The organism is Methylobacterium phyllostachyos (assembly GCF_900103445.1).
GTDB lineage: Bacteria > Pseudomonadota > Alphaproteobacteria > Rhizobiales > Beijerinckiaceae > Methylobacterium > Methylobacterium phyllostachyos.
In genome coordinates this window covers 55,271-110,468 of record NZ_FNHS01000015.1, presented here as the reverse complement: position 1 = coordinate 110,468, position 55,198 = coordinate 55,271, and the positions used below count along the sequence as shown (strand labels likewise).

Here is a 55,198-nt window from a genome sequence, read left to right as displayed (position 1 = left end):
GTCACGATCATGAAGAGCGCCCAGAGGATCAGCGAGACGGTGCCGATCACCTCCTCGGGCAGCAGGATGCCGTCGGTCCGGGCCGGGACCAGCGCCTCGCGGAAGGCGTAGAGCGGGCTGGTGCCGATATCGCCGTAGACGACGCCGACGGAGCCGACGAGCAACGTCCAGAAGCCGGCATGCCCATGACGGGTCTCGGCCTTCTCGGGCGCGTCGAGGGTGCCGGAGGTCGCCGGTCCCTGGACGGGACCCTCGCCCTCGGCCGCCGGGGCGGCCTCGCGCGCGGTGTCGGACGCCGCGGGCGCGGGCTGGGCTGCTACGCCGGGTGCGAAGGTTTGGCTCATGCGATTGTCGGAAGCTCGGGCGTGGCCGGCGCTTCGCGGTTCGGCTCAGGGGCCAGTCGGGGCCGGGCAGAAAACGCGAAGACTCCGCCGAACCGCGCGGGCCGGCCACCGGGCCGACCGCTCACGGGATCGTGCGGCCTTGCTACCACGGTCGCGCGCGGGCGGAAACCGTGTGCACCTGCGAAGACCGGGGGGCTGGGTCTCGGCGCGGGGAGGTCGATCGACGCGGGATGCGTGTCCCCCGTGCGTCGCTCCTCACTCGGCGGCCGTGCGCGTCCCGCCCTGGCCGAATCGGCGCTGGATGTAGTCGATCACGATGCCCTCGAAATCCTTGGCGAGGGTCGGGCCACGCAGCGTCATCGCCTTCTTGCCGTCGATGAAGACCGGCGCGGTCGGGGTCTCGCCGGTGCCGGGCAGGGAGATGCCGATATCGGCGTGCTTCGATTCGCCCGGGCCGTTCACGATGCAGCCCATCACGGCGACGTTCAGCCCCTCGACGCCCGGATAGGTCTTCTTCCATTCCGGCATGGAGGTGACGATCCAGTTCTGGATGTCGCGGGCGAGTTCCTGGAAGGTCGTCGAGGTCGTGCGGCCGCAGCCCGGGCAGGCCGCCACCATCGGCACGAAGGTGCGGAACCCCATGGTCTGCAGGAGTTCCTGGCTGGCCTTCACCTCGACGCTCCGGTCGCCGCCGGGCTCGGGAGTCAGAGAGTAGCGGATCGTGTCGCCGATGCCCTCTTGCAGGAGCACGCCGATGGCGGCCGAGGCCGCGACCAGGCCCTTCGAGCCCATGCCGGCTTCGGTCAGCCCGAGATGGATCGCGTAATCCGAGCGGCGCGCCACCTCGCGGTAGACGGCGATCAGATCCTGCACCGCCGAGACCTTGGCCGACAGGATGATCTTGTTCTGCGGCAGGCCGAGTTCCACGGCCCGGTCGGCCGAGCCGATCGCCGAGCGCACCATCGCCTCGCGCATCACCGCGCGGGCATCGATCGGCCGCGGCAGCTTGGCGTTCTCGTCCATCAGGTGGGTGAGGAGTTCCCCGTCGAGCGAGCCCCAGTTGGCGCCGATCCGCACGGTCTTGTTGTGCTTGATCGCCTGCTCGATGATCGCCGAGAACTGGGTGTCCTTCTTCTCCTTGAAGCCGACGTTGCCCGGGTTGATCCGGTACTTGGCCAGCGCCTCGGCGCAGGCCGGATGGTCGGCGAGCAGCTTGTGGCCGATATAATGGAAGTCGCCGACGAGCGGCACGTGGACGCCGATCCGGTCGAGACGCTCGCGGATCTTCGGCACGGCCGCCGCCGCCTCATCGCGATCGACGGTGATGCGGACCAGCTCCGAGCCGACCCGGGCGAGCTGCGCCACCTGCGCCACCGTGGCATCGATGTCGGCCGTGTCGGTGTTGGTCATCGACTGGACGACGATCGGCGCGCCGCCACCGACCGTGACCGCGCCTTCGCCCTCGCCGACCGTGACGCCGACCGTGCGGTGGCGTGGGGCCGGTCCGGCGATCTCCGGGCCGCTGGCCAGCGGGTTCTCGGCGGGGCTTTCGGACTGGGTCGCTTCCATGACTTCCATCGTGGACCTTCGGTGCGCGCCTCGCGAGGCGCCGGAGCCCTGCAGGGCCGTCGGGCCTGTCCCGGGGCACGCCACACCGGAACTTCGGGGCTGCCGCGGGTGAGGTGCGGACGACCCGGCGCCGCGTCAAGCAGGCGCCACGCGGGACAGCATCGCACGGGACAGCATACGCGGCTGTCATGTCGTATCTCCGCGCCGATGTCGAGTTTGCCGTGCGGGCCGTGGAGTTTTCATCCGCGTCTGTTGCCGATCCGCGCCGGCCGACGGAGCCCCACGGGAGATCGTGATGCCGCTCGGTGGTTGATGCTGCAGTGCAGCATGCCCATGTTCCAGGCTGACTCAGGAGGCCCACATGAGCGAGCAATCCGGCGGTGCCGAGCCGCACAACCCCGTCACCGCCGTGCCGGAGGCCCCCGTCTCGGACGCGATCGATGCCCCGTCCACCCAGGCGTCGAATCGTCGGCTCGCCGGCCCCAGGGCCGAGAAGCCCGTTGCCCTGGCGCTTCAGGGCGGCGGCGCACATGGCGCCTTCACCTGGGGTGTGCTCGATGCCCTGATCGAGGACGGGCGGCTCGCCTTCGAGGCGGTGACCGGGGCGAGCGCCGGTGCGATGAACGCCGTCGTCCTGGTGGACGGCTGGATCAAGGGGGGCCCGGACGGCGCCCGCGCAGGGCTGGAGCGGTTCTGGCGGGAGGTCAGCCTCGACGGCGACCTCGGCCCGGCCCAGCGCCACGTCGTCAGCGGGTTGTTCAGCCTGTGGAAGGGCAACCCGGTGGCCGAGTTCTGGGCCAAGATGCTGTCGCCGAGCCCCTACGTCTCGAACCCGCTCAACATCAACCCGCTCCGCAAGGCCTTGGCCGAACAGGTCGATTTCGAGCGCCTGCGCGAGGCCGAGACTGCGGGCCTGTTCGTTTCGGCCACCAATGTCTGGACCGGCAAGCTCGCGGTGTTCGAGCGTGAGCGCCTGACCGTCGATCACCTGATGGCCTCGGCCTGCCTGCCCACCGTCTTCCAGGCGGTGGAGATCGACGGCGTGCCCTACTGGGACGGCGGCTACCTCGGCAATCCGCCGCTCTACCCGCTCCATCGCGGGGCCGAGACGCGCGACATCCTGCTCGTCCAGATCAACCCCGTGGAGCGGCGCGAGACCCCGCGCACGGAGAGCGAGATCCGCGATCGGCTCAACGAGATCACCTTCAACGCCAACCTGATGCGGGAATTGCGGGCCATCGACTTCCTCGACAGCCTGATCGAGGAGGGAACACTCGGCCAGGGCGCGTACCGGCGGGTCCTGGTGCACCGGATCGACGGAACCGACGCGCTGGAGGATTACAACGCCGCCTCGAAGCTGGACGCCCGCTGGACCGTGTTCAAGCGCCTGCGCGACAAGGGCCGCGCCGCCGCGCAGGCCTGGCTCGCGGAGAATTACGAGCGGGTCGGCCGGGATTGCACGGTCGATCTGCAATTCGCCTACCAATAGGTCGCTATCCCAAGGCTACATTTGCGCGCAGCCATAATAATGGCTCTGATTAAACCGAGAATACGGGCGGTAAATTATCTATCGATTTTGTGCTCAGAAAATTTTTAGGGTGATTTGTTTATCGGATAAGTTTTTTGTTGCGTGGAATGTTGTCGTTGTCGCTATCCTCTGAACGCAACCGATGGCATGGGCCCGAGGCGGGCGCCGTCGTTCGCGCGGGGGCGCTCCATGAAAATCCGATTGGTCGATTTGAAGATCAGCGCGAAGATCGCGCTGATCATGGCGGTGATGCTGGCGATCACGGTCGGCGTCTCGGCGATCTCCCTTCGGAACCTGCGCCTGGTCGAAGAGACGAAGGCCTGGACGGTCCACACCCATGAGGTCATCGCCGAAATCGACAGGCTGACCATCGCGATGATCGATCGTGAGACTGGTGTGCGCGGCTACCTGATCTCCGCGGATCCCGCCTTTCTCGAGCCCGAGCGGGTCGGCCGGGAGATTTTCGCGTCGTCCTGGGAGGCCGCGCGAAGCCTGACTCAACAGAACGCCGCGCAGCAGGTGCGGCTCATGGAACTGAAGGCCCTGGCCGAGGAATGGGGCCGGACCGTCGCGAATCGCGAGATCGCCCTGATGCAAGACCCTGCGACCCGCGAGGAAGCGCGCCGCCTCGCGGGGACAGGCTCGGGCAAGACCGCGATGGACGGCCTGCGCGCCAAGGCGGCCGAGCTGACGAAGGTCGAACAGGATCTCCTGAAGATCCGCGCCGCTGCTTCGGCGGAGGCCATCGCGTCGTCGCGCCGGGCGAGCTACGTCGGCCTGGGATTGATGGTGGTGGCGGCCCTCGGCGGGCTGGTCCTCCTCCAGATCGACATCGCCCGGCCGATCCACGCCATAACGAGCACGATGACCCGGCTCGCGGCCGACGACCTGTCGGTCGTGGTGCCGGGCGTGGGGCGCCGAGACGAAGTCGGGGCCATGGCCAACGCCGTCCAGGTCTTCAGGGAGAAGCTCACGCGGGCCAAGGTGCTGGAAGCGGAGGCGGCCGAGGCCCGGGCGGCGGCCGAGACGCAGCGGAAGACCGCCATGCACGATTTGGCCGATCGCTTCGAGGCGGCCATCGGCGGCGTCGTGCGCGCCGTCGCGGCGGCGGCGACCCAGCTGCAATCCACCGCCGAGAGCATGAGCGCGGCCGCCACGCAGACCGCACAGCAATCGGTCACCGTGGCCTCGGCGGCCGAGCAGGCGGCCGCGAACGTCGGGACGGTGGCGGCGGCGGCCGAGCAGCTCGGCGCCTCCGTCTCGGAGATCGGCCGGCAGGTGCAGGGCTCGGCGGGCGTCGCTACCGCGGCCGTCGCGGAAGCCGAGAAGTCCGCCGACCTGATGCAGACGCTGCGCGCGGGTGCGGCCCGGATCGGCGACGTGGTCAGCCTCATCTCGGGCATCGCGGCCCAGACCAACCTCCTGGCGCTCAACGCCACGATCGAGGCGGCGCGCGCCGGGGAAGCCGGCCGCGGCTTCGCCGTGGTGGCGACGGAGGTCAAGGAACTAGCCAGCCAGACCGCCAAGGCCACCGAGGACGTCGCGCGGCAGATCGGGGAGATCCGGTCCTGGACCGGGGATGCTTCGGACGCGATCGGCGTCGTCGTCAGCCGCATCAGCGAGATCAGCGTACTGGCTGGCGGGATCGCCGCGGCCGTCGAGGAGCAGGGCGCGGCGACACAGGAGATCGTGCGCAACGTCGGGCAGGCGGCGCAGGGCACGGGCGAGGTCACGAACAACATCGTGGGCGTGGCCCATGCGGCTGAGGAAGCCGGCGCCGCCGCCGCGCAGGTCCTGGGTTCAGCCTCCGGCCTTTCGAGCCAGGCCCAGCGGCTCGACGCGGAAGTCCGCCGCTTCCTCGAGTCGGTTCGCGCGGCTTAAGGGTTCGTCCCGAACAGTAGCCTCCGGCTTCCGGGGGAAGCGATGTGCGGTACGGCCGTGCGGCGAATCGACCGATCCGGCGCGTGAAACGTCGGGCCGCCTGCCGCGTTCCGCGAACTGCGCCTGGGGAGGCTGACGTCATGACATTGCTGCGCCGCGAGGCTCTGATCCTGATCGGCGCCGGGCTTGCCGGCGGCGCCCGCGCTGCGGAATCTGTGCGGGCCACCGCCTTCACCTTCGAGACGCCCGAGGGCGGCCCGATGCCGCTCTCGGCCTATGCGGGCAAGCCGATCCTCGTGGTCAACACCGCCACGGCCTGCGGCTATGCCGGGCAGCTCTCCGGCCTCCAGACCCTATGGACCCGGTTCGGCGACCGGGGCCTGACGGTGATCGGCGTGCCGTCGCCCGATTTCGGCAACCAGGAGCCGCTCGACGGACCCGCCATCGCGGAGGCCGCCCGGAAGAACCACGGCGTCACCTTCCCGCTCACGGCCAAGACTCATGTGAAGATGCCGAACGCCCATCCGTTCTACCGGTGGGCCGCCGCCGAGCGCCCGGCCGAGACGCCGCGCTGGAACTTCCACAAGTACCTGATCGCCCGGGACGGAACGCTCGCGGCGGCCTTCGCCACCCAGGTCGAGCCCACCGATCCGCGGGTGATCTCCGGGATCGCCGCCGCCCTCGGCCAAGCCTGAAGATTGCCGCTTCGGCGGGCGGGATTAAAGCGCCGCGTCGCCGCGTTCACGGCTTATGGCATCGGACAAGCAAAAGCGCGCTGACCTCCTCGACCTGCTGGTGCCCCTGCGGCGCTACGCCCGGTCGCTCACCCGCGACGCGCTGCGGGCCGACGATCTCGTGCACGACACGCTGGTGCGCGCCCTGGAGATGCAGGGCACGCTCCGGCCGAACACCAACCTGCGCACCTGGATGATGACGGTGCTGCACAACGCCTTCATCGACGAGCAGCGCCGCCGGCAGGTCGAGGCGCGCCACGCCGACACGCTCGTGCGCATGGCCGAGGATACGGCGCCGCCGGCCCAGGAGGGGCAGGTGCGCCTCGCCCAGATCCGGAAGGCGTTCCTCACGCTGCCCGAGGAGCAGCGCGCCGCCCTGCACCTCGTGACCCTGGAGGGCATGGCCTACGCGGATGCGGCCGCCGTGCTCGGCATTCCGATCGGGACGCTGATGTCCCGCCTCGGCCGTGGGCGCGCCGCCCTGCGGGCCTTCGAGGAGGGCGCGCGGACCGACCGGGCTTCCGGCGAGACGGAGGCCAGCGAGCGGGCGCCGGAGACCCGCCGCGGGCCTCCCTCCAGCCTCAGGCTCGTCGTGTCCGATACGCCGCCGAGCCGGTCCGTCTGGCCCCTCCGGCGCGCCGCCGGCGAGAACTGAGGACGGAATTGCGAATCGGTCAGTCCCCGGCGCCGGCGGGGACGGACGACAACGACCGGCGGATCGCTCTGCGGCCTGGTGTGGGAACGCGGCATCCCGTTTTCAAACTCCACCGCACAGTCACAAGAGCCCGGGACCACCGCCGTTGAAGGGCGTCGCGATCCGGGGCACGCTGGCACTGAGGACTTCACGATGATTGATCCGATCACAGACGACGATCTCATCGCCTTCGTCGACGAGCAGATCGACCCGATGCGTCGCCTGGACGTCGAGGCCCATCTGGCCGCCGACCCCGCGGCCGCCGCCCGGGTCATGGCCGAGATGCACGACCGCGACGCCCTGCGGGCCTGTTTCGAGCGGGTCCCGGGCCCCGGGCCCGACCGGACCGTCGCGCTCGCCCGCCGCTTCGACCGGAACCAGCGCTGGCGCCGGGTGGCCTCGCGGCTCAAGCGGGCCGCCGCCATCGCGGTGCTGGTCGGCGCCGGCTGGCTCGCCCATGACGAGATCGGCCGGTTCGGCGTGCCCGACACCCTGGCGGCGACGCCGGATCCGGCGCTGATCGCCGATGCCCGGCAGGCCCGGGCGGTGGCGCAGCTGCGCAAGAGCATCAGCGGCCAAGCCGATGGGCCGGTCTACGACCGGACGCGCCTGCGCTCCGTGACCGGGATCGACCTGCCCGCCCTGCCGGAGGGCTGGCGGGTACGCGACATCCAGATCTTCCCGGCCCGCCACGGCACCGGCATCGAGATCGCCCTGGAGGCCGGGGCCTATGGCGAGGCGTCGCTGTTCGCCACCCGCGGCATCCGCGGCGGCCCGGCGACGCTCACCGGCTCCGAGGATGGCGATATCGTCTCGTGGAACGCGGGCGACACCGCCTACGCGCTGATCGGCCCGCGGGACGATTTGGCGCTGCAGCAGGCGGCGGGCCTCCTCGGCGCGGTGCCGGCGGCGCGCTGAGGCCCTGATTCAGGTGTCGTAGCGCCAGCGACACTGGGCGATTTCGAGGACTTGGTCGTCCCCGACGCCCTTCACGCGGTAGACGAGGCGGTGTTCCCCCGTGATCCGGCGGGACCACCAGCCTTTGAGATTGCCCCTCAAGGGCTCGACCTTCCCGATGCCCGCGAACGGCGTTCGCATGCTGGCCACACGTCGATCCGTGGCCTCTCAAGGCTGGGACATGTACCCAGCGAAATGCCGAATCCCCGACCCGCCACGACCCTCGACAGGCCACCCCGGCGGGTGCCAAAGATCGGCCATGCAGGCTGCGGATTCGGCACGGGCGGATGAGGGAGCGGCGCTTCTGGCGGCCGCCCGGACAGTCCGCGAGCGGGCGCACGCGCCCTATTCCCGTTTCCGCGTCGGGGCGGCGCTCCGGGACGAGCACGGCGCCATCCACGCCGGCTGCAATGTCGAGAACGCCGCCTATCCGGTCGGGACCTGCGCCGAGGCTGGAGCGATCGCCGCCATGGTGGCGGCCGGGGGGCGGCGCATCACGGAAATCCTCGTCTGCGGCGATGGTGCGGGCCTCGTGACGCCCTGCGGCGCCTGCCGCCAGCGCATCCGGGAGTTCGCGCGCCCGGACACGCCGATCCACGCCGCCACCCCGGACCGTATCGCGAAAACCTTCACGCTCGGCGAGCTGCTGCCGGACTCCTTCGGGCCGGAGACGCTTACGTGAGCGAGGCCGCCGCCCTCGACGCGCTGCACGCCGCCGGCTTCGCGGGGGACTACGCCTGCGCCCTCGTGACCGGCACTGGCCTCGGCGGGATTGCGGGGAGCCTGGAGGAGGCCGTCTCCATCCCCTATGCGGCGATTCCCGGTTTTCCGGGGGCGGGGGTCAGCGGCCATGCGGGCCGGCTCCATCGCGGGTTTCTGGCGGGGCGGCCGGTCCTGGTCTTCGAGGGGCGGGCGCATGCCTACGAGCGGGGCGAGGCAGCCGTGATGCGCCTGCCGCTCACCTGCGCGCAACAGCTCGGGGCCCGGCGCCTGCTGCTCACCAACGCCTCCGGTTCGCTGCGGCCGGAGATGGGACCCGGCAGCCTCGTCCTGCTCGCCGACCACATCAACCTGTCCGGCCTCAACCCGCTGATCGGCGAGGCGAGCGATGCCCGCTTCGTGCCGATGACCGATGCCTACGATCCCGACCTGCGCGCGCGGCTGCACGCGGCGGCGTCGACCTGCGGCGTGCCGCTGGGGGAGGGGATCTACGCGTGGTTCTCCGGCCCGAGCTTCGAGACGCCCGCCGAGGTCCGGATGGCCGGTATCCTGGGGGCGGATCTCGTCGGCATGTCGACGGTGCCCGAGGTGATCCTCGCCCGCTTCCTCGGCCTTCCGGTGGCGGCCGTCTCGGTGGTGACCAACCTCGCCGCCGGGATTGCCGGGGGCGCCCCGCACCATGCGGAGACGAAGGCGGTGGCGGCCCGGGCCGCGGAGGATCTCGGCCGCCTGCTCCGGGCCTTCGTGGCCGATCTGCCTGATGGAGATGCGCCATGACGGATTCGGAGATGGGCACGGTCGCCCGCCGGGCACTACCGCTCCTCGACCTCACCAACCTCGGCGAGACCTGCACGGAGACGAAGATCGACGCCCTGTGCCGGGACGCGAAGGCCGGTTCCGTGGCGGCAATCTGCGTCTGGCCGCGCTTCATCACGCAGGGGGCCCGGGCGCTCGCCGGTATGGGCATTCTGGTCGCCACGGTGATCAACTTCCCCGAAGGCGGTGAGGATTGCGCCCGGGCCACCGACGACACCGCCGAGGCCCTGCGCGACGGCGCGGACGAGATCGACCTCGTCCTGCCCTATCGCGCCCTGTTGCGGGGCGAGGCGGCTTTGGCCCGCGACATGGTCGAGGCCGTCCGCGACGTCTGCGGTGCCGCGACCCTCAAGGTGATCCTGGAGACGGGCGAGCTCGGCGACCCCGAAAGAATCCGGGCGGCGAGCCGGCTCGCGCTGGAGGCGGGGGCCGATTTCCTGAAGACCTCGACCGGCAAGAGCCCCGTCTCAGCGACTCCGGAGGCCGCCGAGGCGATGCTGACCGAGATCAAGGCGAGCGGCCGTCCCGCCGGCTTGAAGGTGTCGGGCGGCCTGCGCAGTGTCGCCGACGCCGCCACCTACCTGGCGCTCGCCGACCGGATCATGGGCCCGGATTGGGTGACCTCGAAAACCTTCCGCCTCGGGGCGAGCAGCCTGTACGGCGCCCTGATGCAGGCCCGGGGGCTGTGAGCATGCGTCTTCCGCAGGAGATCATCCGGGCCAAGCGCGACGGCCTGACGCTCGAACCGGAAGACATCGCCGCCTTCGTTCGGGGCCTCACGGACGGCACCGTGGGGGAGGGGCAGGCGGCGGCCTTCGCGATGGCGGTGTTCTTCCGCGGCCTCGCGCTGCCCGAGCGGGTGGCGCTGACCCGGGCCATGGCGGATTCGGGCACGGTGCTGAGCTGGGCGCTGCCGGGTCCGGTGCTCGACAAGCACTCCACCGGCGGCATCGGCGACACGGTGAGCCTCGTCCTGGCCCCGATGGTGGCGGCCTGCGGCGGCTACGTGCCGATGATCTCCGGCCGCGGCCTCGGCCATACCGGCGGAACGCTCGACAAGCTCGGCAGCATCCCGGGCTACGACGCGACGCCGGGGCTCGACACCTTCCGGCAGGTCGTGCGCCGCGTCGGCTGCGCGATCATCGGCCAGACCGCTGATCTCGCCCCAGCCGACCGGCGCCTCTACGCGATCCGCGACGTCACCGGCACGGTCGAGTCGCTCGATCTGATCACCGCATCGATCCTCTCGAAAAAGCTCGCCGCAGGGCTCGACGGGCTCGTCATGGACGTCAAGCAGGGCTCCGGCGCCTTCATGGCGACCCTGCCCGAGGCGCGGGCGCTGGCCGAGAGCATCGTCACGGTGGCGGAGGGGGCGGGCCTGCGCACGACGGCGCTCATCACCGACATGGACGCGCCGCTGGCGAGTGCCGCCGGCAACGCCGTCGAGGTCGCGTACGCGATCGATTACCTGAAGGGCCTGCGCCGGGAGCCGCGTTTCCACGCCGTCACGCTGGCGCTCGCCGTCGAGATGCTCGTGGCCGGGGGCCTCGCGCGTCACGCGGCCGGCGCCGCCGAGCGGCTCGAAGCTGCCCTGGCCTCGGGCCGGGCGGCCGAAATCTTCGCCGAGATGGTGACGGCGCTGGGCGGCCCGGCGGACCTGCTGAACGAGCCCGAAAAGCACCTGCCCGCCGCGCCGGTGCGGCGGCCGGTGCACCAGGCCGGGACGGTGGCGGGCATCGCCACCCGGGACATCGGCCTCGCGGTGATCGAACTTGGCGGCGGCCGCACGCGCCCGGAGGATGCCATCGACCCCCGGGTAGGCTTCACGGATCTCGCCGGACCTGGATCGTCCGGGGGGCTGCTCGGGATCGTCCACGCAGCCGACGAGGCCGCCGCCGATCGGGCGGAGGCGGCCCTGCGGGCGGCCTACCGGATGGGCGATGCACCCGCAGAACGGCCCGCGATCCTCGAAACCGTCCGGAGCGGGGAGGCGGCCGCGGCCTGAAGGCATCGGGCGATGCGGGTTTCTGCGGAGCCGGTCTTACGATTGCCGCGAAGCTTCGCGAGGTCCGTCGGTAAGCCGCACACGTCGCGCAGATCCCGCGTCGCGGAAGCGGCAGCACTGCCCGTTGGGTGGAGGATGTGATGGCTCGACCGTTCCGCCGTGTTGCGGACCTTGCGCGTGCGCTGACCCGATCAAACCGAGATCCCGGACCCGGGCGTAACGCGCCGCCCCCGCCCGCTCCCTTCGTGGTCGATGCCGACATCCCGGTCGATATCGGCTGCATCAAGGTCTTCCGGGCCGAGAATTTCCCAGAATCGGGGCCGAGTCCCTGGCTCGACCAGCCGGATGCGCAGGAGATCATCGCGCGGCGCGTGGCGCGGCGGGAAATCACCCCCCGGCAGGCCGAGATCTGCCGCTCCTGGGAGCAGCACGGCTACTACGTCCTGCGCGGGGCCATCGATCCCGATACGATCGACGAGGCCTGGGAGGCCTACGAGGCCGCGATCGCCCGCGGTGATGTGACCCTCGCCCCCGAGAAGGCCGCCGAGGACGATCCGCATCCCGGCCGCTACCTCAACCCACACCTGAAGGTCGAGGCGATCGAGCAGCTCCTGAAGCATCCGGTGCTGGTGAATTTCAGCAGCATGGTGCTGGGCCGCCCGGCGATTCCCTTCCAGACCATCGCGTCCCACAAGGGCAGCCAGCAGGCCGAGCATTCGGACTCGATCCACATGACGACCTATCCGGTCGGCTATCTCGCCGCCTGCTGGATCGCCATGGAGGACATCCACGCGGATTCAGGCCCACTGGTCTATTACCCCGGCACGCACCGCCTGCCGTACCTGTTCAGCCACGATGTCGGCATCTCGCCGGAGGATTTTAAGCAGCGCGGCTACGGCGCCTATGTCGATCACTACGAACCGGCGATCCAGCGGGAGATCCGCGACCACGGGGCGAAGCCGGAATACTTCACGGCGCGCAAGGGCGACGTGCTGTTCTGGCACGCGAACCTGCTGCACGGCGGCTCGGCCCGGGCCGATATCAAGCGGTCCCGCAAGGCGCTCGTGCACCATTACTTCGCCGAGGGCTGTGTCTGCTACCACGACCTGTCGGCGACGACCTCGGCGGTTCACGGCCCGGTCGAGAGCCTGCCGACCTGCGGGGCGTCGAATCCCGATGTGGCCGTCCGGGAGCAGATTGCGTTGTAGGGCGTCAGGCTGAAGATCTGGCCCTCGTAAGCTTGCGTTCCGCGTCTCTCTCCCCCGCAAAGGGGAGGGAGACGCGCTGCACGGGCCAGGATGCGCCCGGATCGACACAGCATCCGGGATCACTTCCATCATCGTCCGGCGCCGGCTCGGCGATCAGCCAAACGAGCGCCGAGCCGGATTAGACAGCGCGCACAATTACCAGCGGCCGTAGCCGTGGCGATGTCCCCAGCCGCCGTGATGATGGTGGCGCGGCCCGAAGCCGCGGGGTCCCCAGCCGTAATGGTGACCGCGGCCCCAGCCGTAATGACGCGGCGGACCGAAGCCGCCATGGCCGCGCCAGCCGCCATGATGGCGCGGGCCGTAGCCATAGCCGTACTGGACGGTCACGACATCACCGGCGCCCTGACGCAATCCGGCATCGAGCCCGAGGGGCGCGGCCATGGCTGGGGCTGCGAGGGTCAGTCCCCCGACAGCCAGGGCCGCAGCCAGACCCATGCGTGTGGTCTTGGTGAACATCGGTGTTCTCCTGATCCAGGCCGGTCACTGTGTTGCGACTGGCGATGTCCCAGGTGTGACACCCAGCGGTTGACGCGAATGTGAGCCGTTCGCTCAGGCCGTGTTCAGCTCAGGGCCGGCGATAGACCCAGACCCGGGCCGGCGGCAGGTTCAGCCAAACGCGGTTGGAGCGGTCGGCGGTGTAGCTGCCGGCCTCGCAGCGGGCTGGGATCGGTGGCACCACCGCGTAGGTGAACTGCACGAACGGCGCCCCCGGCTGCATCAGGTCGTGGGCGGTGTTGAGCAGGTCGAGCCGCTGCTCCAGCGGCTTGGTGAACAGCGGCAGGCTCGAGATCGTCGCGGCGGCGGGCTGGGTCAGCACGTCCCGCAGGCTCGCCCGCATGTTGTAGGCATCGCCCCGGATCACCGTCACGCCGGGGAAGCGGCGGCTCAGAAGGCTGCAGAAATCGGGGTTGAACTCGACCAGGATCAGCCGCTCGGGGGCGATGCCCCGCCGGATCAGCGCCTCGGTGACCGGACCGGTGCCGGGGCCGAGCTCGACCACCGGTCCCTCACGGCGCGGATCGACGTAGGACGCCATGGTGCGGGCCAGCATCTTGCCGGACGGCGTCACCGCGCCGGTGACGAGCGGGCGCTCCAGCCAGGAGCGCAGGAACCGCGCTTCGTCCTCCAGGGGGTCGCGCCGCGGCCCGAAAATCGCGCTCCGGGTGGCAGGAGCCTTCGCGGTGGGACGGCGGAGCGGCGGCAAGTCCTGGATTCCTTGATGCCGAATGAGAATGAAAGGCTATCGACGGCGCTGTCTTACAGTCAAGCCGAGACGGCGCCTAGGGCACGCAAGCCACGCCGGCCGGTTGCATAACCGGCCGTCCGGCGTTTCGGATCCGCCTCACGGGCGGACGGCGCTTCCGAAGAAGTCCCGCACCTTCGAGAAGAAGCCCGCCGATTCCGGATGATTCTCCGGCGAGGCCGATTGGTCGAACTCCTGAAGCAGCTCGCGCTGGCGCTTCGTCAGGTTCTGCGGAGTCTCGACGAAGACCTGGATGTAGAGGTCGCCGACATCCCGCGAGCGGAGCACCGGCATGCCCTTGCCCTTGATGCGGAACTGCTTGGCGGTCTGCGTCCCCGCGGGAATCCGCACCTGGGTCTGCGTGCCGTCGATCACCGGCACGGTGATCTCGCCCGAGAGCGCCGCCGTGACCATCGAGATCGGCACCCGGCAGAACAGGTCGGCGCCGTCGCGCTGGAAGAACTCGTGCTGCTTGATCGACAGGAAGACGTAGAGGTCCCCCGGGGGGCCGCCACGCAACCCGCTCTCGCCCTCGCCGGAGAGGCGAATCCGCAACCCGTCATCGACGCCGGCTGGCACGTTGATCGACAGCGTGCGCTCGCGGTTGACCCGGCCTGCGCCCTGGCAGGCGGTGCAGGGATCGTCCACGATCTCGCCGCGGCCATGGCAGTTCGGGCAGGTCCGCTCGATGGCGAAGAAGCCCTGCGCCGCCCGCACCCGTCCGTAGCCCGCGCAGGTCTGGCAGGTTCTGGGCTTCGAGCCCGGCTTGGCGCCCGAGCCGTCACAGGCCTCGCAGGTCACCGAGGTCGGGATCCGGATGGTCTCGGCCTTGCCGTTGAAGGCCTCCTCGAGGGTGATTTCTAGGTTGTAGCGCAGGTCGGCCCCGCGCTCGCGGCCCGGCGCACCGCCACGCCCGCGCGCCGCGCCGCCCGGGGCGCCGCGGCCGTCACCGAAGAAATTGTCGAAGATGTCCGACATGAAGTCGCCGAACTCGTTGCCGAATCCGGGGCCGCCCCCGCCCTGGCTGAAGGCCGCATGGCCGAACCGGTCGTAGGCGGCGCGCTTCTGGCCGTCGGAGAGGCACTGATAGGCCTCGTTGATTTCCTTGAACTTGATCTCGGCGTCCTTGTCGCCGGGATTGCGGTCGGGATGATAGGTCATCGCGAGCTTGCGGAAGGCGACCTTCAGCTCGCTCTCCGTGGCGGTCTTGGTGACCCCCAGGATCTCGTAATAGTCCCGCTTCGACATCCGACCCCGTCTCCGGACAATCCGACCCGCGCGTCACTGGGTTTCCGAAGGGCTGAGCCCTTCGGTGGGTGTCGGGCATCGCCCGACAACAGAGCTCTGCCCTGCACCCGCGAAAGGGACTTGTCCCTTTCGAAACCCATGACTCCGCACGACAGCGAGCGAGGCCGGATCGCTCCGGCCTCGCTCACGAACCACGCGTGCCCTTATGCGCGCTTCTTCTGGTCCTTGTCGTCGACTTCCTGGAAGTCGGCGTCGATGACGTCGTCCTTCTTCTCGCCGGTCTGCGCCTCGGCGCCGGCCTCGGGGCCCGCCGCCTGGTTGGCGGCGTACATCGCCTCGCCGAGCTTCATCGAGGCCTGCATCAGGTCCGTGGTGCGGGCCTTGATCGCCTCGACATCCTCACCCTCGAGGGCGGTCTTGAGCGCGGTCATCGCGGTCTCGATCGCGCCTTTGTCGGCGGCCGGGACCTTGTCGCCGTACTCGGTCACCGACTTCTCTGTGGCGTGGATCAGGCTCTCGCCCTGGTTCTTCACCTCAACGAGCTCACGCCGCTTCTTGTCGGCCTCGGCATTCGCCTCGGCGTCCTTGACCATGCGCTCGATGTCGGCGTCCGAGAGGCCGCCCGAGGCCTGGATGCGGATCTGGTGCTCCTTGTTGGTCGCCTTGTCCTTGGCGGTCACGTTGACGATGCCGTTGGCGTCGATGTCGAAAGTCACCTCGATCTGCGGCATGCCGCGGGGCGCCGGCGGGATGCCGACGAGATCGAACTGGCCGAGCAGCTTGTTGTCGGCCGCCATCTCGCGCTCGCCCTGGAAGACCCGGATCGTGACGGCGTTCTGGTTGTCCTCGGCCGTCGAGAAGGTCTGGGACTTCTTGGTCGGGATCGTGGTGTTGCGGTCGATGAGCCGGGTGAACACGCCGCCCAGGGTCTCGATGCCGAGCGACAGCGGGGTCACGTCGAGGAGCAGCACGTCCTTGACGTCGCCCTGGAGCACGCCCGCCTGCACGGCGGCGCCGATGGCCACGACCTCGTCGGGGTTCACGCCCTTATGCGGCTCCTTGCCGAAGAAGGACTTCACCACCTCCTGGATTTTGGGCATGCGGGTCATGCCGCCGACCAGCACCACCTCGTCGATCTCGGAGGCCGAGACGCCGGCATCCTTGAGCGCCTTGCGGCAGGGCTCGATCGTCCGCTGCACCAGATCGTCCACCAGCGACTCGAACTTGGCGCGGCTGAGCTTCAGCGCGAGGTGCTTCGGGCCGGTCTGGTCGGCGGTGATGTAGGGCAGGTTGATCTCGGTCTGGGTCGCCGAGGACAGCTCGATCTTGGCCTTCTCGGCGGCCTCCTTGAGGCGCTGGAGGGCGAGCTTGTCCTTGGTCAGGTCGATGCCCTGCTCCTTCTTGAACTCGGAGGTCAGGTACTCGACGACCCGGTTGTCGAAATCCTCGCCGCCCAGGAAGGTGTCGCCGTTCGTGGACTTCACCTCGAACACGCCGTCGCCGATCTCGAGGATCGACACGTCGAAGGTGCCGCCGCCGAGGTCGTAGACCGCGATCGTGCCGGACTTCTTCTTGTCGAGGCCGTAGGCGAGCGCCGCCGCGGTCGGCTCGTTGATGATGCGCAGCACCTCGAGGCCCGCGATCTTGCCGGCGTCCTTGGTGGCCTGACGCTGGGCGTCGTTGAAGTAGGCCGGGACGGTGATGACGGCCTGCGTCACGGGCTGGCCGAGATGGGCCTCCGCGGTCTCCTTCATCTTCTGCAGCGTGAAGGCGGAGATCTGCGAGGGCGAATACTTCTTGCCGTCCGCCTCGACCCAGGCGTCACCGTTGTCGCCGCGGGCGATGGTGTAGGGGACGAGGCCCTTGTCCTTCTGGGTCAGCGGATCGTCGTAGGTGCGGCCGATCAGACGCTTGATGGCGAAGAACGTGCGCTCGGGGTTCGTGACCGCCTGGCGCTTGGCCGGCTGGCCGACGAGCCGCTCGCCGTCATCCGTGAAGGCAACGATGGACGGCGTGGTGCGGGCGCCTTCCGAATTCTCGACGACCTTGGGCTGCGTGCCTTCCATCACGGCCACGCAGGAATTGGTGGTGCCGAGGTCGATACCGATAACTTTACCCATGGTGGGATCCCTCTTTGTGTCGCGTTCAAGCAGACCGCCGAGCCCCGAAGCAGCTCGGCCCATGGCGGTGTACGAAGGTGATGTGAGTATGGGACCCGGGCCGGATCAAGGGCCGTGAACGGCTGAAACCCAGCGCGCAATCCCGCGTCGAGGGCGATATAAGAAGCCCGCCACGGGCTCGCAAGGCGAAGCCTGCGTCTCCGGGCCGACGATGCGCTTTTGCGCTAACGCATTCGATGAATTGGATAATCCCTCTGCGGATTGTGGATGGTCCGGATGGCGCGGTTGCATTTTGTTGCTTCGCTGCCACGTCGGCGCCATCCAGAGCGTGTTAACACTTCGACAAGGGGTTGCACGTGGCCCCGCCACTTCGTGTCCCCGCCGTAGAGCCCGATGCCCCCGACCCGCAGCCTCCTGCTATCCGCCCTGGTGCTGGCCGTCGCGGCGCCCACCCTGCTCGCCGCCCCGCCGGCGCGGGCTCAGAACTTCTTCGAGCGCCTGTTCGGCATCAAGCCCGAGCGGCCGCCGGTGCCGCCGCGGGGCCTGCCCGAAGCGCCGGCGGTCCCGCCGCCGGGGGCACCCGGAGAGCCGGGCCAGCCCTCGGTCCCTGAGGCGCCCCGGCCCGCGCCCGTGCCGGCCCGTCCGGTGGTGCTCAAGGCGCCCTCGGAGGAGAGTGTGGTCGGGCAGGATCTCCAGCTCAACGGAATGTCAGGCTCCCTGAAGCTCGAACGGTCGGGCAATGGTGCCACGGCCCGGATCACCCTGCCGGGAACCAAGATCTCGCAGCCTACGGAATCCTGCACGGTACCGCTCGGCGGGGGCAATCCCATCACGCTGAGTTCCGAGGGCAAGCCCGAGGGGGTGCCGCGCTACGAGGCGGCCGGCGCGGAATGTCCCCTTCGCCTCGACGTGACCGAGGGTGGCGTCCTGGTCTCGACGCTGGGCTCAGGGCCGGTCTGCACCTTCTCGGCCGCGGATTGCACCACGACCCCCACCGGCCTGTGGGGGCCGGCCCCCGCGACCCTGGTCCCGCGGGCCGGCGAGTTCGACACGGCCCGGGGCGTGGCCGACAAGGCGGTGCGCGACAATTACAAGCTCATGACCCAGCGGGCCCGGCGCGAGGACGTGCGGCCGATCGTGACCGAGCAGGCGGCCTTCTCGTCGGATCGGGAGCAGTTCTGCCGCGGTTACGCCCGCGAGGGCACGCACGGCTTCTGCCACCTGCGCTTCAGCGAGAACCGGGCGCTCGCTCTGGCGACCCGGCTCGGCGCCAACACGGCGGTGCCCACTGCGGCCGTGACCCAACGCCGGTCCCGGCCGAAGCCGGCGGTGGAGGGCCTGAATCCCGACGCAGCCGGCGGCGGCGACGCCATTCCGGAGTAAAGGCCGGCGGACTCAGTCAGGCCCGCCCGGCCGTCATGGACAGCATGGCGGGGTCGATACCGTTGGCCCGGAGCGCCCGCTCGTACTTGGCGTCGAGATCCGTGTTGAAGATCAACTCGGGATCGGCCGGGCAGTTGAGCCAGCCATTGGCCATGATCTCGCTCTCCAGCTGGCCTGCCTGCCAGCCGGCATAGCCCAGTGCCAGCACGGCGCTCGCCGGGCCCTCGCCGCTGGCGATGGCGCGCAGGATCTCGACGGTCGCGGTCAGGCAGATGCCGTCATCGATGATCAGCGTCGATTGCTGGATGTGGAAGTCATCGGTGTGGAGCACGAAGCCGCGCCGTCCCTCCACGGGGCCGCCCATCAGGACCGGCATGTGCCCGACCCGCTCGCGCAGGCGAATCGCATCCGTCTCGGGGGCCACGTCGAGCTGGACCAGCAGGTCCGGCATGCTGATGTCGGTGGCCGCCTTGTTGACGATGATGCCCATCGCCCCGTCGGCGGAATGGGCGCAGACATAGATCACCGAGCGGGCGAAGCGCTCGTCGGCCATCCCGGGCATCGCCACGAGAAATTGCCCGTCGAGGAAGTCCGGGCCCGGGAGCGATGTCCGCCGCGGGGTCACGTTTCCAGAATCCTTGGACGAGGCGGACTCCCGCTGGGGAGCCGAAGGCGAAGGGTCCGGTTTGCGATGCGGAGGAGACGCCATGGCGCCATGCTACGCCGCGCCCTCTCATTGTCCAGCGGGCAATAGGGACGCAGCAAGCTTCCGCCCAGCTTGTCCGCCCCGCCCTGGCTGCCACAATCGCCCGGCCGGTTCGAGGCGTACTCGGTTCGGCCGCACGCGCGGCTCGACGATCACGGCGGGTTCCACGGGAGTCCCGCAGCCGCGGCCTCGGATCGCCGATTGGCTCTTGGACATCCCACGCGTCAGGAGGCCGGTTGCTCGACAGGCCCCACCGACCACGCTAGGTCAGGCGCGCAAACGCATATGCGCAGCAACGAGGGACCCGCGATGATCCAGGTCGGCGACCATCTGCCCCAGGCCACGTTCCGGGTGAGCGGCCCGGAGGGGCCCATCGCCCGCACCACCGACGACGTGTTCAAGGGCCGCCGCGTGGTGCTGATCGGCGTCCCGGGCGCCTTCACGCCGAGCTGCCACCGCAACCACCTGCCGGGCTTCGTCACCCACAAGGACGAGATCCTCGGCCGCGGCATCGACGCCATCGCGGTCACGAGCGTCAACGACGTGTTCGTGCTCGATGCCTGGGCGAAGGCGAGCGGCGCCGAGGGGCTGGAATTCCTGGCCGACGGCAACGCCGATTTCGCCAAGGCGATCGGCCTGGAGATGGACGGCACGGGCTTCGGCCTCGGGATCCGCTCGAAGCGCTACTCCATGCTGGTCGAGGACGGGATCGTGAAGATCCTGAACGTCGAGGAGACGCCCTCGAAGGCCGAAGCCTCGGGGGCAGAGGCGCTGCTGAAGTTGCTCTGAGCGCGGTTCCCTGGCGCGCCCGGCGGACCGGCATCACACCTGCGCGAGGTCCAGGGCCTCGAGCCCGTCGTGATGCAGCAGGAGCACGCCGGTCGCCGCCGCGAGGCGCCGGGCCGCTGGCGTGAAGCCGGCATTCGAGACCACCGCGGCGCGGTCGCCTGACCAGTAGCGCTGGGCCGCGGCCGCCTCCTGCACCGCGGCATTGCCGACGGGCTTGCTCAGGCGCTTGCACTGGACGACGAGGCGCATTCCGTCGCGGTCCGCCACGATGTCGGCGCCCTGGTCGCCGCTCGCCGGCGTCCGGTGCGCCCGCCATCCCGCCCGGGTGAGGCGCTCGGCGCAGTAGCGCTCGTAGTCGATGCCGTCCTCCGGGGCGTCCTCCTCCTCGGGCAGGTCGATGGAGGCCGCCTCGGCCTCGACGATCGCCCGCATCCGGTCCCGCTCCGTGACGGCGAGATCGGTGTAGCGCGGGCCGATCTGCGGCAGCACCGTCCGGTCGAGGAAGTAGTCGCGCTCGCGCAGCCAGCCGTCCTCGATCCAGTTGCCGTAGGCGTCGCGAAAGCTTTCCTGCCGGCGGCGCAGGGCCAGCGTCTCGCCATGCGCCCGGGCGATGCGGCGCACCCGGGCGCGGAACCGGCGGGGCCGGCCGAGATGGCGCAGCCACACGCACAGCAGCGCGAACCCCGTGGCCGCCAGGGCCGGGGCGCCATACCAGAGCGCGAACGGGCCGCCGATCACGGCCGTCCAGAACAGGCGGGCGACGGGATTGGGCTTGCCTGGCATCGGGTCTCTAGGGCGCGGACGGGCCCAAGACCCTCGCAAGCCTCCCTTGCCCGATGCCTAAGAGCCGTCGGAAACCTGTGGACGCGGGGGCGTCCTCAGCCCTTCCGACGCTGGTGGCCGAGGCCCATGCTCTTGGCGAGGCTCGACCGGGCCGCGGCGTAGTTCGGCGCCACCATCGGATAATCGGCAGGCAGGCCCCATTTCTGCCGGTACTCGTCCGGGGTCAGGTTGTAGTGCGTGCGCAGGTGCCGCTTGAGGGATTTGAACTTCTTCCCGTCCTCCAGGCAGACGATGAAATCGGGCTGGACCGAGCGCCGGACCGACACGGCAGGCCGCAGTTCCTCGGCCGGTGCAGGAGTGGACTGGCTGAGCTCGTGCAGGATCGCGTGAACCTTGACGATCAACCCGGGCAGCTCCGGTGGCGGGACCGGGTTGTTGCTCACGAAGGCCGACACGATGTCGACCGAGAGCGTGAGAAAGTCCGGTTGCCCTTCGACCATCGAATCCATCCCTTGAACCTCCTGGCGATCCCGGGCTCATGCCGTCACACGGCAAGATGATCGGAATCTGTTTCCGGGTCGCCTGATACAGGCTGTTGGGGCGCAGTTACTATTGTGATAGGAATTTCATGGCAAGAACAAATTACATATGGCCATAGCTCCCCGTCTTGAAGACGATAAAGCGCGCCGGATATTTGTTCTGCTCGTGGCCCGCAGGGCCTCCGGATTCCGGATGATCGCGCATGGACGATCAAGCGTTGCCCGAGCCGCCGGCCGCACCATGTGGTAGGACCTGTGGTAGAATGGCGGCCGCCCGATAGCGCGTTCGATCCCGACATGTGCGAGGGATACCCCAGGCATGCCGGCACGACTGGCCGGCGGGATCCGATGCGGTGACGACGACTCCGTGAGCACCTACCGGTTCGACAAGCTGCTGGCGCCCCGCGCGATCGCCCTGGTCGGGTCCGTGGCGCGCGAGGGCTCGGTGGCGCGCAGCGTGCTGGACGGGCTACGGGCCGCGGGCTTCCCCGGCGCGATCCTCGCGGTACAGCCCGATCACGCGATCGTGGACGGCCTGCCCTGCGTCCCGCAGATCGCGGATCTGCCCACGATTCCCGACCTCGTCCTGATCGCGGTGCCGCCGCCGCGGGTGCCCGAGGTGGTCGCGCAGGCGGCTGCGGCCGGCGCAGGGGCGGCCGTGATCCTGACCGCTCGGCTCGGCTCCGGGCCGGACGATCCGGGGCCGACCGCGCACCGCATCGCCCGGGCGCACGGCCTGCGTCTGCTCGGACCCGACAGCGCCGGCCTGGCCGTCCCGGGGGCCAAGCTCAATGCCAGCCTGTTCGCCCACGCGCCGGCCGCCGGCGACATTGCCCTCGTCTCACAATCGGGCACGGTCGCGGCCGCCATCGTCGAGTGGGGCGCCCGCCACGGGACGGGCTTCTCGGCGGTTCTATCGCTCGGCAGCGTGCTCGATATCGGCGTGGCCGACGGCCTCGACTATTTCGCCACCGATTACCGCACCCGCGCGATCCTGCTCTGCCTGGACCGGGTTGCGGATGCCCGGCGGTTCATGTCGGCGGCCCGCGCGGCGGCCCGCGCCAAGCCCGTGGTGGTCCTCCGCGCCGGCCGGCACCGGCCCGACACCCGCGCGGCCGAGACCCATACGGGAGCGCTGGCCCGGCCCGATGCGGTCTACGCCGCGGCCTTCCGGCGGGCCGGCCTGCTGGCCGTGCAGGATCTCGACGAGATGTTTTCCGCCGTCGAGACCCTGGGGCGCCAGCGCCCGTTCCCCGGCGACCGGCTCGCGATCCTGTCGAACGGCCGCGGCATCGGTTTGTTGGCGGCCGACCGGTTGATCGAGCGCGCCGGCACCATGGCCGAAGCCGCCGAGGCGGAAGGGCGCCCGGCCGGCAATCCCCTCGATCTCGGCATCGACGCGGCGGGCCCGGCCTTCGCGGCCGCCCTGGAGCCGATCCTCACGGACCGCGTGAGCGACGCCGTGCTGGCGATCCATGTCCCCACGGTCCGCTCCGATGCGGGCGAAGTTGCCAACGCCATCGCCGATACGGTCAAGCGCGTCCGCGCCGGCCAGACGCGCAAGAAGCCGCTCTTCGCGGTCTCCCTCGGGGATGCCGAGGCGGCGCGGGAGGCCTTCGCCCGGGCCAGCCTGCCGCATTTCGCCACCGATTCCGAGGCGATCGAAGGGTTTTTGCACCTCGTGCGCTACCGCGAGGCGCAGGACGACCTGATGCGCACGCCGGACTCGCTGCCGCGCGACTTCTCCCCCGACACGGCCCGCGCCCGCTCGATCATCGCGGGGGCCCTGCGCCACGGGGCGTCGTGGCTCGATCCGATCGCGGTGAACGGCCTGCTCGAGGCCTACGGGATCCCGACCGTGCCGATCACGCTCGCCCCCGATAAGGACGCCGCGGCCGCGGCTGCCTGGCCGATCATCGCGGCGGGCGGCGCGGTGGCGCTGAAGGTCGTCTCCCCCGACATCGTGCACAAATCGGATATCGGCGGGGTCCATCTCGACCTCACCAGCGAGGCCGATGTCCGCGAGGCGGCGCGCAGCATCCTCAGCCGGGCGCGGCGCGAGCGGCCGGATGCCCGCGTCACCGGCTTTGCGGTGCAGCCGATGGTGCGCCGGGGCCAGCGCCGGGAACTCATCGCGGGTCTTGCCGAGGATCCCGTCTTCGGCCCGGTGGTGGTGTTCGGCCGGGGCGGCACGGCGGTCGAGGTGATTGACGACCGGGCGCTCGGCCTGCCGCCCCTCGACCTGATCCTCGCCCGCGACCTGATCGGCCGGACCCGGGTCGCCCGGCGCCTCGAAGGCTACCGGGACGTGCCCGCCGCCGATCTGTCGGCCATCGCGTTGACGCTGGTGAAACTGTCCCAGCTCGCCGCGGACCTGCCGCAGGTCCGCGAACTCGACATCAACCCTCTGCTGGCCGACGAGACCGGCGTGCTCGCCCTCGACGCCCGGGTGCGGATCGGCCGCTCGGAGCGCGGGGGGCACGGGCGCGGCCATCCGCGCTTCGCGATCCGGCCCTATCCGGCGGAATGGGTCCGGACCCTCAACCTCAAGGACCGCACGATCCGGGTGCGGCCCGTGCGCCCGGAGGATGAGGGGCTGTTTCTCAGCTTCTTCCAGGGGCTCGACCCGGAGGATCTGCGGCTGCGCTTCTTCGGGCCGGTGCGTGCCTTCAGCCATACCTTCCTGGCGCGCCTGACCCAGCTCGACTACGCCCGCGCCATCGCGTTCGTGGCCACCGAGGTGGACGTGGGCGGCGGCGAGCGCATGCTCGGCGCCGTGCGGCTCCACGCCGACGCCAACCATGAGAGCGGCGAATACGCGATCGCGGTGGGGCGCGACGTCCGGGGCACCGGGCTCGCCTTCGCGCTGATGCGCCTGATGATCGACTGGGCGCGCTCCGAGGGGATCGGCCGGGTCGAGGGTTCGGTGCTGGCCGAGAACCGGCCGATGCTGGCGGTCTGTCGGCGCCTCGGCTTCACGCAGGGGCGCGATCCGGAGGATCCGGGCTTGATGAAGGTGCAGTTGCCGCTGGCGGGCGGATCACCGGCCGGACGTTAGGCCCAGCGGCCCAAGTCCGATGGGCCACCGATCGATCGTTCCGATGCCGCCGTCTTTGCGCGCGGAGCGAAGCAATCCCGTTGCGCCACGATGTCCGTTGTCGCGCTGCCCTGGATCACTTCGCGCCGCGCGTGATGACGAACGTGCCGCATCGACGTCGCCGAACCGGCGTCAGTCGACGCGGACCGCCGGTTCCGAGGGCCGATGCGCCGCCCGGATCTTGGCCGGCTCGAGCTTGGCCGCCGGGACCGGTTTCGCGGCAGCGGGTGCGGTGGTCTTCCGAGCAGGGGCGTTGGCGGCCGCTGGCTTAACCCCGGCCGGCGCAGCCACGGCGTCGGCCGGCGGGATCGCCCCCGTGGCCGCCGGCTCCGGCGCCGGCGTGTCGAGCTTGTAGATGTCGTCGCGGAAATGCGCCTTCCCGTCCGGGGTGGCGTAGCCGGTGAGGTACACGAAGGTCACCGGCACGGGCTTGGGCAGCTTGATGTCCCGGCGCTCGCCGTCGGCGATGCCGGTCTCGATCTCGATCGGGCCCCAGCTGCTGCCCGGTCCGTTCGGCCCCTCCGTGCCCTGCAACAGCCAGCCGACCAGTTCCTTCACCTGACCGACCCGGACGCAGCCATGGCTGTGGAAGCGCACGCTCGCGGCGAACAGGGATTTCGCCGGCGTGTCGTGCATGTAGACGGCAAAGCGGTTCGGCATGTCGATCCGCACCTGACCGAGCGAATTGTCGAAGCCGGAATCCTGGCGCAGCGTGTAGTTGACCGCCTTCTCGCCCGCCCAGTCGATCTTGGTCGGGTCGACCTCGCCCGTGGCCCCGAGGATCCGGATGTGGTTCTTGGCGAGATAGCCCGGGTTCTTCCGCATCTGCGGGATGATCTCGTTCTTCACCACCGAGGCCGGGACCGTCCAGGTCGGGTTGAAGTTGATGTCGGTGATCCGGGTCTCCACCGTGGGCGTCGCCTTGTCGGGCGAGCCGACGACGGCGACGTAGCGGCGCACCACCGTGCCGCTCTCCACCGCCTCGACGGCGGCCGAGGGGATGTTGACCACGATGTAGCGCTCGCCGAACGGGAATTTCGAGCCCATCAGCCGGGCCGCCGACGCCGCGAGCTGCTTCTGGCGCACCGAAGCCGGCACGTTGAGCGCGTTGAGGGTGAGCCGGCCCAGGATGCCGCTGTCGGGCAGCCCGTGGCGGCCCTGGAAGGCCGCGAGCGCCGCCACAAGCGGCGGGTCGAGCCGGTCGCTCGGCGGCGCGTCGGCCGGCAGGTCGCCGGTGAGCGTCAGGTGGTGGCGCAAAGCCGGAATCGCCGGGCTGCGCTCGCCGGGCTTCAGGCGCGCGAGGTCTTCGGGCAGTTGCTCCCAGCCACCGGCCTCCGCGAAGGCCGCGTAGCGCTCGGCGGCGCGCAGCGTGTCGAGGAAGGTACGCGCGGTCAGGGTCGGGCTCGGGTCGGTGGAGACCTTGGCGTAGACCAGGGGGGCCGGCTCGCGCGTCCGCTTGGCGGCTTCCAGCGGCTTGCTGTCCGGCGCCGCGGCCTCGGCGGGCCTGGGATCGCTCGGCTTCGGCTCGCCGGATGCGGCTGCATTGGGCTTGAGCTCGACGGCCTTCGCGTCGGTGGCCTTGGACTCCGCCGTCTTGGACTCCGCTGACTTGGGCTCCTGACCCTTCGCGGCCGCGCCGTCCGGCGCGACCGGGGACGCCGTGGCGGCAGACGCGGCTGGCGGAACCGGTGCCGGGCTTGCCGGCGCCGCGGCCGTTGGCGCGCCCTGCGCCCGTGCATCGATGGAGGCGCCGAGGAGCGTCAGCAGCGACAGGCCGGCGCCGAGCGCGGCTCCCGGACGGGCATGACGGCGGGGACGGACCGGGCCCATACGCAACACTCCCGACGGCGCCCGACTCGGGGCGGATCGGCGGCATGATGGGCCGGCGTGGTTACCAATCTCCTCCTATCGGGACGGCGTTTCAAAGAGCAGATTCACCATCCCGCGACGTCTTTCGAAGCACCGCGGCGTCTACGGATGTCGGGGCGACCGAAAATACCCCTTATTGTTCGGCTCAGGGTTGTCCCTGCCGCAAAGGAGGAGCGACTCCCTCATGCCGGACTCTGGGAAGCGGGCCCCTGCGGTGATGCCTTACCTGCCGCAGCTCGACGGGGTGCGGGCGCTCGCCATCCTGATCGTGTTCGCGGCCCACTGCGGGTACAGCCACGTCGTCCCCGGGGGCTTCGGGGTCACGGTCTTCTTCTTCCTCAGCGGCTACCTGATCACCACCCTGCTGCGGATCGAGCGGGCGCGGACCGGCGCGGTCTCGCTCCCGGCCTTCTACCTGCGGCGGAGCTTGCGCATTCTGCCACCGATGTACCTGACCCTGCTCGCCGCGGGCGGGCTCTACGCGCTGGGGCTGCTCGACTGGATGCCGGTCGATCCGGCGGCGATCCTGGGGCAGGCGACGTTCCTGACGAACTATCCCGGCCTGTTCGGCACCGAGGCGGTGCTGCCCGTGCCCCTCTGGAGCCTCGCCATCGAGGAGCACTTTTATCTGGTTTTCCCCCTGGCCTACGTCCTGTGGCTGGGCCGCTTGCAACCGCGACGGGCGGCGCTCGCCTGCCTGGGGATCTGCGCTGCGGTCCTGGCGATCCGCTGCGTCAACGTATGGCGGCTCGCCGACTACAGCCTGAATTATTCCTGGACCCATACCCGCATCGACGCGATCCTGTTCGGCTGCTGCCTCGCTTTGTGGAACAACCCGGTTATCCCGGCGGACGCAGCGTGGCGGCCGAAGGCGTGGCACGTGGGCTTCAGCCTCGCGGTGATCCTCGGCACCCTGGCGGTGCGGGCGCCCGCCTTCCGCGAGACCCTGCGCTACACCCTGCAGAGCGCGGCCCTGTTCGTGCCCTTCGCCTACCTGCTGCACGGAGAAGGACCCGCGGTGCGGCTTCTCGCCAGCCGGCCGATGCGCCAGCTCGGGCTGTGGTCGTACAGCTTCTACCTCGCCCACATGGCCGTGGTGGCGCTGGTGCTGCACCTGTGGCCCGGCCTGCACGGCCTGTCGCTGATGCTCGCGGCCTTCCCGCCGACGCTGCTCTGGTGCTGGGGGATGTACACTCTGGTCGAGCGCCCCTGCGCGCACCTGCGCCGCCGGCTCCTGGCGGAACGGCCGCCCGAGCCGATCCTCGCCGATGGGGGCCGGCAGGCCGGGGTCACGCCCGCCTGAGTTTGTCCCGCGCGGCTGTATGGTCCGGCGCCGACGTGAAGGCGCCCTTCATGGCGTGCCAGAGGGGCTTGCGCCGGAATTGCGAATCCAGCGGCAGGGCCCGCTGGGGCAGACCGTCCGGCCGCTTGCGGTAGGGGTGGTCGTTCAGCCACGTGTCCGGGTCGTAGATGTCCCAGGTCAGCACGTCGAGGAGCGACGGCTCGTCCAGCACCACGTCGAGGTAGCGCCGCGCGAAGTCGGCCACCATCCGGTCGCGGGTCGGCACGTCGGAGGGAAAGACCCGGTCGTCGATGTCGAGCTCGGTGATCGCGATTCCGAGGCCCATCTGGCCGATCTCCCGCAGGAAGCGCCGGAGCTGGCCCTGGTCGATCGGGATCGTGCTGGTGAGGTGGGATTGCAGGCCGAAGCGCCGGATCGGCACGCCGCGAGACCGCATCGCCTCCAGCCGGCGCAGGACCTTGGTGCGCTTGGCCTCCATCCAGGGCGCGCCCTGCTCGACCGCATCCTCGTTCCACGTGCCGGCGGCCGCCGGGTCGGTCTCGTGCAGGATGCGGAAGGCGAGATCCACGTAGCCGGGCCCGATCGAGGCGAGCCAGGGCGAGTCGCGCAGGCCCCCGCCGCGGTCGGGATCGGCCTCGTTGCCCAAAATCTCGTTGACCACATCCCAGGCGACGATCTGGCCCCGGTAATGGCCCGCCACGGTCTCGATCCAGCGGCGCATGAAGTCTTCGCCTTGCGCCGCGCTCGCTCGTCCGAGCAAGGGGCCGACCCAGGGCGGGAGCGCCGCGTGCCAGACCAGGGTGTGGCCGCGCATCTTTTGGCCGTTCGCGCGGGCGAAGCGCAGGATCGCGTCGCCCCGGGCGAAGTCGGTCTGGCCCGGGGCCGGCAGCACCTCCTCCATCTTCATCTCGGTGCCGCAGACCAGAATGCCGCATTCCCGCGCCACCGCCTGCCGGTAGGCGGGCGTGGAATCGAACCGGTGGAACGGCACCTCGCAGCCGTAGAGCAGGCCCTTCGCGGCGGCCGCGGCCTGGAGGCTGTCGCTCGACCAGGATGGGCGGCCGAGCGGCCCGAACCCGGTGGGCGCGGCCCCCCGCGCCGCCGTGGCGAGCCCCGCGCAGGCCATCCCGGCGAGAACAGACCGGCGGCTCGGACAGATCGGCATGCCGTATCCTCGGGGTCGGTGGGATCACCGGCATCAGAGCATGCGGCGGCGGAGGTTACGATCCGCTGAGTCTGCGGGCGGCCTTCCGTTCGATCCGGTGCATCAACTCGCCTTCATCCGGCCTCGCCCCATCTGAAGGGCGCCATCCAGCCGAGGATTCCCTATGAGCCAGCATCCCGCCATCAGCCCCGGCCGCAGCGCCGTCGTCACCGGGGCCGCGAGCGGCATCGGGCTCGCCGCCGCGCAGGCCTTCGCGCGGGCGGGCATGAATGTCTGGCTCGCCGATCTGCCGGGGCCGGCGCTCGACGCCGCCCGCGCGGCCGTGGCCGAACTCGCCGCTGTCGAGGTCCGCGCGGTGCCGACCGACGTCTCCGACCGGGGTGCCGTGGAGGCCCTGGCAGCCGCCGTTGCGCGGGGCGGGCCGCCCGCCATCGTCATGTTGAACGCCGGGATCGAGGCCGGCGGCAAGCTGTTCTCGGATGCCGAGACCTGGACGCGGATCCTGGGCACCAACCTCTGGGGCGTGGTCAACGGCATCCACGCCTTCGCGCCCGGCATGATCGAGGGGGGCAAGCCCGGGGCCGTGATTGTGACCGGCTCGAAGCAGGGCATCACCACGCCGCCCGGCAACGCGCCCTACAACGTCTCGAAGGCGGGGGTGAAGGCGGTCACCGAGGCGCTCGCCCACGAGTTGCGCAACCGCGCGGGCTGCCAGACCACCGCCCACCTGTTGATCCCGGGCTTCGTCTATACGGGGCTCACCAAGGCTCGCGGCGTCGCCGAGAAGCCGGCCGGCGCCTGGACGCCGGAGGAGACCGTGTCGTTCCTGCTGGAGCGGTTGGCGGCGGGCGATTTCTACATCCTCTGCCCCGACAACGAGACCACCCGGGCGCAGGACGAGAAGCGGATCGCCTGGGCGGCGGGCGACATCATCGAGAACCGGCCGGCGCTCTCGCGCTGGCATCCGGATTTCGCCGAGGCGTTCAAGCAGTACATGGAGGGATAGGTGGCCCGGCGGCCGCGCCCGCCGGCGCGTATCAAGGAACCCATCTTCGGCCCGCCGGCCGCGACGGCGCGGGCAGCCTTCATCCGCTTCGGCAACGCCCTGCACCGGCAGGCCCATTTCGCGGATGCCGGCCTCGGGCCGGCCATGGGGCAGGTCGGGAATGACGGCCGAGCTCTCCTCGAAGCTGCGCTCGCAAGGCTGCCGAAGGCGGAGCATCGCCTCGTCTCGGAGTTCATCACCGAACTGACGGATGGCACCGTGACCTTCGCCGAGGCGCAGGCGATCTGGCGAGAGACGGAAAGCGACACGATGCGGAGCGTGTGGACCGACCCGGACGCGTTCCTGCGCTTCCTGCTTACTGTTCGGGATCGGATCGATCCCCATGCCTGGCCGGCCGGCAAGCCGCGGTTCCGTTCGGACGGGACCTTGCGAAAGGGAAGGCCATGAAGCGTCGTGCTCCTCGAAGCGGAGCAATCCGGTTGGCGCCACACGTTCCGATGTCGCGCTGCCCTGGGTCACTTCGCTGCGCTCGTGATGACGGAGGGGCGGGGCCGGCCGCGGGTGAATTTCTGTGGGACGATCGCATCCGCCGTCTTTGCGAGCGCAGCGAAGCAACCCAGGGCTCCGCGACGCCTGACGCATTCACGCGAGGTCGGGATACAGGTCGCGCCAATCCGGACTCATCACCTCGATCAGGGCGAGCTTCTTCTTTCGGGATCCAGCTTTGATCTGTTTCTCGCGTGTGATGGCCTCCGCCATCGTGGGATAAGGCTCGTACCAAACCAAGAGCTTGCAAGCATAGCGGCTCGTAAAGCCCACAAGCAGCACCTCGCGATGCTCATAGACGCGCCGGGGGAGGTTCGAGGTCACACCCGTGTAAAGCGTTCCGTTGCGGCGACTCGCCATGATGTAGACGGCCGGCTCGCGCATCGTTGCAGGCCTGTTGCTACGGTTGCGCAGGGCGACTCGCCGCGCGGTGCCCTGGGTTGCTTCGCTACGCTCGCAAAGACGGAAGCGCTTTATCACTCAACTTGGCATGACCGGATCGCTTCAGCCTTGGCACGCCGCACCCCTCGTCTGGCGAAGCGCTTGCACCCAGGTTAGGTGTGTGCGGCGCACACGCCGCGCGGGATCAGCGCACGACAACCGGGAGCCGCCCTTGGCCACGATCATCCCCGTCGCTTCCTTCGACTGCGTCGTCTTCGGTGCGACCGGCGATCTGACCGCACGAAAGCTTCTGCCGGCCCTGTTCTACCGCTTCCGGGACGGCCAGATCCCGGAGACCAGCCGGATCATCGGCGCCTCGCGCTCGGAGCTGTCGCGCGACGCCTTCCACGAGCACGCCCGCGACGCCCTCAAGCGCTTCGTGCCCGCCTCCGACCTGACCGAGGACATGCTCCAGCGCTTCCTCGACCATATCGACTACGTGGCGGTCGACGGCGCCGGCGACAGCGGCTGGGACGACCTCGTGGCCAAGCTCGACGAGCGGCCCGGACAGGTGCGGCCCTACTACCTCGCCACCTCCCCCGACCTCTACGGCTCGATCTGCCGCAACCTCGCGGCCCACGGACTCGTCGGCGAGAAGTCCCGCGTCGTGCTGGAGAAGCCGATCGGCAAGGATCTGAAATCGGCCCGCGCCATCAACGACGCGGTGGGCGAGGTCTTCCCCGAATCGCAGATCTTCCGGATCGACCACTACCTCGGCAAGGAGACGGTCCAGAACCTGCTGTCGCTCCGCTTCGCCAACACGATCTTCGAGCGGCTCTGGACCGCGGACGTGATCGATCACGTCCAGATCACGGTCGCCGAGACCGTGGGGGTCGAGGGGCGGGCGGGCTACTACGACACGTCGGGCGCCATGCGCGACATGCTGCAGAACCACATCCTGCAGCTCCTCTGCCTCACCGCGATGGAGAGCCCGCTCAACCTCGAAGCCAATTCGGTCCGCGACGAGAAGCTGAAGGTGCTGCGCGCCCTCAAGCCGATCACCGCCCACGACATCCAGTTCGCCACGGTCCGCGGCCAGTACGTGGCGGGCGCCGTCGACGGCAAACCCGTGGAGGGCTACCTGACCGAACTCGGTCATGAGAGCCGGACCGAGACCTTCGTGGCCATGAAGGTCGAGATCCAGTCCGGCCGCTGGGCCGGAGTGCCGTTCTACCTGCGCACCGGCAAGCGCCTGCCCCAGAAGCTCTCGGAGATCGTGGTGCAGTTCCGCGCCTCGCCGTTCTCGATCTTCCCCGAGGAGGCCTTCGGCCGCGAGCCGAACCGGCTGGTGATCCGCCTGCAGCCGCAGGAGGGCATGAAGCTCGAGGTGATGACCAAGGATCCGGGACCCGGCGGCCTGCGCCTGCGCCCGACCGATCTCGACATCTCCTTCGAGGAGACCTTCAAGCAGCGCTATCCGGACGCCTACGAGCGCCTGCTGATGGACGTGGTCCGCGGCAACGCCACCCTGTTCATGCGGCGCGACGAGGTCGAGGCCGCCTGGGCCTGGGCGGATGGCGTGCTCAAGGCCTGGGCCGACCGGCCGGAGGCGCCCCGGCCCTATCCGGCCGGCAGCTGGGGCCCGACCGCCGCCATCGCGCTGATCGAGCGCGACGGCCGGACCTGGCACGAGGAGCTGCGCTGACACGTCATCCCCCGCTTACGGCCAAGCTGCCATCATACCGTCAAGTGGGGAGATGAACTCTGCCCGTGCTGCCGGACACCGCCCCGCCAGAGGGCGGACACGGCCCTGCACGAGGGATCATCGCATGCTCGACACCTATCGGGACGCGGCCGCCCTGGCCGAGCGCCGCCTGGAACGCTCGGTCGCCGCCACCCTGCGCATCATCGCGGCCGCCCATGACGAACGGCAGGCCCCGCCGGTCTCCGCGGCCCGGCGCCGCCTGAGCGAGATCTACGGCGCCACCCGCCTCGCCCGGCGCCGGGAACAGGCGCAACACACGGCCTGAGACACGCCGTCTTTGCGAGCGCAGCGAAGCAACCCAAGTCGCCGCGCCACCTTCGGAGATGTCGCGCAGCCCTGGGTCGCTTCGCGACGCTCGCGATGACGTCCGCTACACGGCCGCGTCCCAGGTCTCGCTGAGCGGCACCCCGCCGCGGACGAGGCGGGCGCGCAGCACCACGTCGCCGGCCGGCATCGGCTCCGGCGGGCGCCACTCCACGTAGATCCGCCAGCCGCCGGTCTGCGGCACGAAATTCGAGACCGGGTCGTGCAGCGTGCCGGCGCTGGCCGAGACTTCCGCGGTCACCGCATCGTCCATCCCCTTCGGCAGGCTCGGCCCCTCGAAATCGATCACGCAGAGCCGCCGCTCCGGACGCGGCGGCGTCATGGGCCGCAGGCGCTCCGCCGAGCCGAATCGCGTCGAGGTCACCCGGGCGAGCGATGCCTCGGGGATCGCCGCCACGGGCTCGGCCCCCACGGTGGTCAGCCCGTAGGCAAGGTGCAGCGCCGTGCCTGGCTGCGCCGGCGCGGCCGGCACGAAGGCCGCCACGATGTTGTCCATGTACTCCTCGCCCGAGGGGATCTCGTAGAGCTGCACCGCGCCCGGCGCGAAGGCGCCCCCGGCGGGATCCGGGCTCACCCACAGGCCGGGCCGCGCCTCCTGGCGCGCCTCCACGTCGAGATAGGCGGCAAACTTTCGCTCCCGCTGCAGCAGCCCGAAGCCCGCTAGGGGCTTCGCCGCGAAGGCCGAGATCTGCGGCTGCCTGCGTCCGTTGACCAGCGGCCGCCAGAGCCGGTCGCGATGCGCCGGATCGCTGCCCGAGGCGACGCAGAGCCCGTCGGAATCGTGGACCTGCGGGCGGAAATCGTCGAACGGCTTGGCCCCCCGGGCGCCGGGCCCGTTCTCGCCAAACAGGAACATGCTGGTCAGCGGCGCGAGCCCCAGCCGGCCGATCGGCACCCGCGGATGAAGTGCGGCGGTGACCGCGATCCGGGCCGGGTCCCCGGGGCTGATCGCGAATTGGTAGGCGCCGGCCACGCTCGGGCTGTCGAGGAGCGAGAGCACCGTCAGGGTATGTGCCCCGGGCTCGGGCTCGCAGAGCCAGTGGGCGACGAAATCCGGAAACTCTTCCCCTTCGGCTGCGCCCGTGCCGATGGCGAGGCCCCGCGCCGAGAGCCCGTATTCCTGATGGGCCGCCCGCAGCCGGAAATACGAGGCGCCGAGGAACACTAGGAACTCCTCCTGGAACCCCTTCGGCCGCCAGGCGGGCGTATCGGGGAAGGCGTAGTGCAGGCGGAAGCCCGCGAAGCCGAGATCCCGCGCGAAGCTCTGGCCAGCGAGCCGGGGCCCGAGATCGAACAGCCGGCTCTCGTAGGGGATCGGGCGGGCGGGCCCGTCGAGCGGCTGAAGGTAGAGGTCCACGCGCTTGCGCTGCAGAAACCCGCGGTGGAAGAGCTGTGCGCTGAACAGCGGGCCGAGGCGTAGGCTCTCGGCGGCGCGGAACGTGATGGCCCGGTAGCCGTCGTAATCGAGCCCGGTGAGGGCGGCCGGCAGATCGTCCGGCGGGGCCGCGTAAGGCGCGGTGGCCCGGCGGGCGGCCGCCTCGGAGAGCGCCTCGAAGGTCATCCGGCCCTCAGACCCGCCCGCCGAAGGGATGCCCTGCGACGGAAGCGCCGGGCTTGCCCACGTTCTGGACCCATTCAGCTCGGCTACGCTAGGTAGAACCGTGCCGGCAGCCGCGGTCAGGACAGTTCGAAGAACGCGGCGCCGGGAGGGGGGATCGATCCGTTCGGCATCCGGCTGCTCATCCAGCCGGGTCGGCTCCGTGTCTTTGCCCCGCATATCGGTGTCCACGGTCATCGGCTCCCGGTCTCAGGCGGCGGGGCGGCCGGCAGCCTTCCACGGTCGAGTTCCTCGCGCCATGTTCCCTCGCACCACGCCGTCACGCGTCACCTCCGCCGCCGATCAGTCGCATCGGAACGCGTGTCCGGCCATGCCCGATCCGTCGGAACCGGCCAGCGTCCGCGAGGTGTGGACCGGCCGGCGCGCGGCGCGGGTCCTGCGCGCCCGGCGCCTCGCCTTGGCGGTGCCGACCCTCGCTACGGCCGGCGGTCTCGCGTGGCTCGCGGCCCTTGCCTACCCCGCGGGCGTCAGCCCGCTCGCCTGGACCGTGCTCGGGCTGTTCAGCCTCGTGATGGGCTGGCAGGCCTTCACCGCCTGCCAATACGCCTACGGGCTGGTCGCCACCCTGCTGGGCGACCGGGCGAAGTCGGTGCTGGAACGCCGATCCGCGATGGAGACGGCCGAGGCCGTCCCCGCCGGAGCCGGACGCACCGCCGCCGTGGTGGCGATCCACGCCGAGGATGCCGTGGCGGTCTTTGCCCGCCTGCGGGTGATGGCCCGCTCGCTCGCCGAGGCCGGGACCGAGGACATCGACATCTTCGTCCTGTCCGATACCCGCGACGGCGCGATCGCCGCCGTGGAGGAGCATGAATACGCGCGGATCCAGGCCTGGGCGTCGGCCGATCCGGCCCTGCCGCGGATCCGCTACCGGCGTCGGACCGAGAATGTCGGCCGCAAGGCCGGCAATATCGGCGAGTTCTGCCGGACCTATGGCGGCGAGTACGCCTTCATGATCGTCCTCGACGCCGACAGCCTCATGACCGGCGCCGCCATGGGCCGCCTGGCGCGCCTGATGCACGAGAGCCCCCGCACCGGCCTGATCCAGACCGTCTCGTACGCGGCGGGCCGGGACACGTTGTTCGCCCGCATCCAGCAATTCGCCGTGCGGCTCTACGCGCCTCTGGCTTTGCGCTGCCTGGAGACCTGGCAGGGGCCGGAGGGCAGCTACTGGGGCCACAACGCGATCCTGCGGGTCGAGGCCTTCACCGAGCACGCGCAGCTCCCCCGGCTGCCGGGCCGGGAGCCGCTCGGCGGCGAGATCCTCTGCCACGACATCGTCGAGGGCGCGCTGATGGTGCGCGCCGGCTGGGAGGTGCGGCTGCTGCCGGAGCTGGGCGGCACCTGGGAGGAGATGCCCACCAATCTGGTCGATCTCCTCGGCCGCGAGCGCCGCTGGTGCCAGGGCAACCTCCAGCACCTGCAAGTCCTGCCCTGGGCGGGCCTGCACGCCGCGAGCCGCTGGCATCTGCTGGTCGGCATCCTCTCCTACGGGGTGCTGCCGCTCTGGATCGCCTTCATCGGCGCCGCCGCGTGGCAGGCGGCCCGGACCGGGGATCTCGGCCTCCTGGCCTACGGGCTGACCGGGCACGGCCTGGCGGCCCACGCGCTCGCCGCCCTCAGCGTCACCGTGCTGGCCCTGCCGAAGCTCCTGAGCCTCGGCTACGTCCTGGCCTCCCCGGAGCGGCGCACCTCCTTCGGCGGGTCGCGTTCGCTCCTCGCCAGCGCCGCCCTGGAACAGGCGATTTGGGTGATCCTCTGGCCGGTCCTCACCCTGTTCACCGCCGGAGCCGTGGTGGCGACCTTCTTCGGACGGGTGGTGCGCTGGGAGACGCAGGATCGCGACGACCGGCAGGTCTCTTGGGGCGAGGCGTTCCGGCTCCAGGCCGACGCCGTGGTAGTGGGCGGGCTGATCGCCCTCGCGCTGGTCCTGGTCGGCAATGCGTGGCTCGCCCTCTGGCTGGCGCCGCTGGCGCTCGCGCTCCTCACCAGCCCGGCCCAGAGCGTCTGGACCAGCCGGGCCGATCTCGGCCGCCTCGCCCGGGCCCGCGGCCTGTTCCTGAACGCCGACGACACCGCGCAGGCGCCGGAACTCGCCGAGCTGGCGCAGATCCGCGGCCTGCCCGCACCCCATGGGACGGTTCATGCCCCGGTCCGCCCGGTGCCGCTGGAACCCGCCATCTGGCTCGCCGCCGACGAGGCCTGAACGACGACGCGGCGCCCGCCAGTCCCGGCGTCACGGCTAAGCTGCCACAGTGTTGCCATCGCGTCACGGGCGGTCGGATCCGGCTTTGTGAGCCGGTTTCAGACTTGGCTTTGGAGCGTGAGCGTTTACCCCTTGGCGAGGATCGGCACGGCATCGTGCCGCGGTCTTCGCCGCGTTCCCGCCAGAGTCCGCGCCTGCCCTGAGAGGCTTTGATGCGTCGTTTTCTTCCCGCCCTGATCGGGTTTTTCGGCGTGGCCGCCTGCGCCGCGCCGGCCCTCGCCTACGAGATCGACCCGCTGACTCGCCAGCCGCTGACCGATGCGCTCGCCGTGCGCGTGCGTCCGCAAGCCGTGGAGACCGTCGCGGTGCCGGTGGCCAACGCCGCCCTCAACACCGCCGACCCGCTGAACGCCGACGCGGCCGTTCCGCAGATGTCGGCGATCCCGCGGGAGATCGTGGCCTATAACGGCCCGTATGGCGCCGGTACGATCGTGGTCTCCACCGCCGAGCGGCGGCTCTACTACGTGATGGGCGGCGGGCAGGCCCTGCGCTACGGCGTCGGCGTCGGCCGTCCGGGCTTCACCTGGGGCGGCGTGCAGACCATCACGATGAAGCGCGAGTGGCCGGATTGGCGCCCGCCGTCCACCATGCTGAAGCGCCGGCCCGACCTGCCGCGCTACATGAAGGGCGGCATCGAGAACCCGCTCGGCGCCCGCGCCATGTATCTCGGCGGCTCGATCTACCGGATCCACGGCTCGAACGAGCCGGAGACCATCGGCACCGCCGTCTCCTCGGGCTGCATCCGCATGACCAACGACGACGTCATGGACCTCTACACCCGCGCCAAGGTCGGCACGAAGGTCGTCGTCCAGCGCTGATTTTGCTTCGAGACTTTTTGGGAGGGCCGGCCGTCAGGTCGGCCCTTTCGCGTTTCAGGGCAGCGTCACCAGCGCGTCCGGGCGCTTCACCTCGATCTCGATGAAGGCGATCGGGTGCTCGGACCCGTTCATCACGTCGTGCCGGATGCCGGCCGGGCGCATGTAGGATTGGCCCGCCGCGAGCGCCGTCTCGCTGACCGCCGCGCCGTCGTGCACGCGCAGGATGCCGTCCACCAGCATCACCACGAAATACGGCCAGCCGTGCTCATGCCAGCCGGTCACTGCGCCCGGCGGGAAGTCCCAGCGGGTGATGCGGATTGTGGCGTCGTCCTGCTGGACGGTGGGCGTCGCGGGGATGGTGCAGGCGAAGGCCATGTCGATCTCGTCTTTCGGAGCCGACGCCGCCCTACGGCGGCGTTGAACGAAAACAATTGTCTTGGCGATTAATGATCAACGAACATAGCATTGACCCCAACACGGGAGGGGTTCGATGGCTATGAAGCGGTTGATCGTCTGTTGTGACGGAACCTGGAACGACGCCGATTCCGGTGACGGTTTCACCAATGTCGTGCGGATCGCGCGGGCGATCAAAGCCGAGGACGACACCATCAAGCCCGGCACGAAGCAGATCGTCTATTATCATTCGGGCGTCGGGTCGGGCGGCGATGCCTTGATGCACGTGGTCGGCGGGGCGACGGGACTTGGATTGTCGCGCAACGTCCGCGATGCGTACGCCTTCATCGCCAACAATTATTGTCAAGGCGATGAGCTGTTCTTTTTCGGATTCTCGCGCGGCGCCTACACCGCCCGCAGCGTCGCCGGCCTGATCAACTGGGCGGGGATCCTGCACAAGACCGACATGGACGATTTCGCGCTGCTCTGGGAAGGCTTCAAGCTGCGCGGGGAGCCGAACGCCCGGGATGCGCGGACCTATTTTCCCGATCGGTACAAGGATGTGCCGATCAAGTGCATCGGTGTCTGGGACACGGTCGGGTCGTTGGGGAACCCGGGCTATCTCAATGCACTCCTGGCGAAGTTCTATCAGTTCCAGGATACGAACCTGGGCGTTCGCATCGAGAACGCGTTCCACGCCCTCGCCATCGACGAGCACCGGAAAGAATTCGTGCCGACCCTGTGGCAGAAACTGCCCGGCGCACCCGCCGAGCAACGGCTGGAACAGGTCTGGTTCGCGGGCGCCCATTCCAATGTCGGCGGCGGCTACGATGAGCATGGCCTCTCGGACGTGGCGCTCGCCTGGATGGTCGACCGCGTCGCCCCGATGCTGGCGATCAACGACCTGCACCTGCGGGATCGCCAAGACCGGCGCGCCACCTGGGGGCTCGGTCGGATCTACGACTCCGTGAGCGGCGTCTTCGCATTTCTCGACAGGACGAACCGGAATATCTGCGCGGGCTCCGACACGTTCGAGACGATTCATGAGAGCGTCGCAACACGATTCTCCGGCGGGGGGCAGCTGAAGGAAGGCCCTTACCAACCAAAATCCATGCCGGACGGGATCACCGCGGCGACACCGGTTCAGGACCTCGGCGATCTGGAGAAGGGGCTGCGCTGGCCGCAGGCCGATCCGACCCATACCGGTGGGACCAGCCGGCCGACGCCGCAGGCGACCGATCCCCTCATGCGCAAGCTCAACATCTGACCGGGGTTCGTCGCAGCGGCGGACGCGTCAATGGCAGCCGCACGAGCCCGAGCCACATCCTCCGCCGCTCTTGGCCGGACTCTTGGCCGGACCCTTGGCGGTGGCGTGGCGCGCCGTGTCACGGTCGAGGCCGCGCTCGGCGAGTTCGCTGAGATAGGTCTGCCAGCGGCTCTCGTACTCGCGGCCGAGCGTATGCAGGTAGCCCCAGCCGTAGATGCCGGTATCGTGCATGTCGTCGAAGCCGAGCTTGACCGCGTAATTGCCCACCGGCTCCACCGCCAGGATGGCCACGGACCTTTTGCCGCCGATCACCTTGCGCTCCAGCGGCGAGTGTCCCTGCACCTCGGCGGACGGGCTCGACACCCGCAGGTATTCGGCCGGCAGGGCGTAGCGCGCTCCATCCTCGAAGGCGACGTTGAGACTCCGCTTGTCCGCCGACAGGCGGATTTCGGTCGGCCACAGATCCTCGCTCACGGGTCACACTCCTTACGCAATCCGGGACTGCGGCCGCCGGCCTGCTTGCCCGCAACCGTTTGGCGCATCATATGCCGGACGATGCTCGATGACAGCTCCCTGACGCCGCAGACGATCGCGGCCGGTGCGCCCACGGCGCCCGCCCCGTTGATCGACCCGTTCCAGCGGGCGATCTCGTACCTGCGCATCTCGGTGACGGATCGCTGCGACCTGCGCTGTGCCTACTGCATGTCCGAGCACATGGAGTTCCTGCCCAAGCGCGATCTGCTCACCCTGGAGGAGCTGGATCGCCTCTGCGGGGTGTTCATCGCCCGGGGCGTGCGCAAGCTCCGGATCACCGGCGGCGAGCCGCTGGTGCGCCGGGACATCATGCACCTGTTCCGTCGCCTCTCCCGCCACCTCGATTCGGGGGCGCTGGAGGAGCTGACGCTGACGACCAATGGTACGCAGCTCACCCGCTACGCCGACGAGCTGGCGAGCCTCGGCGTGCGCCGGATCAACGTCTCGCTGGACACGCTCGACCCGCAGAAGTTTCGTGAGATCACCCGCCGGGGCGACCTCAAGGTGGTGCTCGACGGGATTGCGGCGGCTCGGGCCGCCGGCATGAAGGTGAAGATCAACGCGGTGGCGCTCCGCGACGTCAACGCCGACGAGATCCCCGACATGATCGCCTGGGCCCACGGCCTCGGCATGGACATGACGCTGATCGAGGTCATGCCGCTCGGCGAGATCGAGGCGGACCGGACCGACCAGTTCCTGCCCCTGTCAGTCGCTCGGCAGCGCCTGGAGACCCGCTACACCCTCACGCCGCTCCCTGACCGCACCGGCGGCCCCGCGCGTTACGTGCGCGTCGAGGAAACGGGCGGGAAGCTCGGCTTCATCACGCCGCTGACCCATAATTTCTGCGAGAGCTGCAACCGGGTGCGCCTGACCTGCACGGGCCAGCTCTACATGTGCCTGGGCCAGGAGGATTCGGCGGACCTGCGCGCGGTCCTGCGCGCCTCCCAGGATGACGCGGTGCTGGCGCAGGCGGTCGTCGAGGCGATCACCCGTAAGCCCAAGGGCCACGATTTCGTCATCGAGCGCCAGCGCCCGGCCGCTGTGCCGCGGCATATGAGCGTGACGGGCGGGTAGCGATCCCGTCTTCGCTCACGCTCGCAAAGACGGCGTGCTCACACCTCCTCGTCGGCGTAGCGCGACTGTTGCCGCCCGCGCTGCCCCGAGCCCCGGCGCGGCGCCCCCGCGCTGATCCCCGCCACCAGATCGGCGATGTGGCGCAGCGTCTCGACGGACAGCGCCTTCTCGCCCTCGCCGCGGCCCTGCGGGATCAGCGCCTTCGCGAAGCCGAGTTTCTGGGCCTCCTTCAGCCGGGAGCCGGCCTGCGCGACGGGCCGGATCGCCCCCGACAGGCCGATCTCGCCAAAATAGACCGTCTCGGGCGGCAGCACCGCCCCCGAGAGCGAGGAGACCAGGGCGGCCGCCACCGCCAGATCCGCCGCCGGCTCGGTGATGCGCAGGCCGCCGGCGACATTCAGATAGACGTCGTGGCTCCCGAGGCGGATGCCGCCATGGGCCTCCAGCACGGCCAGCACCATCGACAGCCGGTTTGGGTCCCAGCCCACCACCGCGCGGCGCGGCATGCCGAGCGAAGAGGGCGCCACCAGGGCCTGGATCTCGACGAGCAGCGGCCGGGTGCCCTCCATGCCGGCGAAGACCGCGGTGCCCGCCGCCTGCTGGTCGCGCCCCGCCAGGAACAGGGCCGAGGGGTTCGGCACCTCGCTGAGGCCCGCATCGGTCATCTCGAACACGCCGATCTCGTCGGTCGGCCCGAACCGGTTCTTCACGGCGCGCAGGATCCGGAAATGGTGGCCCTGGTCGCCCTCGAACGAGGCGACCGCGTCGACCATGTGCTCCACCACCCGGGGGCCGGCGATCTGCCCGTCCTTGGTGACGTGGCCCACCAGAATCACCGCCGTGCCGGTGGTCTTGGCGAAGCGGATCAGGGCCTGGGCCGAGGAGCGCACCTGCGTGACCGTGCCGGGGGCCGATTCCACCGTCTCGGTCCACATGGTCTGGATCGAGTCGATGATGGCGAGCGCCGGCGGGCGGCCCTGGCTCAGGGTCTCGACGATGTCCTCGACATTGGTCTCGGCGGCGAGCTGCACCGGGCGGTCGCTTAGGCCCAGCCGCTCGGCCCGCAGGCGCACCTGCCCCACCGCCTCCTCGCCCGAGATATAGGCGACCCGCTCGCCCGTCCCCGCCATGGCGGCGGAAGCCTGCATCAGCAGGGTCGACTTGCCGATGCCGGGATCGCCGCCGAGCAGGATCACCGAGCCGCGCACGAAGCCGCCGCCGGTCACCCGGTCGAGCTCGCCGATCCCCGAGGGGATGCGCGGCGCCTCCTTGGCCTCGCCGGTGAGACCTTCGAGCGGGAAGACCCGGCCGCGGTTGCGCGACGGCCGCGTCGCGGCAGGCCCCGACTGGCCGGGGGCGGAGGGCGCCTCCTCGACGATCGTGTTCCAGCCGTTGCAGGCCTCGCAGCGCCCGCGCCAGCGGTTGTAGACCGCCCCGCAGGACTGGCAGACGAAGGTCTGATGGATCTTTGCCATACAGGTCCGGGCGCCGATTGGCGGTTCAGGGGGAATCGATTCAGTTTACATAAGTTCGAACATAACGAGAACCCAGCCCGGTCAGGATCTCGTAGCCGATCGTGCCGGCGGAGCGGCCGACCGTATCGATGTCGAGGCCGCCGCCGATCAGCACCGCCGTAGCCCCCCGCCGGGCCGCTGGCGCGTCGGTCACGTCGAGGATGATCAGGTCCATCGAGACGAGGCCTAGGATCGGGCAGGGCACGCCGCCGACGAGCGCTTGGCCCCGTCCGCTGATCGCCCGCGGGAACCCGTCGGCGTAGCCGAGGGAGAGCGTGGCGAGCCGGCTCGGCCGGGGGGCGGTCCAGCGGCCGTTATAGCCGACGGTCGCTCCGGCCTCGACCTCGCGGACCTGCGCGATCAGCGCCTCCAGCCGCACCACCGGGCGCATCGGGTTGGCGGATCCCGGCGTCGGATTGCCGCCGAACAGGGCGTAGCCCGGCCGCAGGAGGTCGTGTTGAGCGCCGATGAGGAAGATACCCGACGAGTTCGCGAGCGACGCCCGGAGGCCCGGATAGGCCGCCCGGACGCGGGCGAACTCGGCGATCTGCCGTGCATTGACCGGATCCTCCGGCGTCTCGGCGCTGACGAAGTGGCTGAGAAGCAGGTCGATGCCGGCCGCGGCGATCCGCGCGTCGCCTGCGAGACCGAGCGCCTCCGGCACGGGCAACCCCAAGCGGTTCATGCCGGTATCGACATGGAGCGCCGCCGGCAGGCGGCCCGCCGAGAGAGTCGCCCATTCCGACACCTCTTCGACGCTGCCGAGCACCGGGCGAAGCGCGTGCGCCGCGAAGGCTTCGGCGGCGCCCGGGGGCAGACCGTTCAGGATGTAGATATCGGCCTCGGGCAGGGCGGCACGGGCCGCGATTCCTTCTGACAGGTGCGCGACGAAGAAGGTCCGGCACCCGGCCACCCACAGGGCCGGCCCGACGCGGCTAACCCCGCAGCCATAAGCATCCGCCTTCACCACGGCGGCGCAGGGCGCGCCGCCCCGATCGCCCAGAGTCCGCCAGTTGGCGGCGATCGCGCCGAGATCGATCGTCAGACGGGCCCCGTGGGCGCCGATCTCCGTCACTGGTCCGGCCTCGACCACGCCGACCGCCTCCTTCCGCCTGCCGCCGGGATTCCGGAAGCACAGGCCGGACCCATACCACCGGGGCGGGTTCTCCGTGGAGCCGGGCCACCTGTTGGCTGGTTTGCACGCAGGATTGACCAGCCTTGAAGTTGGCCGCTGATGCATGGACGGCACAGGGTCCGGCCGAGGACCGTGCCCCAGGGTGACGGCCGAGGTCGGGCTTGGTATAAATCCGCCGCGGTCCGGGGGAGCCGCACGGCCGACGCGCCATCCCCTCGGGTACCAAAAGCATAACGATGCCGTTTACCGTTCTGGATCTCGTCGTGCTCGGCATCGTCGCGGTCTCCGCGCTGCTCGCGGCCGTGCGCGGCGTCACGCGCGAGGTGCTGGCGATCGTCGCCTGGGTGGCGGCGGCCGCCGTCGCCTGGACGCTCTATCCGATGCTCCTTCCCACCGTGAAGCAGCACGTGAACAGCGATACCGTGGCGCTGGTCGCCTCCATCGCGGCGATCTTCCTCGGCACGCTGATCATCGTCTCGATCATCACGGTGAAGATCTCGGACGTCGTGCTTGATTCGCGCATCGGCGCGGTCGACCGGTCGCTCGGCTTCCTGTTCGGGGCGGCCCGCGGCTTCCTGATCTGCGTGATCGGCTGGGTGTTCCTGTCCTGGCTGGTCCAGGGCAAGGTGCCGGACTGGGCCGCGCAGGCGCGCTCACGCCCGATGCTGGAGAAATCCGGCGACGCCCTGGTGGCGCAGCTGCCCGAGAATCCGGAAGGTTTCCTGAAGCAGTTCAAGAAGCCGAAGACCGTCACGCCGCCCAACGAGGCGGCCGACGCCCCCGCCGAGACCGACCCGGCGCCGCAGCGCCGCACCGAGACCGCGCCGACCCCGACGCGACGCTGATCTGCGGTATTCGCCGTAGGTTCCGTCGCGTGGAACGCCTAGATAGCGGGTCCGGTAGCGAACGGATTGTATCCGCGACGACCGGCGCGCCGGCCCGTCGCCGCCGGGACTCGTGAGTGATCGACCGCCTCATGTCACACGCCACCAATCCCAGCGCCGATTTCAATCTCGACGGCGACACGCTCCGCGAGGAATGCGGCGTCTTCGGCATCTTCGGGCATCCGGAGGCCTCGGCCATCGTGGCGCTCGGCCTGCACGCCCTGCAGCACCGGGGCCAGGAGGCGGCCGGCATCGTCTCCTTCGACGGGACGGTGTTCCATTCCGAGCGGCGCCCCGGCCTCGTGGGCGATTCCTTCTCGGACGGCGAGACCATCGCCCGTCTCAAGGGGCGCGCCGCCATCGGCCACGTGCGCTACTCGACCACCGGCGGGACGATCCTGCGCAACGTGCAGCCGCTGTTTGCGGAACTCGCCAGCGGCGGGCTGGCGGTCGCCCATAACGGCAACCTGACCAATGCGCTGTCGATCCGCCGCGACCTCGTGCGCGACGGCGCGATCACCCAATCGACCTCTGATACCGAGGTGATCCTGCACCTCGCGGCCCGCTCCCGGAAGCCGCGGATCATCGAGCGCTTCATCGATGCGCTGCAGGCGATCGAGGGCGCCTACGCGATCGTGGCGCTGACCAACAAGAAGCTGATCGGCGCCCGCGACCCGATGGGCATCCGCCCGCTGGTGCTGGGGGAGCTCGACGGCCGCTACATGCTGGCCTCGGAGACCTGCGCGCTCGACATCATCGGCGCCCGCTTCGTGCGCGACATCGAGAACGGCGAGATCGTGGTGATCTCCGAGGAGGGGATCGAGTCGATCCGCTTCGCCGACGCGGTGCCGATGCGGCCCTGCATCTTCGAGTACATCTATTTCGCCCGGCCGGATTCCGTGGTGAACGGCAAGAGCGTCTACGGGGTGCGCAAGGCGATCGGCCGGGAGCTGGCCCGCGAGGCCGGCGTGGCTGCCGATATTGTGGTGCCCGTGCCGGATTCGGGCGTACCGGCGGCCCTGGGCTTCGCGCAGGAGACCGGGATCCCGTTCGAGATGGGGATCATCCGCAACCACTATGTCGGCCGGACCTTCATCCAGCCGACCCAGTCGGTGCGCGAACTCGGCGTGCGGATGAAGCACTCGGCCAACCGTGCGGCGATCGAGGGCAAGAGCATCGTCCTCGTGGACGACAGCTTGGTCCGCGGCACCACCTCGGTGAAGATTGTCCGGATGATGCGCGAGGCCGGCGCCGCGGAGGTCCATTTCCGGATCGCCTCGCCGCCGATCACCTATCCGGACTTCTACGGGATCGACACGCCGGAGCGCGAGAAGCTGCTCGCCGCGACCCACGACCTTGAGGGCATGCGCAAGTATATCGGCGCGGACTCTCTCGCCTTCCTGTCGATCCCCGGCCTCTACCGGGCCATGGGCGAGGAAGAGCGGAACGCGGCCTGCCCGCAATACACCGACCATTGCTTCACGGGCGAGTATCCGACCGGCCTGACGGACCTCTCCATTGCCGGCCCGAAGCGCTTCGCCATGCTGGCCGAGGCGGACTGACGAGTCCCGGGTTCCCAAAGGGCGGGCCCTTTGGCGGGGTCCAGGGGCAGCGCCCCTGTGTTTGTCGCAGGGCTCCGCCTTGCACCCGCAAAAGGTCACAGACCTTTTGAAACCGATTCCTCGACCCATCGGGTGAGAATGCGCTAGGTCCTGCGCATGGCTGAGTCTCAGAGACCCCTGGAAGGCCGCGTCGCGGTCGTCACCGGCGCATCCCGCGGCATCGGGCGCGCCGCTGCCCTGGCGCTCGCCGGGGCCGGCGCGCACGTCATCGCGGTCGCCCGCACGGTCGGCGCCCTGGAGGAGTTGGACGACGCGATCCGCGCCGCGGGCTCCAGCGCGACCCTCGTGCCGTTCGACCTCGTCGATTACGAGGCGATCGACCGGCTGGGCGCGGCGATCAACGAACGCTGGAAGCGCCTCGACATCCTGATCGCCAATGCCGGCATCCTCGGTGCGCTCATGCCGATCGGCCACATCACCCCGAAGATCTGGGGGCAGGTAATGGACGTGAACGTCACGGCCAACTGGCGCCTGATCCGCTCGCTGGATCCGCTGCTTCGCATGTCGGATGCCGGCCGGGCGATCTTCGTCTCGTCGGGGGCGGCTTCGAAGTGCCGGCCCTATTGGGGACCCTACTCGGTCTCCAAGGCGGCGCTGGAGGCCCTGGTGCGCACCTACGCGGCCGAGAACGAGAGCACGGCCATCCGGGCGATGCTCGTCAACCCGGGCCCCCTGCGGACCGGCATGCGCCGCTCGGCCATGCCCGGCGAGGATCCCGAGACGCTCCGGACCCCGGAGGAGCTGGCGCCCCACTTCGTGCGCCTCGCCAGCCCGGACTGGACCGAGACCGGTGCGCTCTACGATTTCCCCGCCGACCGGGTGCTGCGCTTCCGCGCGCCCGAGTAAAGGGGTCCGGGGCCTGAGGCCCCGGCGGGTGGCGGGCAGAGCCCGCCGAGTTTGGGATTTGCGATGATCGACGTCCGCTGCATCTGTGCGATCGGCCTGCGGGGCCAGCTCGGCCTGAACGGGCACCTGCCCTGGGAGGGCAACACCGACCCGCTCTTCGTGGAGGACGTGACGCGCTTCTTTGCGCTGACCATGGGCCACGTGCTGATCGCCGGGCCGAAGACCGTGGCCTCGGTCCCCGAATTCGCCTTCAAGGACCGCACCATCGATGTGATCCGCAGCCACGAGGACCCGGAGCAGGTGCTCAAGCGCTATCCTGGCCGGCGGATCTTCGTCGGCGGCGGGATCGCGGTGTGGAATGTCTATGCCAAGTACATCCAGAACTGGGACATCACGCGTCTGCCCTATGACGGCGAGGCCGATCGCTGGTTCGATCCCGCTTGGCTTGTCGGCGGGGCGCTGCGGGCGGGCTGAACAGCTGGACAAGCGTTGGGTCCGTTTCCTATCGTCCGCCTATGAGCGAGCACAGCGTTCAGGACGCGACGCAGAACCTTGCCGATCTGATCGATCGCGCGCTTGCGGGCGAAGGCGTCGTGATCACCCGCGATGGTCGCCCTGTGGCGACGCTTAATCCGATCCGCACCCATGGACGCCCGATACAGGGTTCCGACCTCGATTGGCTGGCGGCTCGCCGGGTGCCGATGACGACGGCCGGAGACAATGCCGGGCGACTCGTCAGCCGTCTGCGCGACGACGAGTGGTAAGGGCTTATCTCGACGCCAGTGTTCTCGTCGCGCTGCTGACGGATGATGCGCTGACGGCACGCGCGGACGCCCTCTTCAGGACTCTGGCTCCCATCCCTGTCGTCAGCGACTTCGCCACGGCTGAGTTCGCCTCGGCCCTGGGGCGGCGGGTGCGAACGGGCGAGATTGGGCGCGACCACGCCAGGGCTGCCTTCGCTGCTCTGGACCAATGGCTCGACGATGTTGCGGAACGTGTCGATCTCGCTGCCTCCGACGTTGCCGCCGCCGCTTCGTTCCTCCGACGGCTCGATCTGACGCTCCGGACGCCCGACGCCCTCAACATCGCTCTCTGCCGGCGCGTCTCGGCGACGTTGATCACCTTCGACGACAAGATGGCGAGCGTCTCCCGCGTCCTTGGCGTTCCGGTGCATTCCGCATAGCGGCATCCGCAGCCGTCGAAACAATCGCTGCGCCCGCTATCTCCATGGGCTGGACCGCCGGAGACCACGATGAGCGCCCCCAGCTACCGCTTCGGCATCGAGGAGGAATACTTCCTCGCCGATGCCGAGACCCGCGGCACGCCGCGTGGCGACCTCGCGGCCTTCCACGCGCGGGTAGAGGCCGAGCTGCCCGAGACCGGGCGCGAGCTGGTGGCCGCGCAGGTCGAGGTCTGCACACCGCCGCTCACCGACGTGGCGGCCGCCCGGGAGAACCTTGGCGGCCAGCGGGCGCAGCTCGCCGGCATCGCTGCCGAGAACGGCCTGCTGCTTTTGGCCTGCGGCACCCATCCCCTGGCCCGCTGGTCGCGCCAGACTGCCACCGACGGGGCGCGCTACCAGGGCATCCTGTCGGATGTCGGCATCGCGGCCCGGCGAGCGCTGATCTGCGGCATGCATGTTCACGTGGAGGTGCCGGACCCGGACGCCCGCATCGACCTGATGAACCGGCTGCTGCCGTTCCAGTCGCTGCTGCTCGCCCTGTCGGCCTCCTCGCCGTTCTGGCAGGGCGAGGCGACGGGCTTGCGCGCCTACCGGCTCAGCGTGTTCGGCGAGTTGCCCCGCACCGGCCTGCCGGAGATTTTTTCGGACTCGGCCGCCCATGCGCGATTCGTGGACATCATGACCCGCTCGGGCGCCATCGCGGATGCAAGCTTCCTGTGGTGGTCCCTGCGCCCCTCGATCAAGTTCCCGACCCTGGAACTGCGCATCGCCGATGCCTGCACGCGGCTCGACGATTCGCTCTGCATCGCCGCGCTGTTCCGCTGCCTCGTGCGGCTCTGTGTGCGCCGGCCGGACCTCCATGCCGGGCTCGACGGCGTCTCGCGGGCCCTGGCTTCGGAGAATCTCTGGCGCGCCCAGCACAGCGGTGTCCAGGCGACGCTGATCGATGAGGCGCGGGGCGAAGCCGTTCCGTTCGCTGAGGCGCTGGAAGCGGTGCTCGCCCTGGTGGAGGAGGATGCCGAAGCCCTGGACTGCGCCGCCGACGTCGACCGCGCCCGGACCATCGTCACGGAGGGAACGAGCGCGGACGGCCAGCTCGCTGCCTACGAAGGCGCGCTGGCTGAAGGGAAGGACGAGCGCGCCGCGCTGGCAGCGGCAGTGGACTGGATTGCAAAGGCGGCCCGCTGAAGGGGCTTGCGGAACCTCGGCTGAAGACTCGCACCGTCATCACGCCCGGGGAGAAGGGACCCGCGGTTGCGCGACATCCGTGAACGTAGCGCCGACTGGGTTGCTTCGCTCCGCTCGCAAGGACGGCGCGATTCGCCCGGTATCCCGGATCAGCCCTTGTCGAACGGGTTCTGCGAGGTCCGCAAGGACAGGCGAATCGGCGTGCCCGGCAGGTCGAACGCCTCGCGCAGGCCGTTCACGAGGTAGCGGGTGTAGGATTTCGGCAGGGCGTTCAGCTGGTTGCCGAACAGCGCGAAATGCGGCGGCCGGCTCTTCACCTGCGTGGCGTAGCGGATCTTGATCCGCCGGCCCGACACCGCCGGGGGCGGATTGCGCGAGGTCGCCTCGTTCAGCCAGTCGTTGATGCGCGAGGTCGAGATGCGCCGGTCCCAGACCTCCGAGGCCTGGACCACCGCCTGCATCAGCTTGTCGACACCGTCGCCGGCCAGCCCGGAGAGCGGCACCACCGCAACGCCGCGCACCTGCGGCAGCAGCCGGGTGCAATCCTCGCGCAACTGCTTGAGCAGACCCGGCTGGTCGGCCACGAGGTCCCACTTGTTGAGGCCGATCACCAAAGCGCGGCCCTCGCTCTCCACGAGATCGACGATGGTGAGATCCTGCTTCTCGAACGGGATCGTGGCGTCGAGGAGCACCACCACCACCTCGGCGAAGCGCACGGCGCGCAAGCCGTCCGAGACCGCGAGTTTTTCGAGTTTGTCGTCGATCCGGGCCCGGCGGCGCATGCCCGCCGTGTCGTGGAGCTTGATCCGCCGCCCGCGCCACTCCCAGTCCAGAGAGATCGAGTCGCGGGTGATGCCGGCCTCGGGGCCGACGAGCAGCCTCTCCTCGCCGAGCATGCGGTTGATCAGGGTCGACTTGCCGGCATTCGGCCGGCCGACGATGGCAACCTTGAGGGAACGGCCGCCGGGGGCGTCGGCGTCTTCATCTTCGTCGTCACGCTGGGGCAGGACGCCCTTGAGCGCCTCGTGCAACTCGCCCAGGCCCTCGCCGTGCTCCGCCGAAAACGGGATCGGGTCGCCGAGCCCGAGGGTGAAGGCCTCGTAGGCCCCGGCGAGACCGGTGCCGCCCTCGGCCTTGTTGGCGATCAGGATCACCGGGCAGCCGGCCCGGCGCACCAGTTCGGCGAAGGGCTGGTCGGCCGGCAGCACACCAGCGCGAGCATCGATCACGAACAGCACCACGTCGGCGGCCAGGATCGCCGCCTCGGTCTGCATCCGCATCCGGCCGGTGAGGGTCTTCTCGTCCGCTTCCTCAAGGCCGGCGGTGTCGATCACCCGGAACTGGAGGCCGCCGAAGGTGACGTCACCCTCGCGCCGGTCGCGGGTCACGCCCGGGCGGTCATCGACCAGCGCGAGCTTCTTGCCCACGAGGCGGTTGAACAGGGTCGATTTGCCGACGTTCGGCCTCCCGACGATCGCGACGGTCGGCATGTCCATGATAGGTCTCGAAAAGTTCGAAGAAATCAGCGCGTGATCGGCGGGGGCGGTGCGGCGGGCTCGGGCTTGGCCTCGGTCACTGTGACGGGACCACCCGCCACGATGGCCGCGTAGACCTCGATCCGATCGCGCAGGGCCCGCGGGGTCTCGGGATCGGCCACGATCTGGTCGAACCAGCGGCCGGCCTCCTCGTAGTCGCCCTTCTTCAGGGCGGCCAGCCCCAGCATCTCACGGGCAGTGTGGCGGAACGGCGTGCCGGCGGCCAGACCCTGGAGGTTGGCGAGCGCCGGATCCGGGTTCGGCCCGTCGAGCCGCAGCAGGGCCGCGCGCAGGCGGGCGAGGTCGCGCAGGCCGTCGCCGAGGCCGGTATCGTCGGCGAGCTTGTCGAAGTCGGCCGCGCCCGCCGCCGGGTCGCGCTTGCCGGTCTCGGCCGCCGCGCGGAAGCGGGCGAGCAGCCGGTAACCGGCGGGGGCCTGCGCCTCGATGGCGTCGAACGCCTTGTCGGCCTCCGCGACCTTGCCGTCCTTGGCGAGGCGGTTGGCGTCGTCGAACTGGACGGAAGCCGTCTCGGCGGCGGCGCGCTGCTGGGCCTGCCAGTAGCGCCAGCCCGCGACACCGGCCACGAGGAGCACGGCGAGCGCGATGATCACGCCGCTGTAGCGCTTCCAGATCTGGAGGATCCGGTCGCGGCGGTAATCCTCGTCGACTTCGCGAAGGAACTCGTTGTTCTCGGCCATTCAATCCCGGGCCACCCCTGCCGGCGGCCCACCTCGTAGCGCGATCGGGCCCCGCGCCTAACACACGGGCGCCGGGTTGGCGACAGTCAGGCCGTCGTGCCCGGCCAGACCGGCACGCCGATCACCGGGTAGTGCAGGTAGCGGGCGAAGACGAACCACGCAGCGGTGCCGATCACCACCGCCAGGATGTCGTTGCGCCAGCCATGGGGTGCCGCCGCGGGACCGCCATGCTGAGCTGCCACCGCTCCCGGCGCGAGGGCGCGGCGCTTGGCGCTGATCCGCGCCGTCACCGCCCAGGCCAGGAAGCCGCCGAACAGCAGCATTGAGCCGAGATCACCGTTGGCCAGCAGATGCGCCGTCGCCCAGATCTTCACGGCGAGCAGCATCGGATGCTTGGCCTTGGCGCGGATATGGCCCGGCAGGTAGGCGGCGGCGAGGCAGATGAAGGCGAGCAGCACCAGCGTCAGCGCGAGGTGGCGCGTCCAGACCGGCGGATCCCAGACCTGGATGTAGCCATTCAGCCGGTAATCGTGGAAGCCGATTCCAATCAGTACGAGCCCGAGCAGCGACAGGGCGGTGTAGCCGAGCTTGTAGCGGTTCTCGCCGATCCGGCCGACGATCGCGGCGCGCCGGGTACGGGCCATCGAGAAGGCATGCGTGCCGAGGAACAGCACGAGCCCGAGGATCAGGAGAACCATGGGAGACTCTTGGCGGGCCAGTGAAGTGCAAGCACTCTGTAATGGTTCTCAAGCGAATCTCAGCCTGTTTGTCCAGGCGCGGCCGGGACGCAGCCGGATAGGTGCCATGGGCTTGGCGGATCGGGTCGTCGGGGATCGCCGCGGGACTATCCCTCCCCCCTCTGCGGGGGAGGGTGGCCCGCGAAGCGGGTCGGGAGAGGGGAGCGACGGTGCAGAAGAAGACCTTGGCCTTCACGAAGGTCGCGGTCCTTTCGGAAGCCGGGTTCCCCTCTCCCGACCCCTGCTGACGCAGGGGCCACCCTCCCCCGCAAAGGGGGGAGGGAGGGCGTCGCGCTTCACATGTCCGGCACTGCTGCTCCTCGCCATCTTACCTTTCCCAGCCCTTGCCGCATCCGATCCCCCGCTCTCGGCCCTCACCCTGGTCGGCCCGCCGTCGATCGTCTTCAAGGCCGGCCGCGATGCCTGCGACGGCGCCGATGTTCCGGACGCCCCGGCCCGCGCCTTCCGCGAAGCGTCCGGCGCGGTGGCGCTCTACGGCATGCATTACCGCAACCGGGCTCTGCGGGGCCCGGATCTCGACCATCTGAAGCTCGACTGCACAATCGTGCTCGATTCCGGCGAGAAGTCGGACCCGGCCGCCTACGACGACCGCTCCTGGATCACCGCCACTTGGACCGAGGACGGCACCCACGTCGCCGCGCTCCTCCACCACGAGTATCAGGCCAACGAGCATCCCGGCCGCTGCCCGGCGGGCACCTACATGGCCTGCTGGTACAACACGATCACGGCCGCCGCCTCCGCGGATGGTGGCCGCAGCTTCACGCGTAAACACCCACCCGTCGTGGTGGCCGGCGCTCCGTTCCGGCAGGAGATCGACCAGGGGCACCACCGGGGTTTCTTCAACCCGTCGAACATCGTGGCGGACGGGCGCTGGCGCTACTTCCTTGCCTCGACCACCGGCTGGAGCCGCCCGGGGAGCGATCAGGAGGCGGGCGTCTGCCTGTTCCGCAGCGACGATCCCGCCGACCCGACCCGCTGGCGGGCCTGGACCGGCACCGGCTTCACCGCCGCCTTCCCGGATCCCTATCGGGCACCTGTGCCAAAACCCGCCACCTGCCAGCCGGTCGGGCCGTTCCCGGGGCCGGTCGGCGCCGTGGTCCGGCACCGGGGCTCGGGCGCCTGGATCGCGGTGTTCATGGCCAAGGCCGGTGACGGCTTTTCGCGATCGGGCTTCTACTGGACCAGCTCCCGCGACCTGATCACCTGGGACCAGCCCCGCCTGCTCGTTGCGGGCGCGACCCTCTACGACGATCCCTGCACCGCGACCGGACCGCTGATCGCCTACCCGTCGCTGCTCGATCCGGACGCGAAGGGGCGCAATTTCGACGATGTCGGCGACACGGCGCTCCTCACCTATGCCAGCCTGCGGACCGAGGGCTGCACCATCACCTCGGATCGGGACCTGCTGCGGCGCCCGGTGGCGATCCGGGTCTGGCCTTGACGTTGCCTCCTCCGCCGCGTGAGTTCGAGGCTCTGCGCGATGAGGTGCCGATGGATGCTGTAACGCCCGCTTCCCCCGCGGCTTGTGATGAAGCGGATCTGCGCGCGCAGTTCGGCGCCGTGGGACCGCTCGCCGCCCACAAGGTGCTGGACCACCTCGACGCCTATGCGCGGCGGTTCATCGCCCTCTCGCCCTTCCTGGTGGTGGCCAGCGCCGATGCGGCCGGCAACGTCGATGCCAGCCCCCGCGGGGACGCCCCTGGCTTCGTGGCCGTCCCCGATGACCGCACCCTGGTGATCCCGGACCGGCGCGGCAACAACCGGATCGACACGTTCGTCAACCTGCTCGGGTGCCCTGGGCTCGGGCTGATCTTCCTCGTACCGGGGATCAACGAGACCCTGCGGGTGAACGGCACGGCCGCCCTGGCGCGGGATCCGGCCCTGCTCGAACCCCTGGTGGCCGACGGCAAGGTGCCGAAAGCCGGCCTGCTGGTGCAGGTGCGGGAGGCGTTCTTCCAGTGCGGCAAGGCGATCATCCGCTCGCAGCTGTGGGACCCGGCGCGGCACGTCCCGCGCGATACCTTCCCGAGCCTCGGCCGCATCCTCGCCGAGCAGACCGCGGCCGCGACGGTCGTGGAGGCCGAGGCCTCGATCGCCGATGCCTACCGGACGCGGCTCTACTGACCGATCCGCTGGCAGAGCAGGGTGCCCAGCGTCACGCTCAGCGTCAGGGCGGTGGCCGAGAGCAGCATCGTGGTGGCGCGGGCATAGGCGCGACCCGCATGGATCAGCAGGCAGCCGCAGGCGAAGATCGCGAGGGGCTGGAGCAGGTGCGACACGGGCGGCGTCCTCTCGGCTCAAGCGGATGCGCGGTTGAAGAGGCGCCAGCGTCGGCCGGATCACGTGAAAGCCCGGTTAACATCGGCTATACAGGCCCTCCGAACCGCCGCGAGAGGGGGCCGCATGCGCGCATCGAGGATGCCCCAGGATAGGCGTGGGCGCGCGGCTGCGCCCCTCACAGAGGACACGGCGGTGCTCGGGACAGGCGCCGTCGGGGCCGGGGCGATGGGCGCCTCGGCGCTGGGCGCGCTCGCGCTCGGAGCCGCGGCCTTCGGGGCGGTGGCGATCGGGGCCTTCGCGATCGGCCGCCTGTCGGTCGGCCGCGCCCGTGTAGGGGCGCTGGAGGTCGGGTCGCTTGAGATCGACACGCTGACGGTCCGGTCGCTGCGCCTGCCGGACCGGGATGACAGGGGAGAGCCCCGATGACCGACGCAAAACCCCCTTTCCGCCCGACCGATGCGGTGGACGTGCTGGGTCAAGCGGAGGGCGATTTCGTCCTGCCGCTCTGCCTGCCGAAGCCCAGCCTGCTGATCGGCGAGGATCTCGCCATGGTCGTGCTCGACACGATCCACGGCCAGCGGGTCGGCCTGCCGCTCAGCGCGCAGGGCGCAGCGGATCTGCACGCGGTCCTGGCCGAGGCGATCCGCCTGCTCCAGGCGCGCGACGGCGGCCCGGTTCAGTAATCGCGGCCGGACGTCAGGTCCCGTCCGACTCCGATTCGGGCCCGTCGGAGCGCGGGCCGCGGGCGACCTCCCGCATCGCCGAATCCGATAGCGGACGCTGGAGACGGAGCGCCTCCGCGGTC

The 55,198-nt window shown here is 70.1% G+C and carries 55 protein-coding genes and 1 pseudogene (2 of these 56 cut by a window edge); 33 read left to right on the top strand and 23 right to left on the bottom strand.

Translation table 11 applies throughout. The features are described from left to right. Positions 1-344, bottom strand: the start of a protein-coding gene (locus BLQ49_RS22650; protein WP_091719994.1) for a potassium transporter Kup. It extends 1,666 nt beyond the left edge of the window; the window shows 344 of its 2,010 coding nt (coding positions 1-344); it begins with the start codon at positions 342-344; the stop codon falls past the left edge of the window. A gap of 255 nt (positions 345-599) precedes the next feature. Further along, the gene (gene ispG / locus BLQ49_RS22645; RefSeq protein ID WP_091719991.1) at positions 600-1,922 is read right to left on the bottom strand and encodes a flavodoxin-dependent (E)-4-hydroxy-3-methylbut-2-enyl-diphosphate synthase; all 1,323 of its coding nucleotides are present in this window, start codon (positions 1,920-1,922) and stop codon (positions 600-602) included. Positions 1,923-2,274: 352 nt separating this feature from the next. Here ispG and BLQ49_RS22640 point away from each other — a divergent pair, with 352 nt between their 5' ends. The 5 genes from BLQ49_RS22640 to BLQ49_RS22620 all read left to right on the top strand — a co-directional run bounded on the left by BLQ49_RS22640 (position 2,275) and on the right by BLQ49_RS22620 (position 7,668). Continuing rightward, on the top strand, positions 2,275-3,402 hold the full coding sequence (locus BLQ49_RS22640; protein ID WP_091719989.1) for a patatin-like phospholipase family protein: 1,128 nt from the start codon (positions 2,275-2,277) through the stop codon (positions 3,400-3,402). 228 nt (positions 3,403-3,630) lie between these two features. Then, positions 3,631-5,322 (top strand): methyl-accepting chemotaxis protein, encoded by a 1,692-nt coding sequence (locus BLQ49_RS22635; RefSeq protein WP_091719987.1) that lies wholly within the window; start codon positions 3,631-3,633, stop codon positions 5,320-5,322. Positions 5,323-5,462: 140 nt separating this feature from the next. After that, complete coding sequence (locus BLQ49_RS22630; protein WP_091719983.1) at positions 5,463-6,017, top strand: glutathione peroxidase; 555 nt, start codon at positions 5,463-5,465, stop codon at positions 6,015-6,017. Positions 6,018-6,072: 55 nt separating this feature from the next. Beyond that, positions 6,073-6,711 (top strand): sigma-70 family RNA polymerase sigma factor, encoded by a 639-nt coding sequence (locus BLQ49_RS22625; protein ID WP_091719980.1) that lies wholly within the window; start codon positions 6,073-6,075, stop codon positions 6,709-6,711. 192 nt (positions 6,712-6,903) lie between these two features. Further along, a complete protein-coding gene (locus BLQ49_RS22620) occupies positions 6,904-7,668 on the top strand; it encodes an anti-sigma factor family protein (RefSeq protein WP_091719978.1) in 765 nt (254 codons plus the stop codon). Positions 7,669-7,677: 9 nt separating this feature from the next. Here BLQ49_RS22620 and BLQ49_RS22615 read toward each other — a convergent pair. After that, positions 7,678-7,845 (bottom strand): annotated as a pseudogene (locus BLQ49_RS22615) (Txe/YoeB family addiction module toxin); the annotation flags it as partial. A 121-nt stretch (positions 7,846-7,966) separates the two neighbouring features. Between BLQ49_RS22615 and BLQ49_RS22610 the strand changes: the two are divergent. The 5 genes from BLQ49_RS22610 to BLQ49_RS22590 all read left to right on the top strand — a co-directional run bounded on the left by BLQ49_RS22610 (position 7,967) and on the right by BLQ49_RS22590 (position 12,456). Then, on the top strand, positions 7,967-8,389 hold the full coding sequence (locus BLQ49_RS22610) for a cytidine deaminase (protein WP_091719975.1): 423 nt from the start codon (positions 7,967-7,969) through the stop codon (positions 8,387-8,389). Further along, positions 8,386-9,204, top strand: a complete 819-nt coding sequence (locus tag BLQ49_RS22605; protein ID WP_091719972.1) for a purine-nucleoside phosphorylase — start codon at positions 8,386-8,388, stop codon at positions 9,202-9,204. The genes BLQ49_RS22610 and BLQ49_RS22605 overlap by 4 nt, the downstream gene beginning before the upstream one ends. Beyond that, on the top strand, positions 9,201-9,932 hold the full coding sequence (gene deoC, locus BLQ49_RS22600; RefSeq protein WP_091719968.1) for a deoxyribose-phosphate aldolase: 732 nt from the start codon (positions 9,201-9,203) through the stop codon (positions 9,930-9,932). The genes BLQ49_RS22605 and deoC overlap by 4 nt, the downstream gene beginning before the upstream one ends. A 2-nt stretch (positions 9,933-9,934) precedes the next feature. Further along, positions 9,935-11,248, top strand: coding sequence for a thymidine phosphorylase (gene deoA / locus BLQ49_RS22595; protein WP_091719966.1), 1,314 nt, complete (start codon positions 9,935-9,937; stop codon positions 11,246-11,248). Between the two features lie 245 nt (positions 11,249-11,493). After that, on the top strand, positions 11,494-12,456 hold the full coding sequence (locus tag BLQ49_RS22590) for a phytanoyl-CoA dioxygenase family protein (protein WP_244507724.1): 963 nt from the start codon (positions 11,494-11,496) through the stop codon (positions 12,454-12,456). 195 nt (positions 12,457-12,651) lie between these two features. Here the strand turns inward: BLQ49_RS22590 and BLQ49_RS22585 are convergent, their stop codons facing one another. The 4 genes from BLQ49_RS22585 to dnaK all read right to left on the bottom strand — a co-directional run bounded on the left by BLQ49_RS22585 (position 12,652) and on the right by dnaK (position 17,127). Then, positions 12,652-12,972 (bottom strand): hypothetical protein, encoded by a 321-nt coding sequence (locus tag BLQ49_RS22585; RefSeq protein WP_091719960.1) that lies wholly within the window; start codon positions 12,970-12,972, stop codon positions 12,652-12,654. A 109-nt stretch (positions 12,973-13,081) separates the two neighbouring features. Then, the gene (locus tag BLQ49_RS22580; protein WP_091719957.1) at positions 13,082-13,720 is read right to left on the bottom strand and encodes a class I SAM-dependent methyltransferase; all 639 of its coding nucleotides are present in this window, start codon (positions 13,718-13,720) and stop codon (positions 13,082-13,084) included. Positions 13,721-13,858: 138 nt separating this feature from the next. Next, the gene (dnaJ, locus tag BLQ49_RS22575) at positions 13,859-15,007 is read right to left on the bottom strand and encodes a molecular chaperone DnaJ (protein ID WP_091719954.1); all 1,149 of its coding nucleotides are present in this window, start codon (positions 15,005-15,007) and stop codon (positions 13,859-13,861) included. 203 nt (positions 15,008-15,210) lie between these two features. Further along, the gene (gene dnaK / locus BLQ49_RS22570) at positions 15,211-17,127 is read right to left on the bottom strand and encodes a molecular chaperone DnaK (protein ID WP_091719951.1); all 1,917 of its coding nucleotides are present in this window, start codon (positions 17,125-17,127) and stop codon (positions 15,211-15,213) included. Between the two features lie 393 nt (positions 17,128-17,520). Between dnaK and BLQ49_RS22565 the strand changes: the two genes are divergently transcribed. Further along, positions 17,521-18,510 (top strand): hypothetical protein, encoded by a 990-nt coding sequence (locus tag BLQ49_RS22565; protein ID WP_091719949.1) that lies wholly within the window; start codon positions 17,521-17,523, stop codon positions 18,508-18,510. Positions 18,511-18,526: 16 nt separating this feature from the next. Here the strand turns inward: BLQ49_RS22565 and BLQ49_RS22560 are convergent, their stop codons facing one another. Next, a complete protein-coding gene (locus BLQ49_RS22560) occupies positions 18,527-19,219 on the bottom strand; it encodes a YqgE/AlgH family protein (RefSeq protein WP_280141000.1) in 693 nt (230 codons plus the stop codon). A 306-nt stretch (positions 19,220-19,525) separates the two neighbouring features. Here BLQ49_RS22560 and BLQ49_RS22555 point away from each other — a divergent pair, with 306 nt between their 5' ends. Further along, positions 19,526-20,005, top strand: coding sequence for a peroxiredoxin (locus BLQ49_RS22555; protein WP_091720203.1), 480 nt, complete (start codon positions 19,526-19,528; stop codon positions 20,003-20,005). Positions 20,006-20,038: 33 nt separating this feature from the next. Here BLQ49_RS22555 and BLQ49_RS22550 read toward each other — a convergent pair whose 3' ends face one another. Further along, entirely contained in the window at positions 20,039-20,788 is a 750-nt protein-coding gene (locus BLQ49_RS22550; protein WP_091719943.1) for a restriction endonuclease, read from the bottom strand. Positions 20,789-20,883: 95 nt separating this feature from the next. Then, positions 20,884-21,297, bottom strand: coding sequence for a Ros/MucR family transcriptional regulator (locus BLQ49_RS22545; RefSeq protein ID WP_091719940.1), 414 nt, complete (start codon positions 21,295-21,297; stop codon positions 20,884-20,886). Positions 21,298-21,694: 397 nt separating this feature from the next. On the opposite strand from BLQ49_RS22545, the gene BLQ49_RS22540 reads away from it, so the two are divergent. Next, on the top strand, positions 21,695-24,385 hold the full coding sequence (locus tag BLQ49_RS22540; protein ID WP_091720201.1) for a bifunctional acetate--CoA ligase family protein/GNAT family N-acetyltransferase: 2,691 nt from the start codon (positions 21,695-21,697) through the stop codon (positions 24,383-24,385). 171 nt (positions 24,386-24,556) lie between these two features. On the opposite strand, the gene BLQ49_RS22535 is transcribed toward BLQ49_RS22540, so the two are convergent. Further along, a complete protein-coding gene (locus BLQ49_RS22535) occupies positions 24,557-26,254 on the bottom strand; it encodes a L,D-transpeptidase family protein (RefSeq protein ID WP_091719938.1) in 1,698 nt (565 codons plus the stop codon). A 223-nt stretch (positions 26,255-26,477) separates the two neighbouring features. On the opposite strand from BLQ49_RS22535, the gene BLQ49_RS22530 reads away from it, so the two are divergent. Continuing rightward, positions 26,478-27,596 carry an acyltransferase family protein gene (locus tag BLQ49_RS22530; RefSeq protein WP_091719935.1) on the top strand — a complete coding sequence of 373 codons (1,119 nt, stop codon included), beginning with the start codon at positions 26,478-26,480 and terminating at the stop codon, positions 27,594-27,596. Here BLQ49_RS22530 and BLQ49_RS22525 read toward each other — a convergent pair. Continuing rightward, the gene (locus BLQ49_RS22525) at positions 27,583-28,761 is read right to left on the bottom strand and encodes an endo-1,4-beta-xylanase (RefSeq protein WP_091719933.1); all 1,179 of its coding nucleotides are present in this window, start codon (positions 28,759-28,761) and stop codon (positions 27,583-27,585) included. The two genes, BLQ49_RS22530 and BLQ49_RS22525, sit on opposite strands and share 14 nt — an antisense overlap. A 163-nt stretch (positions 28,762-28,924) precedes the next feature. On the opposite strand from BLQ49_RS22525, the gene BLQ49_RS22520 reads away from it, so the two are divergent. Together BLQ49_RS22520 and BLQ49_RS22515 are read left to right on the top strand one after the other, a co-directional pair. Continuing rightward, positions 28,925-29,767 (top strand): SDR family NAD(P)-dependent oxidoreductase, encoded by an 843-nt coding sequence (locus tag BLQ49_RS22520; RefSeq protein ID WP_091719929.1) that lies wholly within the window; start codon positions 28,925-28,927, stop codon positions 29,765-29,767. Continuing rightward, positions 29,768-30,214 (top strand): hypothetical protein, encoded by a 447-nt coding sequence (locus tag BLQ49_RS22515; RefSeq protein WP_091719926.1) that lies wholly within the window; start codon positions 29,768-29,770, stop codon positions 30,212-30,214. A gap of 195 nt (positions 30,215-30,409) precedes the next feature. Here the strand turns inward: BLQ49_RS22515 and BLQ49_RS22510 are convergent, their stop codons facing one another. Further along, complete coding sequence (locus BLQ49_RS22510; RefSeq protein ID WP_091719923.1) at positions 30,410-30,697, bottom strand: GIY-YIG nuclease family protein; 288 nt, start codon at positions 30,695-30,697, stop codon at positions 30,410-30,412. A gap of 229 nt (positions 30,698-30,926) precedes the next feature. Here BLQ49_RS22510 and zwf point away from each other — a divergent pair, with 229 nt between their 5' ends. Beyond that, the gene (gene zwf, locus BLQ49_RS22505) at positions 30,927-32,399 is read left to right on the top strand and encodes a glucose-6-phosphate dehydrogenase (RefSeq protein WP_091719919.1); all 1,473 of its coding nucleotides are present in this window, start codon (positions 30,927-30,929) and stop codon (positions 32,397-32,399) included. 124 nt (positions 32,400-32,523) lie between these two features. After that, positions 32,524-32,724 carry a hypothetical protein gene (locus BLQ49_RS22500; RefSeq protein WP_091719917.1) on the top strand — a complete coding sequence of 67 codons (201 nt, stop codon included), beginning with the start codon at positions 32,524-32,526 and terminating at the stop codon, positions 32,722-32,724. Positions 32,725-32,829: 105 nt separating this feature from the next. Here BLQ49_RS22500 and BLQ49_RS22495 read toward each other — a convergent pair whose 3' ends face one another. Further along, a complete protein-coding gene (locus tag BLQ49_RS22495) occupies positions 32,830-34,344 on the bottom strand; it encodes an OpgD/OpgG family glucan biosynthesis protein (RefSeq protein WP_091719913.1) in 1,515 nt (504 codons plus the stop codon). A 367-nt stretch (positions 34,345-34,711) separates the two neighbouring features. Here BLQ49_RS22495 and mdoH point away from each other — a divergent pair, with 367 nt between their 5' ends. Next, positions 34,712-36,604, top strand: a complete 1,893-nt coding sequence (gene mdoH / locus BLQ49_RS22490; protein ID WP_244507723.1) for a glucans biosynthesis glucosyltransferase MdoH — start codon at positions 34,712-34,714, stop codon at positions 36,602-36,604. A 212-nt stretch (positions 36,605-36,816) separates the two neighbouring features. Then, positions 36,817-37,482 carry a L,D-transpeptidase gene (locus BLQ49_RS22485; protein WP_091719906.1) on the top strand — a complete coding sequence of 222 codons (666 nt, stop codon included), beginning with the start codon at positions 36,817-36,819 and terminating at the stop codon, positions 37,480-37,482. A 54-nt stretch (positions 37,483-37,536) separates the two neighbouring features. Here BLQ49_RS22485 and BLQ49_RS22480 read toward each other — a convergent pair whose 3' ends face one another. Then, positions 37,537-37,857: a cupin domain-containing protein gene (locus tag BLQ49_RS22480; RefSeq protein WP_091719903.1), complete on the bottom strand. Its 321-nt coding sequence runs from the start codon at positions 37,855-37,857 to the stop codon at positions 37,537-37,539. Positions 37,858-37,972: 115 nt separating this feature from the next. Here BLQ49_RS22480 and BLQ49_RS22475 point away from each other — a divergent pair, with 115 nt between their 5' ends. Continuing rightward, a complete protein-coding gene (locus BLQ49_RS22475) occupies positions 37,973-39,142 on the top strand; it encodes a DUF2235 domain-containing protein (RefSeq protein WP_091719900.1) in 1,170 nt (389 codons plus the stop codon). A 27-nt stretch (positions 39,143-39,169) separates the two neighbouring features. Here the strand turns inward: BLQ49_RS22475 and BLQ49_RS22470 are convergent, their stop codons facing one another. Next, a complete protein-coding gene (locus BLQ49_RS22470; RefSeq protein ID WP_091719898.1) occupies positions 39,170-39,616 on the bottom strand; it encodes a gamma-butyrobetaine hydroxylase family protein in 447 nt (148 codons plus the stop codon). A gap of 81 nt (positions 39,617-39,697) precedes the next feature. Between BLQ49_RS22470 and moaA the strand changes: the two genes are divergently transcribed. Beyond that, positions 39,698-40,750, top strand: a complete 1,053-nt coding sequence (gene moaA, locus BLQ49_RS22465) for a GTP 3',8-cyclase MoaA (protein WP_091719895.1) — start codon at positions 39,698-39,700, stop codon at positions 40,748-40,750. A 38-nt stretch (positions 40,751-40,788) separates the two neighbouring features. On the opposite strand, the gene radA is transcribed toward moaA, so the two are convergent. Together radA and alr are read right to left on the bottom strand one after the other, a co-directional pair. Then, positions 40,789-42,225, bottom strand: coding sequence for a DNA repair protein RadA (radA, locus tag BLQ49_RS22460; RefSeq protein ID WP_091719892.1), 1,437 nt, complete (start codon positions 42,223-42,225; stop codon positions 40,789-40,791). 40 nt (positions 42,226-42,265) lie between these two features. Continuing rightward, positions 42,266-43,357, bottom strand: coding sequence for an alanine racemase (alr, locus tag BLQ49_RS22455; RefSeq protein WP_091719890.1), 1,092 nt, complete (start codon positions 43,355-43,357; stop codon positions 42,266-42,268). 278 nt (positions 43,358-43,635) lie between these two features. Between alr and BLQ49_RS22450 the strand changes: the two genes are divergently transcribed. The 7 genes from BLQ49_RS22450 to BLQ49_RS22420 all read left to right on the top strand — a co-directional run bounded on the left by BLQ49_RS22450 (position 43,636) and on the right by BLQ49_RS22420 (position 49,122). Beyond that, complete coding sequence (locus BLQ49_RS22450; protein ID WP_091719887.1) at positions 43,636-44,244, top strand: CvpA family protein; 609 nt, start codon at positions 43,636-43,638, stop codon at positions 44,242-44,244. 131 nt (positions 44,245-44,375) lie between these two features. Beyond that, positions 44,376-45,845 carry an amidophosphoribosyltransferase gene (gene purF / locus BLQ49_RS22445; RefSeq protein ID WP_091720198.1) on the top strand — a complete coding sequence of 490 codons (1,470 nt, stop codon included), beginning with the start codon at positions 44,376-44,378 and terminating at the stop codon, positions 45,843-45,845. Positions 45,846-46,001: 156 nt separating this feature from the next. Next, positions 46,002-46,751, top strand: a complete 750-nt coding sequence (locus tag BLQ49_RS22440) for an SDR family NAD(P)-dependent oxidoreductase (RefSeq protein WP_091719885.1) — start codon at positions 46,002-46,004, stop codon at positions 46,749-46,751. Positions 46,752-46,814: 63 nt separating this feature from the next. Continuing rightward, the gene (locus BLQ49_RS22435) at positions 46,815-47,225 is read left to right on the top strand and encodes a dihydrofolate reductase (RefSeq protein ID WP_091719882.1); all 411 of its coding nucleotides are present in this window, start codon (positions 46,815-46,817) and stop codon (positions 47,223-47,225) included. A gap of 41 nt (positions 47,226-47,266) precedes the next feature. Then, entirely contained in the window at positions 47,267-47,515 is a 249-nt protein-coding gene (locus BLQ49_RS22430) for a type II toxin-antitoxin system Phd/YefM family antitoxin (RefSeq protein ID WP_091719879.1), read from the top strand. Beyond that, complete coding sequence (locus tag BLQ49_RS22425) at positions 47,509-47,934, top strand: type II toxin-antitoxin system VapC family toxin (RefSeq protein ID WP_091719877.1); 426 nt, start codon at positions 47,509-47,511, stop codon at positions 47,932-47,934. Before BLQ49_RS22430 ends, BLQ49_RS22425 begins: the two co-directional genes overlap by 7 nt. Positions 47,935-48,003: 69 nt before the next feature. After that, positions 48,004-49,122 carry a carboxylate-amine ligase gene (locus tag BLQ49_RS22420; RefSeq protein ID WP_091719874.1) on the top strand — a complete coding sequence of 373 codons (1,119 nt, stop codon included), beginning with the start codon at positions 48,004-48,006 and terminating at the stop codon, positions 49,120-49,122. Between the two features lie 149 nt (positions 49,123-49,271). Here the strand turns inward: BLQ49_RS22420 and der are convergent, their stop codons facing one another. From der to BLQ49_RS22405, 3 genes are all read right to left on the bottom strand, one after another. After that, the gene (gene der, locus BLQ49_RS22415) at positions 49,272-50,618 is read right to left on the bottom strand and encodes a ribosome biogenesis GTPase Der (protein WP_091719872.1); all 1,347 of its coding nucleotides are present in this window, start codon (positions 50,616-50,618) and stop codon (positions 49,272-49,274) included. 26 nt (positions 50,619-50,644) lie between these two features. Next, positions 50,645-51,355, bottom strand: coding sequence for a tetratricopeptide repeat protein (locus tag BLQ49_RS22410; protein ID WP_091719869.1), 711 nt, complete (start codon positions 51,353-51,355; stop codon positions 50,645-50,647). An 86-nt stretch (positions 51,356-51,441) separates the two neighbouring features. Further along, positions 51,442-52,053 (bottom strand): NnrU family protein, encoded by a 612-nt coding sequence (locus tag BLQ49_RS22405; protein ID WP_091719866.1) that lies wholly within the window; start codon positions 52,051-52,053, stop codon positions 51,442-51,444. Positions 52,054-52,402: 349 nt separating this feature from the next. Here BLQ49_RS22405 and BLQ49_RS22400 point away from each other — a divergent pair, with 349 nt between their 5' ends. Both BLQ49_RS22400 and BLQ49_RS22395 read left to right on the top strand, forming a co-directional pair. Continuing rightward, the gene (locus BLQ49_RS22400) at positions 52,403-53,554 is read left to right on the top strand and encodes a hypothetical protein (RefSeq protein WP_091720195.1); all 1,152 of its coding nucleotides are present in this window, start codon (positions 52,403-52,405) and stop codon (positions 53,552-53,554) included. A 50-nt stretch (positions 53,555-53,604) separates the two neighbouring features. After that, positions 53,605-54,237, top strand: a complete 633-nt coding sequence (locus BLQ49_RS22395; RefSeq protein ID WP_091720193.1) for a pyridoxamine 5'-phosphate oxidase family protein — start codon at positions 53,605-53,607, stop codon at positions 54,235-54,237. Here BLQ49_RS22395 and BLQ49_RS29825 read toward each other — a convergent pair. Beyond that, positions 54,231-54,392, bottom strand: coding sequence for a hypothetical protein (locus tag BLQ49_RS29825; RefSeq protein ID WP_167627761.1), 162 nt, complete (start codon positions 54,390-54,392; stop codon positions 54,231-54,233). The genes BLQ49_RS22395 and BLQ49_RS29825 overlap by 7 nt on opposite strands. A gap of 124 nt (positions 54,393-54,516) precedes the next feature. Here BLQ49_RS29825 and BLQ49_RS22390 point away from each other — a divergent pair, with 124 nt between their 5' ends. Then, a complete protein-coding gene (locus BLQ49_RS22390) occupies positions 54,517-54,819 on the top strand; it encodes a hypothetical protein (RefSeq protein ID WP_244507722.1) in 303 nt (100 codons plus the stop codon). Continuing rightward, positions 54,816-55,076, top strand: a complete 261-nt coding sequence (locus tag BLQ49_RS22385) for a hypothetical protein (RefSeq protein ID WP_091719862.1) — start codon at positions 54,816-54,818, stop codon at positions 55,074-55,076. Before BLQ49_RS22390 ends, BLQ49_RS22385 begins: the two co-directional genes overlap by 4 nt. A 13-nt stretch (positions 55,077-55,089) precedes the next feature. Here BLQ49_RS22385 and BLQ49_RS22380 read toward each other — a convergent pair whose 3' ends face one another. After that, positions 55,090-55,198 carry the end of an SOS response-associated peptidase gene (locus BLQ49_RS22380; protein ID WP_091719859.1) on the bottom strand. Its footprint extends 563 nt past the window's final position, so only the last 109 of its 672 coding nucleotides appear in the window; the start codon falls outside the window, past its right edge — the gene reads right to left on this strand; its stop codon occupies positions 55,090-55,092.

Coding starts and splice junctions, on each gene's coding strand:
- BLQ49_RS22405 (WP_091719866.1), bottom strand. CDS start 52,053: ATGGTTCTCCTGATCCTCGGGCTCGTGCTGTTCCTCGGCACGCATGCC.
- purF (WP_091720198.1), top strand. CDS start 44,376: ATGTCACACGCCACCAATCCCAGCGCCGATTTCAATCTCGACGGCGAC.
- BLQ49_RS22410 (WP_091719869.1), bottom strand. CDS start 51,355: ATGGCCGAGAACAACGAGTTCCTTCGCGAAGTCGACGAGGATTACCGC.
- BLQ49_RS22480 (WP_091719903.1), bottom strand. CDS start 37,857: ATGGCCTTCGCCTGCACCATCCCCGCGACGCCCACCGTCCAGCAGGAC.
- BLQ49_RS22390 (WP_244507722.1), top strand. CDS start 54,517: ATGCGCGCATCGAGGATGCCCCAGGATAGGCGTGGGCGCGCGGCTGCG.
- mdoH (WP_244507723.1), top strand. CDS start 34,712: ATGCCCGATCCGTCGGAACCGGCCAGCGTCCGCGAGGTGTGGACCGGC.
- BLQ49_RS22385 (WP_091719862.1), top strand. CDS start 54,816: ATGACCGACGCAAAACCCCCTTTCCGCCCGACCGATGCGGTGGACGTG.
- radA (WP_091719892.1), bottom strand. CDS start 42,225: ATGGCAAAGATCCATCAGACCTTCGTCTGCCAGTCCTGCGGGGCGGTC.
- ispG (WP_091719991.1), bottom strand. CDS start 1,922: ATGGAAGTCATGGAAGCGACCCAGTCCGAAAGCCCCGCCGAGAACCCG.
- BLQ49_RS22585 (WP_091719960.1), bottom strand. CDS start 12,972: ATGTTCACCAAGACCACACGCATGGGTCTGGCTGCGGCCCTGGCTGTC.
- BLQ49_RS22450 (WP_091719887.1), top strand. CDS start 43,636: ATGCCGTTTACCGTTCTGGATCTCGTCGTGCTCGGCATCGTCGCGGTC.
- BLQ49_RS22475 (WP_091719900.1), top strand. CDS start 37,973: ATGGCTATGAAGCGGTTGATCGTCTGTTGTGACGGAACCTGGAACGAC.
- dnaK (WP_091719951.1), bottom strand. CDS start 17,127: ATGGGTAAAGTTATCGGTATCGACCTCGGCACCACCAATTCCTGCGTG.
- deoA (WP_091719966.1), top strand. CDS start 9,935: ATGCGTCTTCCGCAGGAGATCATCCGGGCCAAGCGCGACGGCCTGACG.
- BLQ49_RS22430 (WP_091719879.1), top strand. CDS start 47,267: ATGAGCGAGCACAGCGTTCAGGACGCGACGCAGAACCTTGCCGATCTG.
- BLQ49_RS22555 (WP_091720203.1), top strand. CDS start 19,526: ATGATCCAGGTCGGCGACCATCTGCCCCAGGCCACGTTCCGGGTGAGC.
- BLQ49_RS22630 (WP_091719983.1), top strand. CDS start 5,463: ATGACATTGCTGCGCCGCGAGGCTCTGATCCTGATCGGCGCCGGGCTT.
- BLQ49_RS22610 (WP_091719975.1), top strand. CDS start 7,967: ATGCAGGCTGCGGATTCGGCACGGGCGGATGAGGGAGCGGCGCTTCTG.
- deoC (WP_091719968.1), top strand. CDS start 9,201: ATGACGGATTCGGAGATGGGCACGGTCGCCCGCCGGGCACTACCGCTC.
- moaA (WP_091719895.1), top strand. CDS start 39,698: ATGCTCGATGACAGCTCCCTGACGCCGCAGACGATCGCGGCCGGTGCG.
- BLQ49_RS22535 (WP_091719938.1), bottom strand. CDS start 26,254: ATGGGCCCGGTCCGTCCCCGCCGTCATGCCCGTCCGGGAGCCGCGCTC.
- BLQ49_RS22620 (WP_091719978.1), top strand. CDS start 6,904: ATGATTGATCCGATCACAGACGACGATCTCATCGCCTTCGTCGACGAG.
- BLQ49_RS22440 (WP_091719885.1), top strand. CDS start 46,002: ATGGCTGAGTCTCAGAGACCCCTGGAAGGCCGCGTCGCGGTCGTCACC.
- BLQ49_RS22395 (WP_091720193.1), top strand. CDS start 53,605: ATGGATGCTGTAACGCCCGCTTCCCCCGCGGCTTGTGATGAAGCGGAT.
- BLQ49_RS22495 (WP_091719913.1), bottom strand. CDS start 34,344: ATGACCTTCGAGGCGCTCTCCGAGGCGGCCGCCCGCCGGGCCACCGCG.
- BLQ49_RS22560 (WP_280141000.1), bottom strand. CDS start 19,219: ATGGCGTCTCCTCCGCATCGCAAACCGGACCCTTCGCCTTCGGCTCCC.
- BLQ49_RS22500 (WP_091719917.1), top strand. CDS start 32,524: ATGCTCGACACCTATCGGGACGCGGCCGCCCTGGCCGAGCGCCGCCTG.
- BLQ49_RS22640 (WP_091719989.1), top strand. CDS start 2,275: ATGAGCGAGCAATCCGGCGGTGCCGAGCCGCACAACCCCGTCACCGCC.
- BLQ49_RS22525 (WP_091719933.1), bottom strand. CDS start 28,761: ATGCCGATCTGTCCGAGCCGCCGGTCTGTTCTCGCCGGGATGGCCTGC.
- BLQ49_RS22625 (WP_091719980.1), top strand. CDS start 6,073: ATGGCATCGGACAAGCAAAAGCGCGCTGACCTCCTCGACCTGCTGGTG.
- BLQ49_RS22435 (WP_091719882.1), top strand. CDS start 46,815: ATGATCGACGTCCGCTGCATCTGTGCGATCGGCCTGCGGGGCCAGCTC.
- BLQ49_RS22520 (WP_091719929.1), top strand. CDS start 28,925: ATGAGCCAGCATCCCGCCATCAGCCCCGGCCGCAGCGCCGTCGTCACC.
- BLQ49_RS22545 (WP_091719940.1), bottom strand. CDS start 21,297: ATGGATTCGATGGTCGAAGGGCAACCGGACTTTCTCACGCTCTCGGTC.
- der (WP_091719872.1), bottom strand. CDS start 50,618: ATGGACATGCCGACCGTCGCGATCGTCGGGAGGCCGAACGTCGGCAAA.
- BLQ49_RS22485 (WP_091719906.1), top strand. CDS start 36,817: ATGCGTCGTTTTCTTCCCGCCCTGATCGGGTTTTTCGGCGTGGCCGCC.
- BLQ49_RS22530 (WP_091719935.1), top strand. CDS start 26,478: ATGCCGGACTCTGGGAAGCGGGCCCCTGCGGTGATGCCTTACCTGCCG.
- BLQ49_RS22550 (WP_091719943.1), bottom strand. CDS start 20,788: ATGCCAGGCAAGCCCAATCCCGTCGCCCGCCTGTTCTGGACGGCCGTG.
- BLQ49_RS22510 (WP_091719923.1), bottom strand. CDS start 30,697: ATGCGCGAGCCGGCCGTCTACATCATGGCGAGTCGCCGCAACGGAACG.
- dnaJ (WP_091719954.1), bottom strand. CDS start 15,007: ATGTCGAAGCGGGACTATTACGAGATCCTGGGGGTCACCAAGACCGCC.
- BLQ49_RS22565 (WP_091719949.1), top strand. CDS start 17,521: ATGCCCCCGACCCGCAGCCTCCTGCTATCCGCCCTGGTGCTGGCCGTC.
- BLQ49_RS22420 (WP_091719874.1), top strand. CDS start 48,004: ATGAGCGCCCCCAGCTACCGCTTCGGCATCGAGGAGGAATACTTCCTC.
- BLQ49_RS22635 (WP_091719987.1), top strand. CDS start 3,631: ATGAAAATCCGATTGGTCGATTTGAAGATCAGCGCGAAGATCGCGCTG.